The organism is Streptomyces sp. EDA2-14 (assembly GCF_054963755.1).
Genome location: NZ_JBUEGE010000001.1, coordinates 572403 through 628800, shown reverse-complemented (window position 1 = coordinate 628800; position 56398 = coordinate 572403). Strand labels below are relative to the sequence as shown.

The following is a 56398-nucleotide window of genomic DNA, read 5'->3' as shown; positions in this document are numbered from 1 at the left end:
TCACGGATCCGGCGGCGCGGGCGCACGTGGCGGAGGTCTGGGGTGTGGACCCGGACGCGCTGCCCGGTCCGGGACGGTCGGCGTACGAACTCCTTGACGCGCTCGGCGGTGACATCCGGGCGCTGCTGCTGATGGGCTCGAACCCGGTGGTGTCCGCTCCGCGGGCGGCGCACGTCGAGTCCCGGATCCGCTCGCTCGACTTCCTGGCCGTCGCGGACGTCGTCCTGTCCGAGACCGCCGAACTGGCGGACGTGGTGCTGCCGGTGACGCAGTGGGCCGAGGAGACGGGGACGGTGACGAACCTGGAGGGGCGGGTGCTCCTGCGGCGCCGGGCCCTGACGCCGCCCGCGGGGGTGCGTTCGGACCTGTACGTGCTGCGGGAGCTGGCGGCGCGGCTCGCGCCCGACCTGGAGAAGGGGTTTCCGGACGACGCGCGGGAGGTGTTCGACGAGTTGCGGCGAGCGTCCGAGGGGGGTCCGGCGGACTACTCCGGCATCAGCTACGACCGGCTGGCCGAGGGCGAGGGCGTCTTCTGGCCGTGCCCCTCGGACGGGTCCGGCACGCCCCGGCTGTTCCTCGAACGGTTCGCCACGGGGGACGGGCGGGCGCGGTTCGTGCCGGTGGCGCATCGGCCCGCGGCGGAGGAGCCGGATGCGGAGTATCCGCTGTACCTGACGACGGGCCGGGTCGTGGCCCAGTACCAGTCCGGAGCGCAGACGCGGCGGGTGCCGGAGCTGAACAAGGCGGCTCCCGAGGCGTTCGTGGAGCTGCATCCGCGGCTCGCGGGGCGGCTCGGGATCGCGCAGGGCGATCCGGTCGTGGTGACGTCGCGCCGCGGCCGCGTCGAGGCCCCGGCCCGCCTCACCCCCACGATCCGCCCGGACACCCTCTTCATGCCCTTCCACTGGCCGGGCCCCGGCCGCGCCAACACCCTCACCAACCCAGCCCTCGACCCGACCTCCCGCATGCCCGAATTCAAGGTCTGCGCAGTCCGCCTGGAGCGGGGCCAATCAAGCCCCGCCGGCGATTGAGGCGCGGGGTCCGGGGCAGAGCCCCGAGTCCGCAACGCCGGTTCGGCCAATCAAGCCCCTGCGGCGATTGAGCAGCGGGGGTCCGGGGCGGAGCCCCGAGTCCGTAACGCCGGTGCCGCCCGCTCAGGACGTCTCGGCGCGGACCCAGTCCAGGTACGCCGCGCTCCCCCGCACCACCGGCGTGGCGATGATCTCCGGCGTGTCGTAGTCGTGGTGCGACGTCAACCACGCCTCCAGCTCCGCGTACCGCGCCCCCGTCGTCTTCATCAGCACCTGCCACTCCCGCGCGGTCTCGATCCCACCCTCCCACCGGTACACCGACGTGACGGGCCCCGACACCTGCGCACACGCGGCGACCCGGTCGCGGATCGCCCCGCTCGCGAGTTCGGTCGCCTTGTCGGCGGTGTCGGTTGTCGTGAGGACGGTCAGGACGGTCGTTTCCAGGTCTGAATTCTCCACGCCGCCCATTGTGACCGGACCGCTCCTTCACAGGTCCGACACTGCGGCTCCCTGGACTCCGTTTGTCATGGCCGCCTAAAACTGAACCAGTGTCAGGAATCCGCCGCTCATCTCACCGCCCCCACGGAGCCGCCCGATGAGACGCCCCATACGGACCACATCGCGCCTCACCACCGCAGTAACGACCCTGGCAACCGCCCTCGCGGCGACCATCGCGCTCGCCCCCACGGCCTCGGCGGCCCCCGCTCCCGCCGAGGCCACTTCCGTACGGGACGTGATCACCGACCCCGACGGCGCCCGGCACATCCGCTACGACCGCACGTACGGAGAACTCCCCGTGCTGGGCGGCGACTTCGTCGTTCACAAGGCCGCTGACGGTACGTACAAGGGGACCGACCGCGCCGTCTCAGGCAGCGTCTCCGTGCCGAGCACCACGCCCCGTCTCTCCGCCCCCAAGGCCGCCGACCTCGCCGCGACGGTCCTGCGCTCCGCCAACCCGGGCACGGTGCTGCGCAGCCTGCGGGCCAAACCGCAGCTCGTCGTGGACGCGCTGCACGGCAGCCCCAAGCTGGCCTGGCGGACGACGGCCGCGGCGAAGGACTCGCTCGGCAACCCGATGGCCCGCACCGTCCTCACGGACGCCACCACCGGCGCCCGCATCGACTCCTGGGACAGCCTCGAAACGGCGACGCCGACCGCCACGGGCGACGGCCGGTCCCTCTACTCCGGCACCGTCCCCCTCACCACGAGCGCCGCCTCCTCCGGCGGCCACCAGCTGAAGGACGCCACCCGCGGCAACACCTACACCGGCGACGCCGCCAACAAGACCGACACCTGCGTCCTCGGCATCTGCCTGGACCGGGCCCCCGCCAAGGTCTACACGGACGCCGACAACCACTGGGGCACCGGGGACGCGGCGGACCGCAGCACGGCCGCCGTCGACGCCCAGTACGGCACGGACCAGACGTGGGACTACTACAAGGACGAGCACGGCAGGATCGGCATAGCCGACGACGGCAAGGGCTCGTACAACCGCGTCCACTACGGCAAGGACTACAACAACGCCTTCTGGGACGACAACTGCTTCTGCATGACGTACGGGGACGGCGACGGCAAGACGTTCGGCCCGCTGGTCGCCCTCGACGTCACCGGCCACGAGATGTCCCACGGCGTCACCTCCGCCACCGCGGGCCTCACCTACTCCGGCGAGTCCGGCGGCCTCAACGAGGCGACCTCCGACGTCTTCGGCGCGCTCGTGGAGTTCCACGCGAACAACGCCTCCGACCCCGGCGACTGGCTCATCGGCGAGAAGATCGTCAAGCCCGGGGCGAAGACGGCGGCGCTGCGCTTCATGGACAAGCCGAGCAAGGACGGGAAGTCGGCGGACTGCTGGAGTTCGAGCGTCTCCGGCCTCGACGTGCACTACTCGTCCGGCGTGGCGAACCACTTCGCGTATCTGCTCGCCGAGGGCAGCGGCGCCAAGACGGTGGGCGGCGTCCGCAACGACAGCCCCACGTGCGACAAGTCCACGGTCACCGGCATCGGCAAGGAGAAGCTCGGCAAGATCTGGTACCGCGCGCTGACCGTCTACATGACGTCGTCGACGAACTACAAGGACGCGCGTACGGCGACCCTCAAGGCGGCCAAGGACCTGTACGGGGCGGACGGCAAGGAGTACGCCGCGGTGGCGGCGGCCTGGTCGGCGGTCGCGGTGAACTGACCGCGCGTCACCCCGTCCGCGGCCCTCCGTCACCCGGTCGCACGCCCGGCGGGACCCTTCGGATACTTTCCGGCGGCCACCCCTGTGACCTGCTGGAACGCACCCGAGGGGCCGTCAGGAGGGCTGGTGCGACACGGGCCCTGACGTGACATCAGGAGGCGAGCGGGGCCGACTGCCACTTGTCTCGTCCTTGCAGGGCGCGCCCGACGCCCGCGAAGGAGCTTGGACGATGCGCATGCGCAGGGGCACGGCCCGACCGCTGACCGCGGCGGCGCTCCTCACCACCGCGGTCACGTTCGCCGTCGCCGCCCCCGCGGCCGCCGCACCGGGCGGCCTCGAGGTCTACCCGGCGACGGCGGCACCGGGCGACCGGGTCACGGTGGACACCACGGCGTGCGGCGGGAGCGACCCGGCGACGGGCGACGCCAGCGCGGTGGGCGCGGGCACGTTCACCCTGGCGCCGGGCACGGCCGCCGCGAACGCCGGGGGAGGCTTCCGGGTCCCGGTGCCCGCGCAGCCGGGCACGTACGAGATCGTCGCGCGGTGCGCGGGCGGCACCGAGGTGACGGGCGACCTCATCGTCTCCGTGACCGGCGCGGGCACCTCCGTGGCCCGGCTCCCCAAGGGCCATGTGGACACGGGTGTCGGCGGGGCGCTCGGCCCCGAACCCACACGGACGTCCGCGGGCGTGGCGGCGCTCGCGCTGGCCGCGGCGGGCGGCACGTGGCTGCTGCACCGCAGGGCGCGCGGCGACCGCCTCTGACGGCAGGCCCCCTCCCGCTTTCCCCTCCCCGGCCTGCGAAGAATTGCGAGAACCCGAACCCCCATGCGCAAGCCCAAGCGCCCGCGCCCGTGTCCGCGCGCCACGAACCGAGTCAACGCCGCCACGGGAGCGGCCACCGCCCTGGCCCTCGCCGCCGGTGCCTGGCTGTTGTCCAGCGGTGCGCAGGGGCATCCGCCGCCGCAGCCGTCCGCCGCGCAGGCGCGTGTCGAGGGGGACCGTCAGGCGCCCGCCGCCGCTCCCCTCGCCCCGTCCCCGCCGGACCGCGTCCGCATCCCGTCGATCCGGGTCGACGCCCCGCTGGCGGGCCTGGGCCTGACCCGCTCCGGCAGCCTCGCCGCGCCGCCGCCCGGCAGGAAGAACCTCGCGGGCTGGTACGAGGCCGGCACCAAGCCCGGCGAGACGGGCACGGCGGTCGTCGCGGGCCACGTCGACAACGCGCGCGGCCCGTCCGTCTTCTACGCCCTGGGCGCACTGAAGCGCGGCCGCACGATCGAGGTGGACCGGCGGGACGGCTCGGTCGCGGTGTTCACGGTGGACGCGGTCGAGGTGTACGACGCGCAGCACTTCCCCGACGCGAAGGTCTACGGCGCGGCCCGCCGCCCCGAACTCCGGGTGATCACCTGCGGCGGGCCCTACTCACGCGCGACGGGCTACCAGGGGAACGTGGTCGTCTTCGCGCACCTCACCGGCAGCCGGTGACGGGCGCGGCTCACGCCACCCACTGCTCGTACGCCATCTTCACCACCAGCGCGCACACCACCGTCAGCAGCACGACGCGGACGAATCCGGCGCCCCGCTTGAGCGCGGTGTGCGCGCCCACCATGCCGCCCGCCAGGTTGAACACCGCCATCAGGCCGGCGAGCTGCCAGTACACCTGGCCCTTCCAGGCGAACATCGCCAGGGCCCCGACATTGGTGCAGCAGTTGACGATCTTCGCGGTGGCGGAGGCGGTCACCAGGTCGAGGTGGAGGATCGCGGTGAGGGCGAGGACGAGGAACGTTCCGGTGCCCGGGCCGATCAGGCCGTCGTAGAAGCCGATGCCGAGACCCGCGAAGCCGATGGCGGCGAGGATCCGGCGGGGCGAGGCCGGGACCGCGGTGGGCGCGGTGCCGAACGACGGGCGGAAGATGACGAACGCGCCCACGGCCACGAGGACCACCATCACGACCGGCTTCAGTACCGCCGTGCTCATCCCCGTCGCGAGCAGCGCCCCGCCGGTGGATCCGACGAGGGCGGCCGTGCCGATGCGGACCGCGAGCCGTACGTCGACGGGCGCCTTGCGGGCGTAGGTCACGGCGGCGCCGGTGGTGCCGACGATGGCGACGGCCTTGTTGGTGCCGAGGGCGTGGCCCGCCGCGGCGGAGTTCGGGAGACCGAGCAGGAGGGCCGGGAGCAGGAGGAGTCCGCCGCCGCCCACCACCGCGTCGACCCAGCCCGCCGCGAGCGCGGCGACGCAGAGGACCACAACGGTGGTCAGGGATATGTCAGGCATGATCGTGACTCTACGGATGCGACGCCTGTACAGCCCACGGATCTCTGGAGGGCTGAGGATTCTCTGAGGGTTCCGTCCCGGTATGTGGGACGGAGCGGTCGGGGGCCGGGGGCGACGCCGGGTCGACGGTGAGCGCGAGGCACGCCGCGACCAGGGCGCTGGCCGACGCGAGCCCGGCGGTGAACCTGCGGCGGGCCTGGATCGTGGGGGCGTGCGCGGTGCGGGTGGGTCTGGTGTGGCGGCCCATGGCGGTGGCTTCTCTTCTTCTCTCGGGGGGTGGGGGCAGAGGCGGTTCTCAGTACGTGAAGGACTCCGCGTGGATGCGGCTCTCGGGGACGCCCGCCTTGGCCAGTGCCGCCGTCGCCGCCGCCGTCATGCCGGGCGGGCCGCACAAGTAGACGTCGTGGTCGGCGAGTTCGGGCACCAGGGCGCGCAGCGACTGCGGGGCCAGGGGGTCGTAGGACGCGCCGGAGGGGCCGAGGAGGTAGTGCAGGGCCGCGTCGCGGGAACCGGCGATCGACTCCAGCTCCTCGCGCAGCACCAGTTGTTCTGCCTTGGACGCGCGGTAGAGGAGCGTGATGTCGCCGGGACCGCCGGGCAGGGTCTCGAACAGTGCGCGCAGCGGGGTGATGCCCACTCCCCCGGCCAGCAGCAGCACCTTGCGCCGGGTGCGGCGGTGCGCGGTGAGCGCGCCGAACGGGCCGGTCGCGACCACCCGCACCCCCGGCCGCAGCCGCCGCACCCGCCGCGTGTGGTCGCCGACGGCCTTCACGGTGATCCGGACGTGGTCGCCGTCGACCGGCGCGGACAGGGAGAACGGCAGCGCCGTGTGCCACAGCCGCCGGGTCAGGAACCGCCAGCGGAAGAACTGGCCCGGCTGCGCGCGCAGCAGGCCCAGGTCGGTGCCGCGCATCAGGACCGAGGCGACGCCGGGGCCCTCCTGGCGCACCTCGACGATCCGCAGTCCGTGCCGCAGCGCCTGCCGGACCGGCACGACGATCCGGTACCAGACCAGCAGCACCGCGACGGTGGCGTGCAGCAGCGACCACAGGCCGAGGCTCAGCGGACCGGACGCGATGTCGGGACCGGCGAGCTGGTGCGCGAAGGCGAGCGCGGCGGCGACGTACGTCAGCAGGTGCAGCCCCCGCCAGGTGCCGTGTCCGACGCGGCGGCGGACGGCGCGGGCGCTGCTCACCCCGACGGCGGCGAAGAGCGCGGTGCCGGCCGTCGCGGCGGCGAGCCCCGGATAGCCGAGCAGCTCGGTGACGGTGGCGGCCAGGTCGGTTCCGCCGTGCGCCGCGTAGCCGCACAGGGCGAGCAGGACGTGGGCGGCGCAGAGGGTGAGGACGTGCCGGCCGCCGCGCGCGTGGTGGCGGGCGAGCCGGTCGGCGCCGATGCCGTGCTCGACGGCGGGCACCCGGGCCATGAGGAAGAGCATGACCAGGATCCCGTACCCGGCGAGCAGTCCCGTCAGATGGGCGCCGGTCGTGAACAGCGCGTCCATCCGGGCCGACGGGCGGACCTGCGCCAGCCACAGCGCGGTCACGAGCAGCGCGCCCGCCCGGATCCCGGTCCGCAGCCCCTGCGGGGTGAGCCGGGCGGGGGCGGCGGGCCGTACGCGGGGTGCTCTGCGGGGGCGCGGGGGGATCGGCGGAGCCTTGCGGGCCCGCTCGGTCTGCCGGCGGTAGGCCGACAGAGCGGGGTAGCGGGCGAGTTCGGATTCGACGGCCTTGGTGGTCACGACCGGCACACTAGGCTCGGCGGGGCCCCGATTTCGGCTGGTCAGCGCCGTATCGGCGATCCTTAAGGCGCCCTTGAGGACGGCCTCAACAGGGTTTAAGCCGAGGGCCTCGAACCCCTCACAGCCGCCCGCACTCCCCGCTGAGCGCAGCGTTCCCCTCAGGAAACGGACGGGACGCCACGCAGAAACACCCGCCGCGCACGCTGCCATGCATGACCGCACCGTACGAGTACGACGACTCCGTGGCCGACCCCGGCCGCGTCGTCGTCATCGGCACCGGCCTCGCCGGCACCCGCGTCGCCCACCGCCTGGGCGGTCGCGCCGTGCTGATCGGCGAGGAGACGCACGCCCCGTACAACCGGGTGCTGCTCGCCGAGGTGCTGGCCGGGACGTACGCGCCCGACGTCATCGAGCTGCCCCGCCCCACGGAACGGCTCGTGCGCACCCGCGCCGTCCGGATCGACCGCGAGCGGCGGCTCGTGCAGTGCGAGAACGGGGACGAGGTCGCCTACGACACGCTCGTCCTCGCCACCGGTTCGAACCCGGTGCTGCCCCCGCTGCGCGGCCTGTTCGCGCCGGACGCCACCGAACTGCCGGGCGGCGTCCACGCGTTCCGCACGATGGACGACTGTCTGGCGCTGACCGAGGCCGTCACCGATGGCACCCGCGCCGTCGTCATCGGCGGCGGCCTCCTCGGGGTCTCGGCGGCACGCGCGCTCGCCCGGCGCGGCGCGCAGGTGGTCCTCACCCAGCAGTCCGAGCGGCTGATGGAGCGCCAGCTCGACCCGCGCTCCTCGGAACTCGTCCGCCGCCATCTCACGGCGCTCGGCGTGGAGATCCACACCGAGTGCCGGGTGCGCGGCGTCGGCGTCGTCGAAGGACACGTACGCCGCGTCGAGCTGCACGACGGGTACGTGCTCGGCACCGACGTCACCGTCCTGGCCTGCGGCGTCCGGCCCCGCGTCGGTCTCGCGCAGGCCGCCGGGCTCGACGTCCGCAAGGGTGTCGTGGTCGACGACGCGCTGCGCACCAGCGATCCCCGGATCCACGCCGTCGGCGACTGCGCCCAGCACGCCGGCACGGTGTACGGCCTCGCGACCCCGGCCCTCGAACAGGCCGACGCGCTCGCCGACCGGCTGACCGGCACCGACGCCGCCTACACCGGCACCCGCACCCTGACCCGGCTCACCCTCCCGCACGCGGCCGGACCCCTTGACCTCGCCGCGTTCGGCGAGACCGAGGCGCTGCCCGGCGACGACGTCGTGCAGCTCGCCGACGCCACCCGCGGCACGTACCGGAAGGTCGTCGTGCGCGGCGACCGTCTGGTCGGCGGGGTGCTCGTCGGGGAACTGGCCACGGTCGGCACGCTCGCGCACGCCTGGGAGTCGAACGAACCGCTGCCCGCCGACGACGCTGTTGGCGCGCCTCTGCTGCACCTGCTCACCCACGACGGAGGCCTCTGACATGCCGACCGAACAGGCACTGCCCACGATCGTCCTCATCGGCCACGGCATGGTCGGCCAGCGCTTCCTCGAGGCCGCCGCCGAGCGCGGGCTCACGGATTCGCACCGCGTGGTCGTCCTGTGCGAGGAGCCGCGCCCCGCCTACGACCGGGTGCACCTCACCTCGTACTTCTCGGGTACCACGCCCGAGGAACTGTCCATGACGGACCCGGAGTTCATCGAGAAGCACGGCATCGAGCTGTACGTCGGCGATCCCGCGGTCGCGGTCGACCGCGAGGCACGGACCGTGACCGCGCGCTCCGGCCTGGAGGTCACGTACGACACGCTGGTGCTGGCCACCGGCTCGTACCCGTTCGTCCCGCCGGTGCCCGGCAAGGACGCCACCGGCTGTTTCGTGTACCGGACGATCGAGGATCTGTACGCGATCGAGGAGTACGCGAAGAACAACGCGACGGTCGGCGCCGTGGTGGGCGGCGGTCTGCTCGGCCTTGAGGCCGCGGGCGCGCTTCAGGGCCTCGGACTGTCCACGCACATCGTCGAGTTCGCGCCGCGCCTGATGCCGGTGCAGGTCGACGAGGGCGGCGGCGCGGCCCTGCTGCGGACCATCACGGACATGGGCCTCGACGTGCACACGGGCGTCGGCACCCAGGAGATCGTCACGGACGGCGACTCCGGGTCCGTGCGCGGCATGAAGCTGTCGGACGGCAGCGAACTCGCCACCGACCTCGTCGTCTTCTCCGCCGGAGTCCGCCCCCGCGACCAGCTCGGCCGCGACATGGGCCTCACGGTCGGCGACCGCGGCGGCATCGGCGTCGACGAGCACTGCCGCACCAGCGACCCGGCCGTCTTCGCGATCGGCGAGTGCGCGCTCGCCGCCGACGGGCGGGTGTACGGGCTCGTGGCCCCCGGCTACGAGATGGCGCAGACGGCCGCCGACACCATCGCCGACGACGCGACGGAAGCCTCCTTCACCGGCGCCGACCTCTCCACCAAGCTGAAGCTGCTCGGCGTCGACGTCGCCTCGTTCGGCGACGCGCACGGCGCCGCCGAGGGCTGCCTCGACGTCGTCTACTCGGACTCGCGCTCGGGCACGTACAAGAAGCTGGTCATCGGCAGCGAGGGCGAGCTGCTCGGCGGCATCCTCGTCGGGGACGCGGAGGCGTACGGGACGCTGCGCGCGCTCACCGGGAGCGTGCCGCCCGTCGCGCCGGAGGCCCTGGTGCTGCCGGCGGGCGCGGGCTCCCCCGCCCAGCTCGGCCCGGAGGCGCTGCCCGACGACGCCGTGATCTGCTCCTGCCACAACGTCACCAAGGGCGCGATCTGCGAGCACACCTCGCTGCCCGAGGTGAAGAAGTGCACCAAGGCCGGTACGGGCTGCGGAAGTTGCGTCAAGCTCATCGGCCAGCTGCTGCCGAAGTCCGGCGACGACGGACTGTGCGGCTGCTTCGGGCACAGCCGCCAGGAGCTGTACGAGATCGTGCGCGTCAAGCGGATCACGACGCACCGCCAACTCCTCGACGCGCACGGGCGCGAGGGCGCGCGCGGCGGCGAGGGCTGCGAGATCTGCAAGCCGACCGTCGGCTCGATCATCGCCTCGCTCGCCCCGTCGATCGGCGCGGACGGCTATGTCCTGGACGGCGAGCAGGCCGCGCTCCAGGACACCAACGACCACTTCCTCGCCAACCTCCAGAAGAACGGCTCGTACTCGATCGTGCCCCGGATCCCCGGCGGCGAGATCACGCCCGAGAAGCTGATCGTGATCGGCGAGGTGGCCCGCGACTACGGCCTCTACACGAAGATCACGGGCGGCCAGCGCATCGACCTGTTCGGCGCCCGCGTCGACCAGCTCCCGATGATCTGGGCCAGGCTGGTGGACGCCGGCTTCGAGTCCGGGCACGCGTACGGCAAGGCACTGCGGACCGTGAAGTCGTGTGTGGGACAGACCTGGTGCCGCTACGGGGTGCAGGACTCGGTGCGCATGGCGATCGACCTGGAGCTGCGCTACCGGGGCCTGCGGGCGCCGCACAAGCTGAAGTCGGCGGTCTCCGGCTGCGCCCGCGAGTGCGCCGAGGCCCAGTCGAAGGACTTCGGCGTCATCGCCACGGCCAACGGCTGGAACCTGTACGTGGGCGGCAACGGCGGCATGACGCCGCGCCACGCCGACCTGCTGGCCCAGGACCTGAGCGACGCCGAACTGATCCGGCTCATCGACCGGTTCCTGATGTTCTACATCCGCACCGCCGACCGCCTGGAGCGCACGGCGGCCTGGCTGGAGCGGATCGACGGCGGGCTCGACCACGTACGGGACGTCGTCGTGCACGACTCGCTCGGCATCTGCGACGAGCTTGAAGCCCTGATGCGGGCGCACGTCGCGCACTACCGCGACGAGTGGGCCGAGACGATCAACGACCCCGAGCGGCTCGCCCGCTTCGTGTCCTTCGTCAACGCCCCCGACACCCCGGACCCGACGGTCCGCTTCGTGCCCGAGCGCGACCAGATCAAGCCCGAGCTGCCCCTCATCCCCCTGGAAGGACTGGCTGTCCGATGACCATCGCCCCTGAACAGACGACGACCCTCGTACGACTCGACGTGGACGGCGAGCCGCTGGCCGTGTGCGATCCGTCCCGGCTGAGCGCGGGGCGCGGCGTCGCCGTGCTGCTGCCGGACGGCCGGCAGGCCGCGGTCTTCATGGACCGCGCGGGCCGCGTGTACGCCATCGACAACACCGACCCGTTCACCGGGGCGTCCGTGCTCTCGCGGGGACTGCTCGGCTCGGCGGAGGGCCGGCCGTTCGTGGCGTCGCCGCTGCTGAAGCAGCGGTTCGACCTGGAGACGGGGCGCTGCCTGGACGACGACGGGGTCACCGTCCGTACGTACGCGGTGAGTTGAGAGCGGCCGTGACATCAGTCACAGAGAAAACACAGAGATAGGGAGCAACTTTCACGATCCGTCCGGATTTCATCCCCAGTAAGCACAGAACACGGCCCACACCCGGACACAAAGACCCGCACGGACGCCCTCGAACCGCCTTAGGATCTCGGCACCTCAGCGCTTACCCGCGCCTTACTCCGAATCGAACAGAGGGCGTCCCGTGCAGATCCGTCAGATTCTCGCGACAGCCGCAGTCGCCGCCGTGACCGCACCGGTGGCGCTGCTGTCCGTCTCTCCCGCGTACGCCGACACGAAGCCTGCGTCGCAGACCCAGGAGCACTCCTCCATAGCCGAGTTGCGGAAAGCGGTGAAGGAGGCGAGAGCGGCGTACAGGGCGGCTGTCGCCGCCGAGCAGGCGCTGGAGCAGGAGCTCGACGCCACGACGGCCCCGGAGCACCCGCTCATGGTCGCCGTCGCCGACGCGAAGGCGGCCGCCGAAGATGCCGCCAAGGCCAAGACCGAGGCCGACGAGACCGTCACCGCGGCGGAGCAGAAGCTCAAGGACGCCACCGAGGATGAGAAGGCCGCCGCCGAGAAGGCGCTCGCCGACGCCAAGGTCGCGGCCGACAAGGCCGACGGGGCCAAGACGGCCGCCGACAAGAAGGTCGTCGATGCCCAGACGGCCGTCGACGACAACCGGGTCGCGATCGCCCAGAAGATCGACCAGGCGCAGAAGGACGTCAAGGCCGCCCTCGCCGCGAAGGAGGCCGCCGAGAAGGCGCTCGCCGACGCGAAGGACGAGGAGCCGGGCGAGCCCGGCAACCCCGGTGAGCCCTCGGACGAGTGCACGGACGGCGGCGCCTTCAAGGCCGCCCTCTCCGGCCTCCCGTCCAAGATCGCCGCCGGCTCCACCGTCGACTTCCGGCTGCGTCTGACGAACAACACCAAGCAGACGCTCGACGAGGTGTTCCCGTTCGTGGCCGTGGGCGCGGTCGACAAGAACTACGAGAAGGACCTCTCCAGCAAGCTGCACCTCAAGTCCAAGCAGGGCGGCACCTGGAAGACCGTCGACGAGGACGGCTACGCGGGCGAGTTCACCAACGTCAAGGCGGGCGCGCACGTCGACCTGCCGCTGCGCCTGACGATCGACCGCTCGACCCCGGCCGGCCACGGCGTCAGCTTCGCCGTGGGCGAGTACTTCAACCAGGACGAGACCTGCGGCGCGAGCGACCTCGCCGTGTACGAGTTCACGATCAACCCGGTCGGCGCCGGCAACTCCGACACCCCCGCCGAGCAGGGCAACAAGCCCAAGCCGCAGGGCAGCGCCTCCCCCGTGGCCAACGCGGGCTCGGGCAGCAATGGTTCGAGCGACACGGACGGCTCCCTCGCCTCCACCGGCTCCTCCTCCGCCCTGCCGACGCTCGGCCTCGCGGGCGGCGCCGCGGTCGTGCTCGGCGCCGGCGCGGTGTTCGTGGTGCGTCGCCGCAAGGCCGACGCCAACAGCTGAGTACGGCACAGCCACTGACCGACGCCGGGCCGGCGCCCCTGCTGGAGGGGGCGCCGGCCCGGCGTCTTCACCGTCCCAGCGCCTTGAAGTCCACGCCGGTCAGCTGCTCCGACGCGGCCCAGAGCCGCTCCCCCGCCACGTCGTCGACCGTCCACTTCGCCCGCCACGATCTGGCGGGGGCGCCGCGCCACATCAGCACACGCGGGCCGTAGAAGTCGTCGGGGCGCACGTCGGGGGCGGTGGCGGCGCGCAGCGTCGGCAGCGCTCCGGCCGCGGGGCTCTGCCCGACGAACCGGTTCCCGACGTGGAAGAACCGTTCCATGCCCTTGCGGCCCTCCATCCGCGCCGCGCGCGCCTGTAGTTCCGTGGCCGTGTAGCCGGGGTGCGCGGCGGCGGCCACGAGCCCGCTGCCCGCCGCCCGGGCCCGCCGCGCCAGCTCGTGCACGAACAGCAGGTTGGCCGTCTTGGACCGCGCGTAGGCGGTCCACCGCCCGTACCTGCGCTCGCTGTTGAGATCCGCGATGTCGATGTTGGACAGTGCGTGCACTCCGCTGGAGACGGACACGACGCGGGGCGCGGGCGCCGCGAGCAGGTTCGGCAGCAGCAGCCCGGTCAGCGCGAAGTGGCCGAGGTGGTTCACGCCGAACTGGGTCTCGAAGCCGTCGGCGGTGCGGCCGTACGGGAGGGCCATCACGCCCGCGTTGTTGACCAGCAGGTCGATCGGGCTGTCCTGGCGGGTCTCGGCGAAGGCGCGTACGGAGTCGAGATCGCCGAGGTCGAGCGGCACGAACTCGGCCCGAATCTCGCGCACTTCGGACATCAGCCGGTCCAGGGCGGCGGTGCCCCGCTGTTCGCTGCGGCAGGCGAGGACCACATGGGCGCCCGCGCGGGCGAGTTCGCGGGCGGTGACGTAGCCGATGCCGGTGTTGGCTCCGGTGACCACGGCCGTGCGGCCACGTTGGTGGGGGATGTCGGTCGCGCTCCAGCCGCTCATGGGTCGGCTCTCCTTCGGACGACGTGATCTGCGTGGGGGTTACCGCAGGGTACGCACGCACGGAAAAGGGCGGCACCCCCCGCACAGGGGTGCCGCCCTTTCGTGGATACCGGGGCCGTCGCGAATCGGTGAGGGTCGGGGACTCGCGACGGCCCCGGAGTTCAGCGCCCGGTCAGCGGTGGTCGCTGCCCTGCGACGTGCTGGCCGCGCGGCCCGCCTCCAGGCGGGCGACCGGGATACGGAACGGGGAGCAGGAGACGTAGTCGAGTCCGGCCTCGTGGAAGAAGTGGACCGACTCCGGGTCGCCGCCGTGCTCGCCGCAGACGCCGAGCTTGAGGTCGGGGCGCGTGGCACGCCCTGCCTCGACGGCGGACTTCACGAGGGAGCCGACACCGTCCTTGTCGATCGTCTCGAACGGGCTGACGCCGAAGATGCCCTTCTCCAGGTACGCCGTGAAGAAGCTGGCCTCCACGTCGTCGCGGCTGAAGCCCCAGACCGTCTGCGTGAGGTCGTTGGTGCCGAAGGAGAAGAACTGGGCCGCCTCGGCGATCTGCCCGGCCGTGAGGGCGGCGCGGGGCAGCTCGATCATGGTGCCGATGGCGAGCTTCAGCTTGACGCCGGTGGCCTCCTCGACCTCCGCGATGACCTGGTCGGCCTCCTCGCGGACGATCTCCAGCTCCTGGACGGTGCCGACGAGCGGGATCATGATCTCGGCGCGCGGGTCGCCCTTGGCGTTCTTGCGCTCGGCGGCGGCCTCGGCGATGGCGCGGACCTGCATGGTGAACAGGCCGGGGATGACCAGGCCGAGGCGGACGCCGCGCAGACCCAGCATCGGGTTCTGCTCGTGCAGCCGGTGGACCGCCTGGAGCAGGCGCAGGTCGTTCTCGTTGTTGTCCTTGCGGGACTCGGCGAGGGCGACGCGGACCGACAGCTCGGTGATGTCGGGGAGGAACTCGTGCAGCGGCGGGTCGAGCAGGCGGACGGTGACCGGGAGGCCGTCCATCGCCTCGAACAGCTCGACGAAGTCCTGCTTCTGGAGCGGCAGCAGGAGCTTCAGGGACTCCTCGCGCTCGCTCTCCGTGTCGGCGAGGATCAGCTTCTCGACCAGCTCGCGGCGGTCGCCGAGGAACATGTGCTCGGTGCGGCACAGGCCGATGCCCTGGGCGCCGAAGCGGCGGGCGCGCAGGGCGTCTTCCGCGTTGTCGGCGTTGGCGCGTACGCGCAGGCGGCGTACTCGGTCCGCGTAGGCCATGACCCGGTGGACGGCGCCCACGAGTTCGTCGGCGTCATCGGCGCCGGCGTGCATGCGGCCCTCGAAGTACTCGACGACCGGGGAGGGCACGACGGGCACCTCGCCGAGGTAGACCTTGCCGGTGGAGCCGTCGATGGAGACGACGTCGCCCTCCTCGACGACGGTCTCGCCGATGGTCATCCGGCGGCGCTTGGTGTCGACCTCCAGCTCCTCGGCGCCGCAGACACAGGTCTTGCCCATGCCGCGGGCGACGACGGCCGCGTGCGAGGTCTTGCCGCCGCGCGAGGTCAGGATGCCCTCGCAGGCGATCATGCCGTCGAGGTCGTCGGGGTTGGTCTCGCGGCGGATCAGGATGACCTTCTCGCCGGAGCGCGACCACTTGATGGCGGTGTACGAGTCGAAGACGGCCTTGCCGACGGCGGCGCCGGGCGAGGCGGCGATGCCGCGGCCGAGCAGTTCGACCTTCGCGTCCTCGTCGAAGCGCGGGAACATCAGCTGCGCGAGCTGGGCGCCCGTGACGCGCTGCAGCGCCTCGGCCTCGTCGATCAGGCCCTGGTCGACGAGCTGCGTCGCGATGCGGAAGGCGGCACCGGCGGTGCGCTTGCCGACGCGGGTCTGGAGCATCCACAGCTGGCCGCGCTCGATGGTGAACTCGATGTCGCAGAGATCCTTGTAGTGGTTCTCAAGGGTCTCCATGATCTGCATGAGCTGGTCGTACGACTTCTTGTCGATGTTCTCCAGCTCGGCAAGGGCGACGGTGTTGCGGATGCCCGCGACGACGTCCTCGCCCTGCGCGTTCTGGAGGTAGTCGCCGTAGACGCCCTGGTGGCCGCTGGCCGGGTCGCGGGTGAACGCGACGCCCGTGCCGGAGTCGGGGCCGAGGTTGCCGAAGACCATGGAACAGACGTTGACCGCGGTGCCGAGGTCGCCGGGGATGCGCTCCTGGCGGCGGTACAGCTTGGCGCGGTCGGTGTTCCACGACTCGAAGACCGCGTTTATGGCGAGGTCCATCTGCTCGCGCGGGTCCTGCGGGAAGTCGCGCCCGGCCTCGGTCTTGACGATCTTCTTGAAGCGCGTGACGAGCTTCTTGAGGTCGGCGGCGTCGAGGTCGGTGTCGACCGAGACCTTCTTCGCGGCCTTCGCCTTCTCCAGGGCGTCCTCGAAGAGCTCGCCGTCGACGTCCAGGACGGTCTTGCCGAACATCTGGATGAGGCGGCGGTACGAGTCCCAGGCGAAGCGGTCGTCGCCGGCCTGCTTGGCGAGGCCCTGCACCGACTTGTCGGAGAGACCGATGTTGAGGACGGTGTCCATCATGCCGGGCATGGAGAACTTGGCGCCCGAACGGACCGACACGAGAAGGGGGTTGTCGGCCTGGCCGAGCTTCTTGCCCATCTTCTTCTCGAGGGCGTCGAGGTGCTCGGAGACCTCGTCACGGAGTGCCACCGGCTCTTCGCCGCTGTCGAGGTAGACCTTGCAGGCCTCGGTGGTGATGGTGAAGCCCGGAGGGACGGGAAGGCCCAGGTTGGTCATCTCGGCGAGGTTCGCGCCCTTGCCGCCGAGGAGGTCCTTGAGGTTCTTGTTCCCCTCGGTGAAGTCGTAAACGAACTTCACTACCTGAGGATCTTTGTTTTCCGACACGGGTCTCGACTCCTCGAGGCTCGGGTGGCTGCCCTGACGGCGAGGAACATACCCAGATCCAAGGCCTGTGGGTACGTCCACTCAGCTGTCATACGGGCGTAACCACCCGTCCGCCAGGAGATCCAAAGTGATCAACAGGAGCCGGCCCGCTCGACCTTGCGTTCATTACTTGAACACACTACCCCCGTAGAGCCCGGATATCGCTCACATGAGCACGCTCCGCTCGTTTGTGAGTTCAGGCCATAAATGATCGAGCGTTGGCACTGAGTGCCACGACTTGGAGAAGTGCAGACGTTCATTTCGCGCTCATCTGAGCGCAACCCCGATCAGGGGTGGCGAGAATCACGCCGTTTGAACGGGCTCCCGGACGGCTCCGTTCCAGCATGCGGACGCTTCTCAGGGACGAAACGGGCGCGTCACACGCCCAGCGCGGCCAGTCGCCGTTCGGCCCTCGCGGGCGCGTACAGCTCCTCCACCACCAGCGCTCCCGCTCCGATGAGCGCGGAGCGCTCGCCGAGCCGCGACGTGACGACCTCCAGGTGCGCGGTCGAGCGCGGCAACGCCCGTTGATACAGAAGTTCGCGGACGCCCGTGAGGAATGCAGTTCCGGCCAGATCTCCGGCGATCATGAGAACGCCGGGGTTGAGGAGCGTCACGACGGTGGCGAGGACCTCGCCGACGGCCCGCCCCGCATCCCGCGCGAGCCGCAGCGCCTCCGGGTGCCCGGCGGCGAGCAGTTCGCGCACGTCCGACCCCGAGGTCGCCGGGACCCCCGCCTCGGTGAGCAGGCGCGCCACGGCCCGGCCGCTGGCGACGGCGGCCAGGCAGCCGTACGAGCCGCACTTGCACAGCGCGCCTGCGCCCTCCGGCACGCGGATGTGCCCGATGTCGCCCGCGCCCCCGTCGATGCCCCGGTAGACCGCACCGTCCACGACGACGCCCGCGCCGATGCCGGTGGAGACCTTGACGAGCGCGAAGGCGCGGCAGTCGGGGTGGGCGGCGCGCTGTTCGCCGTACGCCATGAGGTTGGCGTCGTTGTCGACGAGGACCGGGAGGTCGGCCGGGGTGCCCGCGGCCTCGGCGGTCGCGCGGGCGAGCCGGCCCGCGATGTCGTAGCCGTCCCAGCCGGGCATGATCGGCGGCTGGACGACCCGTCCGGAGGCGAAGTCGACGGGCCCCGGCACCGCGAGGCCGATTCCGCACACCAGCTCCGGCGGCCGGTCCGCCTTCCTCAGCAGCTCGCCGAACCAGCCGCCGAGCCGGGAAAGCACCCGTTCCGGGCCGTCCTCGACGGTGAGGGTGTCCACGTGCTCCGCGAGCACCTCGCCCGTCAGGCCGAGGACGGCGGCGCGGGCGTGCCGGGTGTCGAGGTCGGCGGCGAGCACCACGGCGTGCGCGTCGTCGAACTCCAGGTGGATCGAAGGGCGCCCGCCGAGCCGTGAGTTGACCGGGCCCGCGACGCCCTCGCGCAGCCAGCCCGCGCGGAACAGCCGGTCGAGGCGCTGGCCGACCGTGGCCCTGGACAGCCCGGTCACGTCCTGGAGGGCGCCGCGCGTGGTCGCCGTCCCGCTGCGCACCAGCTGCAGCAGCTCTCCTGCGCTCGACTGACTGCCCGCCATACCGGCCAACCCCCTTGCGTTCATCAACTCTGCGTTACATTCTAGGTTTTGCATGTCAAATAGACGTAACCCTGTGCGGCGAACCGCGTAACCGGGAGCCGTTGGAAAGGGTGTGGGAGAGACCGTGGAGCACACGACCGAGCGGCGCGGAGGCGATCTGCGGTCCGTGCGGCCCGGCGGCTCCTCGGGGGACTCCTTGTGGGACCGCGCCGCGCGCGTGCTCGACGCGAACTGGACGGGGGCCTCGACCGTCCCCTCGCGCACGCTCTACCCCCACCAGTGGTCGTGGGACTCGGCGTTCATCGCGATCGGCCTGCGGCACGTCTCCGCGCTGCGCGCCCAGGTCGAGCTGGAGACGCTGCTCGCCGCCCAGTGGGGCGACGGCCGGATCCCGCACATCGTCTTCAATCCCGCCGTGCCGCTCGACGCCTACTTCCCCAGCCCCGACTTCTGGCGCTCCTCGACCGCGGGCCGCGCCGCGGGCGCCCCGGCCGCCGTGCAGACCTCCGGCATCGTGCAGCCGCCCGTGCACGCGCTCGCCGTCTGGCTGGTGCACCGCGCGGACCCGGCCCTCTCCCGCTCCCGAGGCTTCCTCACGCGCGCCTACCCCGCCCTCGCCGCCTGGCACCGCTACCTCCTGCACCGCCGCGACCACGGCGGCGCGGGCCTGGCCTCCGTGGTCCACCCGTGGGAGCAGGGCATGGACAACAGCCCGTGCTGGGACGCGCCGTTGAGCCGCGTCTCTCCCACTCCCGCGCGGGCCTTCCGCCGCGCGGACCTGGAGCACGGCGCGGCGCGGGACCGCCCCACCGACCTCGACTACGGACGGTACGTACGGCTCGCGGCCGACTACCGGGACGGCGACTACGCGGACGGGACAGGGGAGTTCGCGGTGGAGGACCCGTCCTTCAACGCCCTGCTCGCCGCGTCCGAGCACGCCCTGGCCCGGATCGCCTGCGAGCTGGGGGCGGTCGGCACGGCGCGGCACGCGCGCGCGGAGCGGCTGACGGCGGCGCTCGTGGAGCGGCTGTGGGATCCGGCGGCCGGCATGTTCTTCTGCCGCGACCTGCACGCGGCCCACGACTCGGGCGACGCCTCGGGCAACGACTCGGGCGACGGCAGGCGCGACGGTGGCACGGGCCGACTGGTCAGGGAATATGGGATCTCCGGTCTGCTGCCGCTGATCCTGCCGACGCTGCCCCGGGAGGTGGCGGGGGCGCTCGTGGAGACGGCGTGCGGACCGCACTTCGGGGTAGGCGAACTGGTGCGGATGGCACCCAGTTACGACCTGCGGGGCCCTGCCTTCGACCCGCACCGGTACTGGCGCGGCCCCGCCTGGTTCAACACCAACTGGCTTCTGGAGCACGGACTCCGGCTGCACGGCGAGCACGCGCGGGCCGCGCGTCTGCGCGCCGCCGTGCTCGACGCCGCGGGAGCGTCGGACTTCGCCGAGTACGTGGATCCCCGTACGGGGGCGGGCTGCGGCGCCCGCGGCTTCGGCTGGACGGCCGCGCTGACGCTGGATCTGCTGGCCGAGAGGACGCCGCGATGACGGATGGGCACGGAAACGGGCAGGGAGACAAGCTCCTGGTGTACGGAGGGACGTTCGCGGCGACCGACCCGTCCGGCGCGCTGACCGCGGTGCGCGGCGGCTCCTCACCGGACGGCCTGTTCGTCCGGGACGCGCGCCACCTGTGCCGCTGGCAGCTCACCGTCGACGGGGCCGCCCCGGAAGTGCTCTCCCCCATGGCGTACGAGGAGGAGGGCGTCGCCCGCTGTGTGCTCGTGCCCCGCGGCGGCCGCCAGGAACCGCCCGCGTACACGCTGTTCCGCGAACAGGCGGTGGCGGAGGGCTCGTTCGTGGAGCGGCTGCGGGTGGTGTCGAACCGTCCGGTGCCGACGACGGTACGGATCGCGCTCACGGTGGACGCCGACTTCACCGACCAGTTCGAACTGCGCTCCGACCACCGTACGTATGTGAAGACCGGAGCGGTCCGGACGCGCGAAGTCCTGGACGACGGTGTGGAGTTCACCTACACGCGGGGCGACTGGCGCTCGTCGACGACCGTGACGAGCGAGCCCGCGCCGGACGCCGTGGAGGAGACCGGAACCGGGGCGCGCCGCCTCGTGTGGGCGCTGGACCTCGCGGGACAGGGCAGCACGGAACTGGCACTGAGGGTGGTGGCGCGCCCGCCGGGGACGGCGGCGGCACCGGCCCCGGCGAGCCCGGCGGCGGTGGCGGAGGAACTCGCCGCATCCGTAAGGGAGTTCACGCGCGGAGTGGATCTCCCGGAGGCCTGGCCCGAACTGGCGGACGCCTGTACGCGGGGCCTCGCCGATCTGGCGGTGCTGCGGGTGGCGGCGGCGGGGCCCGACGGGGAGCGGCATCTGGTGCCGGCGGCCGGGGTGCCGTGGTTCCTGACGCTGCTGGGCCGGGACGCGCTGCTGACCTCGCTGTTCGCCCTGCCGTACCGGCCCGAACTGGCCGCCGCGACGCTGCCCGTGCTCGCCGCGACACAGGCCACCGAACAGTCCGAGGGAGCGGTGGCGCAGCCCGGCAAGATCGTGCACGAGGTGCGGCACGGGGAGCTGGCGCACTTCGGCCAGGTCCCGTTCGGGCGCTACTACGGTTCGGTGGACGCGACGCCGCTGTTCCTCGTGCTGCTCGGCGCGTACGTGGAGCAGACCGGGGACGTGGCACCGGCGCGGCGCCTGGAGTCCCACGCGCGGGCGGCGGTGGGCTGGATGCTCGACCACGGCGGGCTCACCTCGCGCGGCTACCTCGTCTACCGCGCCGACCGGGGCGGACTCGCCAACCAGAACTGGAAGGACTCCCCCGGCGCGATCTGCGCGGCCGACGGCAGCCGGGCGTCGGGCCCGGTGATGGCGGCCGGGGCGCAGGGGTACGCGTACGACGCGCTGCGGCGCACGGCGGTGCTCGCGCGGACGGTGTGGGACGACGCGGTCTACGCGGATCTGCTGGAGCAGGCGGCGTCGGATCTGCGGGACCGGTTCGTACGGGACTTCTGGATGGAGCAGGACGGCTTCCCCGCGCTGGCTCTGGACGGGGAGGGCCGACAGCTGGACGCGCTGGCGTCGGACGCGGGGCACCTGCTGTGGTCGGGGCTGCTGGACAAGGAGTACGGGGAGGCGGTCGGCCGTCGTCTGCTCGAACCGGACTTCTTCTCCGGGTGGGGCGTGCGCACGGTGGCCTCCGGCCAGGCGGCGTACCACCCGCTGTCGTACCACCGGGGTTCGGTCTGGCCGCACGACAACGCACTGATCGCGCTCGGGCTGGCCCGGTACGGGCTGCACGACGAGGCGCGGGTGGTGGCGGCCGGCCTGGTCTCGGCGGCGAGCGCCTGCGGCGGCCGCCTGCCGGAGGTGATCGCCGGCTACGCCCACTCCGCCTACCCCACCCCGGTCCCCTACCCCCACGCCTGCACCCGCGAGTCCCGCTCAGCGGCAGCCCCACTGGCGCTGCTCACGGCGGTGGGCGGCTGACTCCCCGCTGCGAATCAAGCCCCGCCGGCGATTGAGGCGCGGGGTCCGGGGCGGAGCCCCGTGGGCGCAACACCGGTGCCGGTCAACAGCACCCGGTCACCCCCCGGACGTGTCCAGCTCCGCGTCCTCGCTGATCCCCGCACAGTCGTACGGATCCTTCAGCCACCCGTCCGGCAGCACGACCCGCCCGTTCCCCGACGTCCGCCCCCGCGGCCCGTCGGCCCCCGCGGGCCACCCCTGGTCGAGGTCCAACTCGTCGAGCCCGGAACGCAGTTCCTCCAGCGACGACGTGATGGCCAGCCGCTTGCGCATCTCGGACCCGACCGCGAACCCCTTCAGGTACCAGGCCACGTGCTTGCGGAAGTCGATGACGCCCCGCGACTCGTCCCCGATCCACTCCCCGAGCAGCGTCGCATGCCGCACCATCGCATCGGCGACGACCCGCAGCGTCGGCCGGACCCGCTCCTCACGCCCCTCGAACGCCGCCACCAGATCCGCGAACAGCCACGGCCGCCCCAGGCACCCGCGCCCGACCACGACCCCGTCGACCCCGGTCTCGCGGACCATGCGCAGCGCGTCGTCCGCCGACCAGATGTCGCCGTTGCCGAGGACGGGGATCTCCGGGACGTGCTCCTTCAACCGCGCGATCGCGTCCCAGTCCGCCGTGCCGCCGTAGTGCTCGGCCGCCGTGCGCCCGTGCAGCGCGATCGCCGTGACGCCCTCCTCGACCGCGATCCGCCCCGCGTCGAGGAACGTGATGTGGTCGTCGTCGATGCCCTTGCGCATCTTCATGGTGACCGGCAGGTCACCCGCCCCCGACACGGCTTCCTTGAGGATCGCCCGCAGCAGGTTCCGCTTGTACGGCAGCGCGGAGCCGCCGCCCTTGCGGGTCACCTTCGGGACCGGGCAGCCGAAGTTCAGGTCGATGTGGTCGGCGAGGTCCTCCTCCGCGATCATGCGGACGGCCTTGCCGACGGTGGCGGGGTCGACGCCGTACAGCTGGATGGACCGCGGCTTCTCGGTCTCATCGAAGTGGATCAGCTGCATGGTCTTCTCGTTGCGCTCGACCAGCGCCCGCGTCGTGATCATCTCGCTGACGAACAGGCCCTTGCCGCCGGAGAACTCCCGGCACAGCGTGCGGAACGGCGCGTTCGTGATCCCCGCCATGGGGGCGAGCACCACGGGGGGCTGCACCAGGTGGGGGCCGATGGTCAGAGCGGACATCTCAGGGCTCTCCGGGACGGACGACGGGTGGGGGCAAGCATCCATTGTCCCTCACTGACCGCTCAGCCCGTCACGGCCGTCGGGGCCGCCAGTTTCTCCAGGCGCCCGGCGGTCTCGTCGTCCGCGGGCACGTACGCGACCAGGCGGTACGCGCCGCGCTCCGGCGACAGCCACAGGTTGCGGTGCTCCAGGCGCAACAGCCCCACCTCGGGGTTCCGGTACCGCTTCACGTGCGGCACCATCGGCGCGACATCGTGCCGCTCCCAGATCGCGCGGAACTCCGCCGACACCTCCAGGAGGCGGGCCACCCGCGCCTTCCAGGCGGGTTCGGCGACATGCTCGGCCATCGACGTGCGGTACTTGGCGGCCAGGTCGCGCAGCATCTCGTCGCGGTCGAGGAACTGCTCGCGCCACCGGTCGCTCATGGCGAGCAGCCACATGCAGTTGCGCTCGTCGGGGGCGAGTTCGGCGGGGTCGCCGAAGACGGCGGCATAGGCGGGGTTGGAGGCGAGCACGTCGTAGCGCGCGTTCTGCAGGGCCGCCGGGTAGGGCGCCAGGGTCTCCATGAGGCGCAGCATCGTCGGTGTGACGGCGGGGCAGACGGTCTCCGCGTGCGGGTCGGTGGTGCCCGCGAGCGCGAAGGCGTGGGCGCGCTCGGTCGGATCCATCTGGAGGGCGCGGACGATCGCGTCGAGGACCGAGGGTGAGACGTTGATCGCGCGCCCCTGTTCCAGCCACGTGTACCAGGTGACGCCGACGGCCGAGAGGTGCGCGACCTCCTCACGGCGCAGCCCCGGCGTACGGCGGCGCGGTGTGCGCGGCAGTCCGGCCCGCTCCGGCGAGATCCGCTCCCGGCGGCTGCGCAGGAAGGCGGCCAGCTCAAGGCGGCGGGGATCGTCGGAGACGGGGCGGGTGCCGGTGGTCATGTCACCAGGGTGCCGCCACTTCCATCCGGTTGCCAGGTACTGCCTGTAACAGGATGGGGAGACTCTGGTACCAGGCTGAGCGTCCGGCGATGGTCGACCCATGACGACCCTCGACACCGCCGCCACCGCACCACCGGCACCACCGGCACCCGCCGCACCGCCCCGACTCGGCCCCGTCGGCCTGCTCACCGTTCTTCTCGGCGCCGCCCTGCCGATGATCGACTTCTTCATCGTGAACGTCGCCCTGCCCAGCATCGAGCGGGATCTGGGCGCCACCCCCGCGGGACTGGAGATGGTGGTGGCCGGCTACGCGGTCGCGTACGCCGTGCTGCTCGTGCTCGGCGGTCGGCTCGGTGACACGTTCGGCAGGCGACGGCTCTTCCTGGTCGGCGTCGCCGCTTTCGGAGTGACCTCACTGGCCTGCGGCCTGGCCCCCGGCGTATGGCCCCTGGTCGCCGCGCGGGTCGCGCAGGGCGCGGCGTCCGCGCTGCTGCTGCCGCAGGTCCTCGCCACCATCCATGCCACGACGAGCGGGAAGCGGCGGACACGGGCGGTGTCCCTGTACGGGTCCGTGGGCGGGGTCGGCATCGTGCTCGGGCAGGTGGCGGGCGGGCTTCTGGTGGCCGCCGACGTGTTCGGCACGGGATGGCGCGCGGTGTTCCTGGTGAACGTGCCGGTCGTGCTCCTCGCCCTGCCGCTCGCCGTGCGCGCCGTGCCGGACAGCCGGGCCGAGCGGCCCGCGCGCGGCGACCTCCCGGGAACGGCGCTGTTCGCGGCGGCGCTGATCGCGCTGCTGCTGCCGCTGACGGAGGGGCGGGCGACGGGCTGGCCGGTGTGGTCGGTGGTCTCGCTCGTCGCGGCGCCGTTCCTCGCGCTCGCGTTCGTGGCGGTGGAGCGGCGTGCCGAGCGGTCCGGCGGGAGTCCGCTGCTGCCGCCGTCGCTGGTGGCCGCGCCTGCCGTGCGGCGCGGGCTCGTGCTCGGTCTGCCGATCTTCATCGGGTTCGCGAGCTGGATGTTCGTCAGTGCCGTCACCCTTCAGCAGGGTCTGCGGTACGGGCCGTTGGAGGCGGGTCTGACGCTGGTGCCGATGGGTGTGGCGCAGTTCGCGGCGTCGAATCTCGCGCCCCGGCTCGAGAGCCGCTTCGGTTCGCGGACGCTGGTGGTGAGCGCCGCTTTCCACATCGCGGGGCTCGCCGTGTTCGCCCTCACCGCGCTGTGGGTGCCGTGGGACCGGCTCACTCCGCTGCTGCTCGCGCCGGGGCTCGCCCTGACCGGCCTCGGCACGGGCCTCCAACTTCCGCTCTACTACCGGATCGTGCTCGCCGCCGTGCCCGCGTCCCGCGCCGGGGCGGGCAGCGGACTCGCGGCCACGGTGCAGCAGTCGTGCCTCGCGGTGGGCGTGGCCACGCTCGGTTCGCTGTTCCTCGCACTGGTGCCGGGGGCCGGGATGCGCACGGCGCTCGTGGTGGTGCTCGCGGTGCAGGCGGTCGGGCTGGTGGGGCTCGCGGTGATGGCGCTGCGGCTGCCGCAGGACCTCGGCTGAGGACGTCCCCGGCCGAGGACGTCCCCGTCCCACCTCACGTACTCGTCCCACAGCACATCCCGCTACTGTCGAAAACATGCCCGATGCACGACAAAACCTGACCCACCGCAGGCGGATGCTCGTCCTGGCGATCTGCTGCATGAGCCTGCTGATCGTCAGCCTCGACAACACCGTCCTGAACGTCGCCCTCCCCTCCATGGCGAAGGACTTCGACGCCACGCTCTCGGGCATGCAGTGGACGATCGACGCCTACACCCTCGTCCTGGCGGCGCTGCTGATGCTGGCGGGGTCGACGGCGGACCGGGTCGGGCGGGCCAGGGTCTTCAAGATCGGCCTGACCGTCTTCACGGTGGCGTCCGTGGCCTGCTCGCTCGCACCGACCCTTGAATCGCTGGTCGCGTTCCGGATGCTGCAGGCGATCGGCGGCTCGATGCTGAACCCGGTCGCGATGTCGATCATCACGAACACCTTCACCGACCCGCGTGAGCGGGCCCGTGCCATCGGCGTGTGGGGCGGTGTCGTCGGCATCTCGATGGCGGCGGGGCCACTGGTCGGCGGGCTGCTCGTGGACTCGGTCGGCTGGCGCTCGATCTTCTGGATCAACCTTCCGGTGGGCCTGGCGGCGCTGCTGCTCACCATGCGTTTCGTCCCGGAGTCCCGCGCGCCGAAGGCCCGGCGCCCCGACCCGGTCGGCCAGGTCCTGGTCATCGCGCTGCTCGGCTCGCTGACGTACGCGATCATCGAGGCGCCGGACGCGGGCTGGACGTCGGTGCGCATCCTCGCCTTCACGGCGGTCGCCGCGGCCGCCCTGATCGGCATCCTGCTCTACGAGCCGCGCCGCGAGGAACCCCTGATCGACCTGCGGTTCTTCCGCTCGGCCCCGTTCAGCGGCGCCACCGTCATCGCGGTCTGCGGTTTCGCCGCGCTCGGCGGCTTCCTGTTCGTCTCGACGCTCTACCTCCAGGACGTACGCGGCCTGGACGCCCTGCACGCGGGCCTGTGGATGCTGCCCATGGCGACGATGACACTGCTGTGCGCGCCGCTGTCGGGACGGCTCGTCGGCAGTCGCGGGCCGCGCCTGCCGCTGCTGGTCGCGGGCGTCATGATGACGGCGAGCGGCATCCTGTTCGCGGCGTTCGACGCCGAGACGTCGAACGTGACGCTCTTCATCGGCTACGTCCTGTTCGGCATCGGCTTCGGTTTCGTGAACGCCCCGATCACCAACACCGCCGTCTCCGGCATGCCGCGCGCCCAGGCCGGTGTCGCCGCCGCGGTCGCCTCCACCAGCCGGCAGATCGGCCAGACCCTGGGCGTCGCCGTCATCGGCGCGGTCCTCGCGTCGGGCGTCGCCGGGTCCTCGTACGCGAAGGCCTTCGTCGGCGCCAGCGAGACCTGCTGGTGGATCATCGCGGGCTGCGGTCTCGCGGTCCTCGTCCTCGGCGCGCTGACCAGCGGAAAGTGGGCGCAGGCCACGGCGCGGCGGACGGCGGAGCGCCTGGAGGACCCGGAGGACGCCGAGATGGCCAGGGCCGCCACCCGGTCATGACGTCCGGTCGACCGCCCGCTTCAGGAGTTCTTCGAGGCGTGCGCGGGAGACGTCGTCCGCCGGAGTGTACGTGACCAGGCGGGCGCCGCAGTCCCGGCCGAGCCACAGATCGGTGTGGACCAGGGAGACCTGCCCGACGTGCTCGTTGCGGAAGTGCTTGACCTTGCTGGGCGCCGAGCTCTGCACATCGTGGCGTTCCCACACCGCGCGGAAGTCGGGCGACTCCTCACCGAGCCGCTTGAGGATCAGCTTCCAGGCGGGTTCGCCGAGGTGGTCGGCCATGACGGAGCGGAACTTGGCGGCCATCATCGGCAGGACGTCGTCCAGGTGGACGATCGACGCCCGCCACCGTTCGTGCGTGAACGCCAGGAGCATCAGATTGCGGTCCTCGGGCGGGATCTCGTCCAGGTCGCACAGCAGCGTCCCGTACGTGCGGTTGTAGGCGAGGATGTCGGAGCGGCTGTTCTGCACGTAGGCCGGGTACGGCTCCAACTGCCGCAGCATGTCGAGCAGTTCGGGCGTGAGTGTGGCGCAGCTCGCCGCCGGGGTCGGGTCGACGGCGCCCGCGAGGCCGAACAGATGGGCCCGCTCGCTCGCGTCGAGCCGCAGGGTGCGGGCGAGCGCGTCGAGGACCTGCGCGGAGACCTGGATGTCGCGGGCCTGCTCCAGCCACGTGTACCAGGTGACGCCGACCGCCGAGAGCTGCGCGACCTCCTCGCGGCGCAGCCCCGGTGTGCGGCGCCGCCGGCCGCGCGGCAGCCCCACTTCCTCGGGCGGGATCCGCTCGCGCCGGCTGCGCAGAAAGGCGCCCAGTTCATGCCGCCGAATGCCGGCCGGACCCTCGGCCCGCGCATCCGGCACATCCCGTGTCATCGTGGCCATTCCCCCAGGGTGGACCCGGCCGGAGCCTGTTTCCAGGTGGCAGTTCTACCAGGATAAGAAGACTCTGGTACCCCTCTGGGCGGCGGACGACGCTCGGTGGCATGACGACCCACACCCAGTCCCCGCCGCCGCGCACCGGCACTGCGGCCGCGCCCGAACTCGGCGCGCTCGGTCTGCTCACCGTGCTGCTCGGCGGGGCGCTGCCGCTGATCGACTTCTTCATCGTCAACGTCGCCCTGCCCACCATCGGCCGCGATCTGGGCGCGAGCGAACCCGTCCTCGAACTCGTCGTCGCGGGCTACGGCATCACGTACGCGGTCCTGCTCGTCCTCGGCGGCAGGCTCGGCGACCTCGTCGGACGGCGCCGCCTGTTCCTCGTCGGCACGGCCGCCTTCGGCCTGACCTCGCTGGCCTGCGGACTCTCCCCGACCGCCTGGACGCTGGTCGCCGCACGCATCGCGCAGGGCGCCGCGTCGGCCCTGATGCTGCCGCAGGTCCTCGCCACGATCCAGGCCACGACGAGCGGCCCGCGGCGGGCGCGGGCCATGAGCAGGTACGGCGCCACGGCCGGCCTGTCGATGGTGGCGGGCCAGGTGCTGGGCGGCCTGCTCGTCTCGGCGGACCTCCTCGGCACGGGCTGGCGCTCGGTGTTCCTGGTGAACGTCCCGGTGGTGGTGCTCGCCCTGGCGCTCGCCGTCCGTACGGTCCCGGAGACCCGCTCCGAGCGGCCTGAACCGGTCGACGTGCCCGGCACGCTGTTGCTCGCCCTCGGTCTGATCGCGCTGCTCGCCCCGCTGACCGAAGGACGGGCGGCGGGCTGGCCGCTGTGGACGTGGGTGTGCCTCGCGGCGTTCCCGTTCCTCGCGTACGCCTTCTACGCGGTGGAGCGCGCGGCCGACCGCGCGGGCCGCACCCCACTCGTACCGCCCTCGCTCTTCCGACTCGTCCCGCTGCGCCGCGGGTTGGTGATGATCGTGCCGTTCTCCGTCGGCTTCAGCGGCTTCATGTTCGTGCTCGCGGTGGCCCTGCAGCGGGGCGAGGGGCTCGGCGCGACGGAGGCCGGGCTGGCGATCGCGCCGATGGCGGCGGTCTTCTTCGCGACGTCGCTGGCGGGCCCGCGCCTGGTGGCCCGGTGGGGTGCGCGGGTCGTCACGGCGGGCGGTCTGCTCCAGGCGGCCGGGGTGGCGGCGATCGCCTTCGCCACGTGGCGGGCGTGGCCGGACCTCGGGATGGCGGCGATGCTGCCGGGCTCGGTGCTCGCCGGGGCGGGGCAGGCGCTCCAGCTGCCCATCCTCTTCCGGATCGTCCTCTCCGAGGTGCCGGCGTCGCGGGCGGGCGTGGGCGGCGGCGTGATGACGACGACACAGCAGGCGGCGCTCGCGCTGGGCGTGGCGACGCTGGGTTCGCTGTTCCTCTCCGTGGCGCCCGGCACGGGCATGCGCGACGCCCTGGTGACGACGCTGCTGGTGCAGCTGGTGGCGGTGGCGCTGACGACGCTGCTGAGCCTGCGGCTGCCGCGTGAGATCGCCTGACACCGCACGTCCGGCACCACGACACGCTATGACAGGTGACAGATATTGAAATCTGTCACCTGTCATGCGAGGGTGGAGATGTACCCACCCACATCCACCAGAGGAGTCCCGATGGCTCTCCCCGCTCGCACTCTCGGCACCACCGGCCCCCGCACCGCCGCCCTCGGCCTGGGCTGCATGGGCATGTCCGCGCTGTACGGCGAGGCCGACCGCGCCGAGTCGATCGCCACGGTCCACGCCGCGCTCGACGCCGGGGTCACGCTCCTCGACACCGGCGACTTCTACGCGATGGGCCACAACGAGATGCTGCTCGGCGAGGCCCTGCGCACGGCCCCGGCGGCAGCCAGGGAGAACGCGCTGACGAGCGTGAAGTTCGGCGCCCTGCGCGGCCCGGACGGCTCGTGGAACAGCTACGACGCCCGCCCCGAAGCGGTGAAGAACTTCGCCGCGTACTCGCTCCAGCGCCTCGGCGTCGACCACATCGACATCTACCGGCCCGCCCGCCTCGACCCCGAGGTGCCGATCGAGGAGACGGTCGGCGCCATCGCCGAGCTCGTCGAGCAGGGTTACGTTCGTCACATCGGCCTGTCCGAGGTGGGCGCGGAGACGATCCGCAGGGCCGCCGCGACGGCTCCGGTCTCGGACCTCCAGATCGAGTACTCGCTCATCTCGCGCGGCATCGAGGAGTCGATCCTGACCACCACCCGCGAGCTGGGCATCGGCATCACGGCGTACGGCGTGCTGTCCCGCGGACTGATCTCGGGCCACTTCACGCGCGACCGCGAGCTCGGCGCGGGCGACTTCCGCGCCTTCAGCCCGCGCTTCCAGGGTGAGAACCTCCAGCACAACCTGGACCTCGTCGACCAGCTGCGCAAGATCGCCGAGCAGAAGGGCGCGAGTGTCGCGCAGATCGCGATCGCCTGGGTGCTCAGCCGGGGCGAGGACATCGTGCCGTTGGTCGGCGCCCGCCGCCGGGACCGCCTCACCGAGGCCCTCGGCGCCCTCGATGTCGCTCTGGACGCCGCCGACCTCGCCGCCATCGAGGAGGCCGTGCCCGCCGGCGCCGCGGCCGGCGACCGTTACCCGGCAGCCCAGATGGCACACCTCGACAGCGAGCACTGATCGACGGCCGGGTAACTTCATAGCCATGGCCGCCGAGACCCTGACCCCCGAGCGCATCCTCGCCGCGACCGAGGACGTGCTGCGCAGGCACGGTCCCGCGAAGGCGACCGTCGTCGACGTGGCCCGCGCGCTCGGGGTCAGCCACGGCTCGGTGTACCGGCACTTCCGTACGAAGGCGGAGCTGCGCGGCGCGGTCACCAAGCGCTGGCTGGACCGCACGACGGCGCGGCTCGCCGAGGTGGTCGCGGCCGAGGAGCCGCCGGCCGCCAAGCTGCGCCACTGGCTGTCGACCCTCTTCGACGCCAAGCGCCACAAGGCGGGTGACGACCCGGAGCTGTTCGCCACGTACTCCGTCCTCACGGACGAGCAGGGCGGCGTGGTGGACGCCCACATCGCCGAACTCACGACGCAGCTGACCGCGATCCTGCAACAGGGCGTGGACGCGGGCGAGTTCGAGGCGGCCGACCTTCCGTCGACGGCCCGCGCCGTCTTCGAGGCCACGGCCCACTTCCACGACCCGGTGTACGCGCCGGAGTGGTCGCGCCCGGACGCGCAGGCCGCCTTCGACGCGCTGGTGTCCCTCGTCGTACGCGGGATCGCAACCCGTCGGACAGAGCCTTTCTGACCGAATCGGCATGCGCTCTCGGCCATGCTGTGCGAACGATTCCGGCAACAACCGGAGGACCCGGGTCAAAATGTGCCGCTGCGGAAACGGCGCGTACCAGCGAATACCAGAAGTAACATCCTTGGCCACTGGTTGACTTCGGCCGGGAGCCGCTCTAAAAGCACCTGACCGAATCCGCATTGCTGCCACTGTGATGTTTTCGCGGCCGCTCGTACTCTCCGAAACAGGACGGCAGCACACAGTGCCCGTCCCACGGCTTCCGACCCTACGGAAGTACAGCGCCCCGGTCCCCGGCGCGGTCCCGCATGCTCGAGCGCGACCACGCAGAGGATTCACTTGAACACTCACAGATACGCAAAAGTGCCACCACTGACGCCGGCCCGAAGGCCGGCACCGATGGCGGCACTCACCCCCTCATGGGGGACAGGCGGATTGCCGACTCTGTCAGTCGACCCCGCCCGCATCGACGTCACCGAGGGCCAGTTCGGCCCACACCACCTTTCCGGTGGGCGTCGGCAACACACCGACGGCGGACGCGTGGACCGAGACCAGGAACAGGCCCCGGCCTCCTGTCTCAAGAAAGTCCGGCGGCTCCGTGGGGATGACCACGGCCTCCGGGGACGTGTCCGCCACCTCGAGGCGGACACCGTCGGCGGTACGACTGATGGCGAACTCGAAGGTGCTGTCGTCGCAGTGCCGCACATTGCTGCACAGCTCCGTCGCCACGAACGAGGTGTCGTACACCAGCTTGTGCAGACCCCAGCACCGCAGGCGGGCACCGATGATCCGGCGAATCTGCTCCAGGCGGTGCGGGCTGTACTCCATACGGATCGAGCACGGCTGATCGAGCAAGTCGATCACATCGATCTCGTCCGTCGACTGGTCCTGCATTACCCCTCCGGGGGTCCCATGGCAGTGAACTCGCTTGTGGACAAAGGGCGTTGCTATGCCATCTTGGCTCCGAAACTATGCCTTAGGCAAGTATTACGCACGAGTCACCATACTGATGGGGTGGGCAGGCATATGACAGTTGTGTGGCCTGAAGGTGCGGGACATCATGTGCCCATGCCCCAGAGCGAGATGCCCACCATGCGCAGTCGTCGCCTCGGAGCCGAGCTGCGACGCCTGCGCTCCGAAGCCGGTCTGAAGGTCAACGACGCCGCACTGGCTCTCGAATGCGGCCAACCCAAGATCAGCCAGATCGAGACGGGCAAACGAGGCATCCGTCAGCTCGACCTGACGACCCTGCTCAACCTGTACCGAGTCGACGACGACCGGCAGCGCACCAACCTCAAGCGCCTGGCCCGCGACATCCACAAGGTGGACTGGTGGTCGGGTCAGGGGCCGCTGCTGAGCGACGACTTGCGCGACTACCTCACCCTTGAGGCTGATTCCTCGCTCGTGCGTTCCTTTGAGCCTTCGGTACTGCCAGGCCTTTTGCAGACAGAGGCATATATGCGCGAGATATTCACCGTGGGTGCTGAGGAGGCTCGCGTCGAACCCCTTGTGGAGACCCGAATGAGGCGCAAGAATCTGCTCGACGGACCCGCGGAATTCCGCCTGAGAGTGGTCATCGACACGCCCGCGCTGCACCGCATCCCGGGGCCGCGGGCATTGATCCGTCAGCAGTTCGAATACCTGATGGAAACAGGTGAGTTGCCCAATGTCACCATTCAGGTGCTGCCATTGGACATAACCTTGCCTCTGGCGCAGTACGCTCCCTACACGCTCTTCACGATGCGCGGCGAACCGCCCGTCCAAGTCGCGTGGCTGGAGCACATGACCGGCGGCACGCTCCTGGAGCAGCGCCCCGACGTAGACATCTACGCAAAGGCATGGGACGACCTGACGGCTGCCGCGCTGTCCCCTGCGCAGTCCCGCCGGTACATCAGTGACCGAATCAAGCAAGAAAGCGGGTCGTGATGCCCCCCACCTCCGCCCCCACCGCCTCGCTCGTCGAAGTCGGGTCAGCGGTATGGCGAAAGAGCACGTTCAGTGGCGCGTCCAATGGATGCGTCGAGCACGCCCGACTCACATCGGAACGGCGTGCAATCCGCGACACGAAGAACCGTGAGTTCGGCGTTGTCGTTTTCGATTCATCTTCGTGGCACGCATTTGTTTCAAGCATCAACTCCGGGGTCCTTCCGCTATGAGCATGAGCACCACGGACAGTATTTCTTTCGGCCTCGACCTGGAGAAAGAGAAAGAAAGGCTCTACGCGCTCGACATCTCCGAGGCCCGTTGGCTGAGCGCCCCGGGTGAGCCCGCCCGGGGCGGCCCTGTGGAAGTCGCCGCGATCGGCGGCGGCGCGGTCGCCCTGCGCAATCCGGCCGACCCCCGAGGGCTCGTCCTGCGCTTCACCGCCCACGAATGGGAGGCGTTCAAACTCGGGGCGCTGCACGGCGAGTTCGACTGAGCGCCCGCCCGTACATACGCCGGCAGGCCCCGGCCCACCACGGAAAAGGTGGGCCGGGGCCTGCCGGCGTATCTGCGCGAGGAGTCGGTCAGCAGCCGACCAGGCGGCTGGCCAGGTAGCCCTCGATCTGGTCGAGGGAGACGCGCTCCTGCTTCATGGTGTCGCGCTCGCGCACGGTCACCGCGTTGTCCTCAAGGGTGTCGAAGTCGACGGTGACGCAGAACGGCGTGCCGATCTCGTCCTGGCGACGGTAGCGACGGCCGATGGCGCCGGCGTCGTCGAAGTCGATGTTCCAGTTCTGCCGCAGCGCCTGCGCGAGACCCTTGGCCTTCGGGGACAGCTCCGGGTTGCGGGACAGCGGGAGGACCGCGACCTTCACCGGCGCGAGGCGGTGGTCGAAGCGCATGACGGTGCGCTTCTCCATCTTGCCCTTGGCGTTGGGCGCCTCGTCCTCGACGTACGCGTCCAGCATGAACGCGAGCATCGCGCGGCCGACACCGGCCGCGGGCTCGATGACGTACGGCGTGTAGCGCTCGCCCTTCTCCTGGTCGAAGTAGGAGAGGTCCTGGCCGGAGGCCTTGGAGTGGGCGGAGAGGTCGTAGTCGGTGCGGTTGGCGACGCCCTCGAGCTCGCCCCACTCGCTGCCGCCGAACTGGAAGCGGTACTCGATGTCGGCGGTGCGCTTCGAGTAGTGGGAGAGCTTCTCCTTCGGGTGCTCGAACCAGCGCATGTTCTCCTCGCGCATGCCGAGGCCCGTGTACCAGTTCCAGCGCTGCTGCATCCAGTACTCCTGCCACTCCTCGTCCTCACCCGGCTTGACGAAGAACTCCATCTCCATCTGCTCGAACTCGCGGGTGCGGAAGATGAAGTTGCCGGGCGTGATCTCGTTGCGGAACGACTTGCCCATCTGGCCGATGCCGAACGGCGGCTTGCGGCGCGAAGTCGTCTGCACCTGGCTGAAGTTGGTGAAGATGCCCTGCGCGGTCTCGGGGCGCAGGTAGGCGACGGAGCCGCTGTCCTGCGTCGGGCCGAGGTGCGTGGAGAGCAGACCCGAGAACTGCTTGGGCTCGGTGAACGTGCCCTTGTTTCCGCAGTTCGGGCAGCTGAGGTCGGCGAGACCGTTCTCGGGGAGACGGCCCTTCTTCGCCTCGTACGCCTCCTCCAGGTGGTCCGCGCGGAACCGCTTGTGGCAGGAGGTGCACTCGGTGAGCGGGTCGGTGAACGTGGCGACGTGGCCGGAGGCCTGCCAGACCTCGGTCGCCAGGATCACCGACGAGTCGAGACCGACGACGTCCTCGCGCGAGGTGACCATGTAGCGCCACCACTGGCGCTTGAGGTTCTCCTTCAGCTCCACGCCCAGCGGTCCGTAGTCCCAGGCGGCACGCTGACCGCCGTAGATCTCGCTGCAGGGGTAGACGAAGCCACGGCGCTTGCTGAGGCTGACGATGGTGTCGATCTTGTCGGCGGCCACGGTGCTCTCTTCATTACGACGACGGTGAGTGCGCTGGATACGCACTCCGGGAGCGAATGCTTCAGGTTACCGGCGGGCCCACCCCACGAACCAAATCGGTTCTCGGTACAGAGCAGGACGAAGGCCTTGTTGACAATCGTTTCCAGTTTTGTTGAAAATGACTGTCATGAACGTACGACGATCCCGCCGCCTCATACCCGTCGCCGCCGCAGCCCTCGGCCTCACCGCGCTGACCGCGTGCTCCACCTCCTCGGCCGAGGACAAGAGCGACGGCAAGCTGAGCGTGGTCGCGTCGTTCTATCCGATGCAGTACCTCGCCGAACAGATCGGCGGTGACCACGTCGACGTCACCAGCCTGACCGAGCCCGGCCAGGAGCCCCACGACCTGGAGGTCAGCGCCAAGCAGCGCGCCCAGCTCGAGGAGTCCGACGCCGCCGTCTACCTGAAGGGCCTGCAGCCCTCCGTGGACGAGGCCATCGACCAGTCCGAGATCAAGACCAAGGTCGACGCCGGCACCCTGACCTCCCTGGAGAAGCACGGCACCAAGGTCGACGGTCACGACCACGGGCACGGGGAGCACACCCACGACGAGGACGCGGCCGACCCGCACATCTGGCTCGACCCGGTGAAGTACTCCGAGGTCGCCGAGGGCGTCGGCAAGGCGCTCGAAAAGGCCGACCCGGACCACGCGGCCGACTACAAGAAGAACACCGAGGCCCTGGTCGGCAAGCTCGACGAGCTGAACACCACGTACGAGAAGGGCCTCAAGGACACCAAGACCTCGACCTTCATCACGACGCACGCCGCCTTCGGCTACCTCGCCGAGCGCTACGGCCTCACCGAGGAGGCCATCAACGGCCTGGACCCGGAGAGCGAGCCCAGCGCCGCCCGCGTCAAGGAGCTCCAGAAGACGGCGAAGGCCGACGGGGTGGGCACGGTCTTCTACGAGACGCTCGTCAGCGACAAGACGGCCAAGACCCTCGCGGGTGACGCGAAGCTCAAGACCGATGTGCTCGACCCGATCGAGGGCATCACGAAGAAGTCCAAGGGCGACGACTACATCTCGGTCATGGAGTCGAACCTGGCCGCCCTGCAGAAGGCACTGGGCACCAAGTGACCAAAAAGGAGGGCGACATGGACGAACGGGAAGCCGTCATATCCCTGAGCAAGGTCACGGCCGAGCTCGGCGGACGTCCCGTGCTGCGCGGCATCGACCTGACCGTGCACCGCGGTGAGGTCGTCGCCCTGCTCGGTGCGAACGGGTCGGGCAAGTCCACCGCCGTCCGCAGCGTGATCGGCCAGGTCCCGACGACCGGCGGCGAGATCGACATCTTCGGCACGCCCCGGCGCCGCTTCAAGGACTGGGCGCGCGTGGGCTACGTACCCCAGCGCACGACGGCCGCGGGCGGCGTGCCCGCGACGGTGTCCGAGGTCGTCTCCTCGGGCCGTCTCTCGCGCGCGAGGTTCGGCGTCCTGCGCAAGGCCGACCGGGACGCGGTGACCCGCGCCCTCGAACTCGTCGGGATGGCGGACCGCGCGAAGGACTCCGTGGACGCCCTCTCCGGAGGCCAGCACCAGCGCGTGCTCATCGCGCGCGCCCTGGCCGCCGAACCCGAGCTGCTGATCATGGACGAGCCGATGGCGGGCGTCGACCTGGCCAGTCAGGAGATCCTCGCGGCGACGCTGCGCACGCAGGTCGCGGCCGGCGCGTCCGTCCTGCTCGTGCTGCACGAACTCGGCCCCCTTGAGCCGCTGATCGACCGCGCGGTCGTCCTGCGCGACGGCTGCGTGCTGCACGACGGACCGCCCCCGAAGGCCGTCGGCCAGCACGCCCTGCCCGGCCACGACCACGTGCACCCGCACACCCCCGTGGATGCCGAACCGATCCGCACAGGACTGCTGAGCTGACTGACATGGAACTCCTCTCCTACGACTTCATGCGGCGGGCGCTGCTCGCCGCCGTCCTCGTCGGCATCACGGCCCCGGCCGTCGGCATCTACCTCGTGCAGCGCCGCCAGGCCCTGATGGGCGACGGCATCGGCCACGTCGCGATGACCGGCGTCGGCCTCGGCTTCCTGCTCTCCACCTCGCCGGTGTGGATGGCGACGCTGGTCTCGGTCCTGGGCGCCGTGATCATGGAGCTGATCCGCTGGTACGGGAAGACGCGCGGCGACATCGCGCTCGCGATGCTCTTCTACGGAGGCATGGCGGGCGGCGTCATGTTCATCAACCTCGCGCCCGGCGGCTCGAACGCCAACCTGAACTCGTATCTCTTCGGCTCGCTCTCGACGGTGTCCGAGAGCGACGTCCTCGCCATCTGCCTGCTCGCGGCCTTCGTGGTGCTGGTGACGGTGGGCCTGCGCCGGCAGCTGTTCGCGGTGAGCCAGGACGAGGAGTTCGCGCGGGTCACGGGGCTTCCGGTGCGCGCCCTGAACCTGCTGATCGCGGTCACGGCGGCGGTCACGGTGACCGTCGCGATGCGCGTGGTGGGCCTGCTGCTCGTCTCGGCCCTGATGGTGGTCCCGGTCGCGGCGGCCCAGCAGCTGACCCGCAGCTTCAAGGCGACGTTCGTGATCGCGGTGGCCCTCGGCGTCGCGGTGACGCTCGGCGGCACCGCCACGTCGTACTACCAGGACGTGCCGCCCGGCGCGACGATCGTGCTGCTCACCATCGCCGCCTTCATCGTCCTCGCGCTGCTCGCGAAGCCGCTCGCCCGGCGCAGGGCGCGATCCGTGCCGACGGCCTCCGAGTGCCCGATCCCGGAGCAGGCCACGACTCCCTCGCTTCAGGGATGACCCGTGCACAGCGCCGCCTGGCACAATGGCGGCGGTACGTACGTGGCAGGGATGTGAGGAGGAACCCGTGGCAGCCCCGGTTCGAGGCAGGTCGACCCGCCAGCGCGCGGCCGTGGCGGCGGCGCTCGACGAGGTGGACGAGTTCCGTAGCGCCCAGGAGCTGCACGATGTCCTCAAGCACAAGGGCGACTCGGTCGGGCTGACCACGGTCTACCGCACGCTGCAGTCCCTCGCCGACGCGGGCGAGGTCGACGTGCTGCGCACGTCCGAGGGCGAGGCGGTGTACCGGCGGTGCTCCACGGGCGACCATCACCACCACCTGGTCTGCCGCGTCTGCGGCAAGGCCGTGGAGGTGGAGGGCCCGGCGGTGGAGAAGTGGGCCGAGGCGATCGCCTCCGAGCACGGCTACGTCAACGTGGCCCACACGGTGGAAATCTTCGGCACGTGCGCGGAGTGCGCAAAGTAACCCCTGCGGACAACGGCGTTGCGGCCTCGGGGCTCCGCCCCGGACCCCGCTGCTCAATCGCCGCAGGGGCTTGATGTGTCTACTTCCGTACCTCGTTCGGGATCGCCCCGCCGAACCGCCGGTCGCGGGAGGCGTACTCCACACACGCCCGCCACAGGTCGCGGCGGTCGAAGTCCGGCCACAGGACGTCCTGGAAGACCATCTCGGCGTACGCGCTCTGCCACAGCAGGTAGTTGGACGTGCGCTGCTCGCCGCTGGGGCGCAGGAACAGGTCCACGTCGGGCATGTCCGCGTAGTACAGGTACTTGGCGAAGGTCTTCTCGCTGACCTTGGACGGGTCGAGGCGGCCCGCCTTCACGTCCTCGGCGAGCGCCTGCGCGGCGTCGGCGATCTCGGCGCGGCCGCCGTAGTTCATGCAGAAGTACAAGGTCAGCTTGTCGTTGTCCTTGGTCTGCTCCTGGGAGATCTCCAGCTCCTTGGCGACCGACTTCCACAGCTTGGGCATGCGGCCCACCCAGCGCACCCGGACGCCGAGTTCGTCGAGCTGGTCGCGGGTCCTGCGGATGAAGTCCCGGTTGAAGTTCATGAGGAAGCGGACCTCGTCGGGCGAGCGCTTCCAGTTCTCGGTGGAGAAGGCGTAGAGCGAGATCGCGCCGACGCCCATCTCGATGGCGCCCTGGAGGACGTCGAGCACACGCTCGGCGCCGACCTTGTGGCCCTCCGTGCGCGGCAGTCCGCGGTCCTTGGCCCAGCGGCCGTTGCCGTCCATGACGATCGCCACGTGCTGGGGCACCAGCTCGCCGGGAATCTTCGGCGGCCGTGCGCCCGACGGGTGCGGTTCGGGCGTCGTGTACTCACGGCGGTTCCGTCCGAGGATTCCGCGACGTGCCATCTTCCGGGCCTCTCCCCTAGCTCAGTGCCAGCTCTCGCTAGCTTTTCTCTACGTAACGCAGAGAGCGCAGTCCGCGCTCCAGGTGCCAGTGCAGGTACGCCGACACCAGTCCGCTGCCCTCCCGTACGAACCGTGCCTCGCACGTGTCCGCCGTCTCCCAGTCTCCCGTGAGCAGCGCACCGAGCAGGACGAGGGCCTGCGGTGAGGGTACGACGCTGCCCGGTACCCGGCAGTCGACGCAAACCGAGCCGCCCGCCCCGACGGAGAAGAACCGGTTGGGACCGGGCATTCCGCACTTCGCGCAGTCGCCGAAGCTGGGCGCATAGCCGTTGACCGCGAGCGAGCGGAGCAGGAACGCGTCGAGGACGAGCCCCGGCGCGTGCTCCCCGCGCGCGAGTGTGCGCAGCCCGCCGACGAGGAGCAGGTACTGCTGCACGGCGGGTTCGCCCTCGTGGTCGGTGAACCGTTCCGCCGTCTCCAGCATGGCCGTACCGGCGGTGTACCGGGAGTAGTCGGTGACGATGCCGCCGCCGTACGGGGCGATGGTCTCGCTCTGTGTGCAGAGCGGGAGCCCGCGCCCGATCAACTCGCTGCCGCGCGCGAAGAACTGCACGTCGACGTGGGAGAAGGGTTCGAGCCGGGCGCCGAACTTGGACTTGGTGCGCCGCACACCGCGCGCGACGGCGCGCACGCGCCCGTGGTTGCGGGTGAGGAACGTGATGATGCGGTCCGCTTCACCCAGCTTCTGGGTGCGCAGCACGATGCCGTCGTCGCGGATCAGACTCATGTCCTCATTCTCCCTTACGCGCGGAGGCCGTCTGCGGGAAAGGGGGCAGCGGCGTCCCCGGATCCGCCAGCCACGCGCGGCCCCGCGCCCGGACCGTGTCGCTCAGGCCCGCGCTCAGGTCCGCCACTGTGACGGCCCGCAGCGACTCCCGCCAGGCCCGGTCCGCGTCGTACATGACCTGCGCCACTGCGCACGGGCCCGTGCACCGCTCGGGCGGGATCGCGCAGGCGCCGCGCTGCCGGATCTCGCCGCAGACGAAGGCGGGCGCGGAGCCCTCGACCGCCTCGACGACGTCGAGCACGGTGATGTCCTTGGGGTCACGGGCGAGCCGGAAGCCGCCGCGCGGCCCGGATGTGGCGGTGAGCACACCGGCGGCGGCGAGGGACTTGAGGTGCTTGGCGAGGTACGCCTCGGGCAGTCCGTAGTACCCGGCGAGCGTGGAGCGGCGGACGGCGGCACCGGGCGGCGCCTGCACGAGGAGCACGCAGCAGTGCACGCCCCACTCGACGCCCTGCGACAACTTCATGGCACCCGAGGCTACCTTTCCGTGCACTTGATGGACATTCAATGTCGATGATATCGATGGGGTCCATGGCAGAGACCCGGCTCGACACCGACCCGCCGCGGACCGGTGCCGCGGAGCCCTCCCCCGCCGACCGGCGCATGCTCGCGGTCGCCCTGACCGCCACCTTCATGGGCAGCTTCGACCTCTTCGTCGTCAACGTCGCCACCGAGGCGCTCCGCGCGGACCTGCGGGCGAGCGACGCGGCGCTCGAACTCGTCGTGTCCGGTTACGCGTTCGCGTACGCGGCGGGGCTGATCACGGGCGGCCGGCTCGGGGACCGGTTCGGTTACCGGCGGACGTTCGTGGCGGGCATGGTGGCGTTCACGGTGACGTCGCTGCTGTGCGGAGTCGCGCAGGGTGCGGGGCAGTTGGTGGTGGCGCGGATGGCGCAGGGCCTGTCGGCGGCGGTGATGGTGCCGCAGGTGCTGTCGCTGGTCACGGCCCGGTTCCCGGCGGCGCACCGGGGCCGGGCCACCGGGTGGAACGGCGCGACGGCGGGCCTCGGGTCGATCGCCGGGCAGCTCGTCGGCGGGGTGCTGCTCCAGGCGGGCGTGCTCGGGCTCGGCTGGCGCGCGGTGTTCCTCGTGAACGTCCCGGTGGGGGTGGTGGCCTCGGTCGCCGCGTGGCGGATGCTGCCGTCGCGCCTCGCCGGGCCCCGGCACCGGTTCGACGTGCTCGGCGCGCTCGGGGTCACCGCGACACTGGCCCTGCTCCTGGTCCCGCTGGCGCTCGGGCGTGACGAGGGGTGGCCGGTGTGGACGTGGGTGTGCCTGGCGGCGGCCGCCCCCGTGGCGTGGGCGACGTGGCGGTGGCAGCGGGCGCTGCGGGCGCGCGGCGGGGAACCGGTCCTCAACCCCGCCCTCTTCCGCAACCGCCCATATCTGACCCTGGTCGTGGCGCTCGGCGCCTTCCAGCTCTACTTCGGCGCCTACATGTTCACGCTCGCGCTGCTGCTCCAGGCGGGCCTGGGCGCGAGCCCGCTCACGGCCGGCGCGGTGTTCGTGCCGCAGGCGGTCATGTTCACCGCGGGTTCGCTGCTGAGCGGGCGGCTCACGGCCCGGTACGGGGTGCGGTGGCCGGTGGCGGGCGGGGCGATGGTGGTGGCGGGCCTGACCCTGGCCGCGATCCAGCTCACCTCCGCCGGGACGCTCGCCCCCTGGGCCCTGACCCCGGCCCTCCTCCTGAACGGCCTCGGCAACGGGCTGCTGATGCCGCCGATCATCGGCGCCGCCCTGTCCCGCGTGACGCCCGGCACGGCGGGCGCGGCGTCCGGGATGCTCAACACGGTGCAGCAGGCCGCGAGCGCGCTCGGCGTCGCGCTGCTCGGCATGCTGTTCTTCGCGGTGTCCGGGCCCGGCCTGCGGGACGCGCAGGCCGGGATGACGGCCGTGTCGGCGGTGTTCGCGGCGCTCGTCGCCGTCGCCGCGGCCCTGATGTGGGCCACCCGCAAGCCCTAGGGCACCTCGCCCCGGCTCCTCCTGTTCTCGTACGCCGTCGCGGCCCGCACCCGCTCCGTCGTCGTCGCCACCCGCAGCACGTCCGGCGGACAGTCCCACTCCCGGCCGCCCCCGAAGGGCCTCAGTTGTACGTACGGCCCCTCGTGCCCCATCACCCGTCCCACCTGACCCGTGCTCGTGTCGACCGCGTACGAACCGATCGGCGGTTTCATGGCGTCGCGCTCCTGTCGTCCGAACCTGCGAGGAGTACCGCGGCGAGCCGGGCCGCCGCGTCAACCGAACAACGCCCCAATTCCACCAAGGGACACGGGGCACTCCGTGCGATTGACCCCGGATCGAGGCCGAGCGACGGCAGCGCAATTCCCGCTCCGGCGAGTGCGGCCCGCAATGTCTCCACCATTTCCTCAGCCTCCTCCACGCACAGCGCGGCGTGCTTCGATTGTCCCGTCACGTGGCTCCCCTGCCTGATTCGATTTCACGCTTTGCGTCCCCACGGTGACCTGGTGTCCCTACAGTGGGGAGGGGTCTGTGCACTACAACTAACGTGCTTGACTTGGGGGTTGGCCATGGCCAAGGGTTCGCGCCAGGCGGCGTGGGAGTTCTTCGGGGTGGAGCTGAGGCGGCGCCGCGAGGACGCGGGGCTGACCCAAGTGGAGTTGGGGATACGGGTATTCGTTTCGGGTGGGTACATCGGCCAATTCGAACAGGCAATTCGCAAGCCGCAGTTGGATGTAGCCCAGAGGATTGATGAGGCGCTGCAAACCGACGGTATTTTCGAGCGGATGTGGCGCAGCCTGATTCGCGACCAGCGGTACGCGGACTACTTCGCGCACGTTGCGGACCTGGAACGGTCGGCTACCAAGGTTTGTGATTACGCCCCGGCCGTCGTGCCGGGGCTCTTGCAGACGCCCGCCTACGCGCGGGCGATCTACTTCGCCAGCAACCCGCTCGCCGCGGAGGGGTACGTCGAGGAGATGGTCCAGGCGCGCATGGACCGTGCGGAGATACTGGCGGACGCTGCACGCCCGGTGTATTGGGCGATTCTGCACGAGGCCGTACTACGCGTTCCGGTGGGCGGTCCGGCCACGATGTCCCAGCAATTGGCCGCCCTCGCCGGCGCGGTTCGCTCCCGCAGGGCGATGATCCACGTGCTGCCGTTCTCCGCGGGGGCCCACCCCGCCATGGGGAAGATGATGACGCTCATGGAGTTCGAGGACGCCCCGCCTGCCGTCTATACAGAGGGCGTGTTGACGGGGACCCTGCTGGACGATCCAGCCGCCGTGAAGCGCACGCAAGCGCACTACGATCTGCTCAGGGCCGCCGTGCTACCACTGGAGGCGTCCCTCACCCTGATCGATTCGGCGGCAAGGGGCTTCGAAGAATGTGCGCGTACGAATTGAGCAATGCCCGCTGGCGCAAGAGCAGTTACAGCGGCGGTGACGGCGGCGAGTCATGCGTCGAGGTCGCCTACGACTTCGACGGCGCCGCCCGCTGGCGCAAGTCCACACACAGCAACGGCGAGGGCGGCAACTGCCTCGAAGTCGCCGACGGGGTACCCGGCGTCGTACCCGTCCGGGACTCCAAGGTCGTCGACGGGGACGTCCTCGTCATCGGTGCCCGTGCGTGGGGCGCGTTCGTGGCTGGGGCCAAATCGGGGGCGTGAGCGGCGCCTCCGTCTGTTCGCACAGGACCAGCGCAACGTCGTCCGTCAGTGGCGCGCCCACGTGCGCCACGACATCGGCGTAGAGCGCGTCGAGCGCCTCGTCCGGCAGGAGCGGAGCGAGAACGCTCTCGGCGCGGTCCGCCAGCGGGTAGTCCGCGCCGGAGGCGTCCCGCGCCTCGGTCAGGCCGTCGGTGTAGAAGAGGACGCGGTCGCCGGGCTGCACCCAGAAGAGGCGCTGGACGGGGTCAGGGGCGAGCCCGAGCGGCGTGGAGGTCTCGGTCGGTTCGAGGAACTTCACCACGCCGCCGATCCTGAGCGGCGCCGGATGGCCGCAGTTGACCATGCGTACCTCGCCGGGGCCGAACTCGGCGAACACCGCGGTCACGAAGTCCTCGGGCCCGAGGTGCGGGGCGACGGCCTCGTCCAGCCCGCGGACCAGGTCCGACAACAAGGGGACCGTGTACGCGAGGTCCCGGAACGCCCCGACGGCCGCGGCCGAAACCCGTACCGCCTCCAGGCCGTGCCCGCGTACGTCGCCGACGAAGACCCGCGGGCCGAACGGCGTGTGCACGATGTCGTACACGTCCCCGCCCAGCGAGGACTCCCGCACCGGACAGTGGTGTCTCGTGCACACGTCGATGCCGCCGATCCGGGTGGACACGGGGCGCAGGATCGCGGCCTGGGCGACGCGGGCCGCCTCCGTGGCCCGGGCGAGGGCCGCCGCGCTCGCGGCGCCGCGCGCGGCGGTCCGGACGGCCGCGGCGCCGACGACGAGGAGCGCCCCGCAGGCGAGGGCGCACGGCACGGAGTCCATGACCCCCTCCAGGACACCGAGGGCGGCCAGCGCGGAACCTGCCGCCAGCGACACCGGCAGGCGCCACCGTGCTCCCTGTTCCCGCATCGTCATGCGCGGGCCTCCCGCCTGTCGGTCCCCGCGATGGCGAAGGGCTCACTATGGGTCAGGGCCCTTGGCCGTACGGGATGTTGTGCGGATTTCGGCTGTTGGTGAGCGGGTGTGACACGCCCCGTCCGGTATATGCCCGCGTCATCGTTCATCGACCGGGAAAAGCGCTCAGCTTGTGGCATCCGCCGGGCTGTCGTGCCGGGCGGGTGCAGACTGCCGAACGGCCGGGCACAGGGGCACGAAGAGGGACGGTGGAGCCATGGCGACGAGGCAGACGCTGCCTGCCGAGACCACCAGTTTTGTGGGCCGCATCCATGAACTCGCGGCGATCCACACCCTGCTGGGGAAACATCGGCTGGTGACGCTGACCGGCGTGGGCGGCGTCGGCAAGTCGCGGCTCGCGCTGCGGACCGCCGAGCGGGTCGCGCCCTGGCTCGCGGACGGCGCCCGCTTCGTACCGCTCGCGCCGCTGCGGGAACCCGCGCTGCTGTGGCACGTCCTGCTGGAGGAGCTGGGCCTCGCCGACCCGTCGCCGCGCACCCCGGAGACGGTGATCACCGAGTGGCTGGCCGACAAGGAGCTGCTGCTGGTGCTCGACTCCTGCGAGCACCTCTCCCTGCCGTGCGCCCGCCTCGTGGCCAAGCTGCTCAAAGCCGGCTCCGGCCTGCGGATCCTCGCGACGAGCCGGCAGCCGCTCGACGTGGACACCGAGCGGTTGTTCGCGGTGTCGCCGCTGCCGGTGCCCGGGCCGCCGCGCTCCCCCGGCGGCCCGGTGGCGTGCGTGCCCGGCGACGCGGTCGAGCTGTTCGCCGAGCGCGCCGCCGCCAGGATTCCCGGATTCGCGCTCACCGACGGCGAGCACGCCGCCGCGGCCGCCGTCTGCCGCCGCCTCGACGGAATCCCGCTGGCCGTTGAGCTGGCCGCCGCCCACCTCGCCGAGCTGCCCCGGCATTCGGTGGAGCAACTGAACGAGCGGCTCCGGCACCGCTTCGAGGCGCTGGACGAGCCGCCCGGCGCGGGTCGCGGTGCTGCCCTCCCCCGGCACCGCACCCTGCGCACCACCATCGGCTGGAGCCACGAACTGTGCACTCCGCTGGAGCGGCTGCTGTGGGCCCGGCTCTCCGTCTTCACCGGCGGCTTCGACCTGGCGGGCGCGCGGGCGGTGGGCGGCGACGGGCCGCTGCCCACGGACGAGGTGGCCTCGGTGCTCGACGGTCTCGTGGCCAAGTCGCTCGTGCTGCGGCTGCCGGACGGCCGCTACGGCATGCTCGACACCGTCGCCGAGTACGGCGTGCGGTGGCTGTCCGAGCTGGACGAGGAGCACGGGGCCCGGCGCAGGCACCGCGACTTCTACCAGGAACTCGCGCGCCGTGCGGACGCCGAGTGGATCGGCCCCGACCAGGTCGACTGGTACCGCCGCCTGGTCGCCGAGCACGCCAACTTCCGTACCGCGCTCGACTTCTGCGTGACCGCGAAGGAGCTCGACGCGGTCCTGGAGATGAGCGGGTCGCTGTGGATGATGTGGTACGCCTTCGGCTTCGCCCGCGAGGGCGCCCTCTACCTGGACGCGGCGCTGGAGCGCTCGGCCGTCGCGGGGCCGGAGCGGACGAAGGCGCTGTGGGCGCGCGCGATGGCGTGCGTGGCGCTCGGCGACCTCGACCGCTGCGCGCGGCTCGCGGCCGAGCTGCGGAACTGCCCCGAGGCTGCCGACGACCCCACCGCGCAGGCCGCGTTCGCCTACGTATGGAGCGCGCCCCTGACGCTCGGCGGGGACCAGCGGCGGGCCGCCGCCGTCCTCGACGCCCCGCCCTGCGGGCCCTTGACGCCGGGCGCGTATCCGGTGGGCTGGTTCATGATGCGGATGTGCCGCGCCTATGTGCACGTCGCCGCGGGCGAGTTCACGGCCTGCGAGAGCGTGGCGGCCGAGATCACCGAGGAGTGCGAGCGGCGCGACGACCGATGGGCGCGCGGCTACGTCGCGTTCGTCCGCGCGCACGCCGCCGTCGGCGCCGGTCGGCTCGCGGAGGCCGCAGCGCACGCGCGGGAGGCCGTCGCGGACAAGGCGCTGCTCCGCGACAGCCTGGGCCTCGCGGCGGCCGTCGACGCCCTGGCCACCGCCGTCACCTGCGCGGGCGAGTCCGCGCACGGCGCCCGACTGCTCGGCATCGCCCAGCGGCTGTGGCAGACGCTCGGCGCCCCGCAGATGGGCGGCGCCGAACTGATGGCCGCCCGCGCCGAGACGGAGCGTCTGAGCCGCGCGGCCATCGGCGACGCCGCGTACGAGAAGGAGTTCACGGAGGGCCTCACCACGGATCCCGACGAGGCGATCGCCTACTGCCTGACGTCCACCGCGACGGACCCCGCCACCGAGGGCTGACGGCCCGGCCGCCGGGCTTCGAGCGCCGCGTGGACCACCGCGAGGACGGCCACCGCCCCGAGCACCGCGGCCGTCGGCGCCGCCCTCGACACGAGCGTGATGACGTACGGCGTGAACATCCCGACGTACGCCGCCGTCCAGAACCGGGCCGTCCAGCCCGCCAGTTGGTGCGGCGGCGCCAGCGCCACCGTGCGGGTCAGCCCGTACGTGAGGGTCAGCCCGTAGCCCGCGCCGAGTATCGCCGCGGCCGGCAGCACCAGGGGCGCGCTGCCCGTACCCGCCGCGACGGCGGCCACCGCCGCGCCCACCGCGACCGTGACAAGCCCCGGCGTCGCCGTCATGACGGCGCGCCGCGCCGTCAGCAGCCCGACGCCGGGGACCACGGCCGTCGCGACACCCGTGAAGATCAGGCCCGTGTGCAGGCTGCCGGGCAGCGTGACGAAACCGATCGTGGGCGCGGTGAAGATCCACGGGGCGACCGAGAGGACCTGGCGGCGGAAGGCGCGGGTGGGGTGCGGCGCGTCCTGGGCGGGCGCCGCGGCCCGGCGCCCGGCATGCGTCTCCGGCTCCCGCACGGCGAGCACCCCCGCCACGAGACCGAGCACGACGTGCGGGACGTACGCCGTCACCATCGGCCAGGGCGCCCACTCGGCGATGAGGGCCGCGCCGAGGCCGCCCGTGGCGAAGCCCGCCGAGACGAAGAGGCCCGAGCGGCGCGGCGAACCGGAGAGCTCCTTGATCCACGCGCTGCCCGCCGCGAGCAGCGCGCCCGCGCTGACGCCCGTGAGGAAGCGGCCGGGCAGCAGCAGCCAGGTCGCCCAGAGCCCGCCCGCCATGAGCAGGAGCGTGGAGAGGACGTTCAGGGCGAGCGCCGCGAGCGCCACCGACCGCCGGCCCCTGCGGTCCGCCATCGGGCCCGCCACGAGCAGCGCCGGGATGAGCCCCACCACGTACACGGCGAACAGGCCCGTGACCGTCGACTCGGTCAGGCCGAGATGGCTGCGGTAGGCGCCGAGCAGCGCCGAGAACTGGTTGGCGCTCCAGCCGGACGCCAGCATGATCCAGGCGGCCCGGCCGCCGTGGACCGGATCCTTGGCGGCGGCGGGCACGGTCGGCGGGGAGGTCACGGGACGGGTCATGCCACCAGTGGTACGGGCCCGGCCGCCGCACGCGCACCGCGCGTTCATGAATCGTGAACGGCGCGTGCCGCTCGCCCCCGGACCGGCCTACGCTGGACGTATGGCGCTTGACCTGCGGCTTCTGTCGTCGTTCCTGGCGGTCGTCGAAGAAGGGCACTTCGGGCGGGCCGCCGGGCGGCTCTTCCTGTCGCCGCCCGCCGTCACCCAGCACGTGCGGCGTCTGGAGAGCGAGGTCGGCGCGCGGCTCCTCGACCGGACGGCGACGCCCGTCGTGCCGACCGCCGCCGGGGTGCGCCTGGCCGGGCACGCGCGCGTCCTGCTCGCCGCCGCGAACGCCGCGCTCGACGACGTCGCCGAAGTCACGGCCCGGGAACCGGACGAGGGCCGGCCGCTGCGGGTGGGGATCATGGGGCACGGCTCGGCCGAGCTGACCCCGGCCGCCATCAACGCCTACCGCAGGGCCCGCCCCGACGTCCGGGTCGAGATCAGGCAGCTGAACTTCACCGAGCACGTGACCGCGCTCCTGGAGGACCGGGTCGACGTCGCGTTCGTACGGCCGAGCCCGGACGACGAGCGGGTCGTCGCCGATGTGCTCACCACGGAGCAGCGGATCGTCGTGGTGCCCGAGCGCTCACCGCTCGCCGACGCCCGCGCGGTCGGCGTCGGCGTCGCGGACATCGCCGAGCTGCCGTTCTTCCGGGTGCCCCGGCACACCCCGCACACCTTCACCGACTACCTGTACTTCGACGACCGGGCGCGGCGCCGCAGCACCGAGTGCGCGCTCACACCGCAGGAGGTGCTGACGGGCGTCGTGACCGGGCGCTCCGCCGGGTCGGGGCTGCGCTCCTTCGCGCGGTACTACGCGTGGCCGGGTGCGGTGTTCGTACCGGTGCTCGACGCGCCGTGGGAGAGCAGTTACCTCGCGGTGCGGGCGGGCGACGACAACCCGGAGGTCCGCATCTTCCGAGCCCTCGCAACGGCCCTGGCGAAGGACCTGGGCCCAACCATCAACACACGCCCCCTGCCAGGCACTTAGAGCCCCTGCGGCGGCACTTAAAGCCCTTGCGGCGAGCATTCAAAGCCCCTGCGGCAGGCATTCAAAGCCCCTGCGGCGAGCATTCAAAGCCCCGGGAGCGGGCATTCAAAGCCCCTGCGGCAGGCATTCAGAGCCCCAGGAGCGGACATTCAAAGCCCCTGCGGCAGGCATTCAAAGCCCCAGGAGCGGACATTCAAAGCCCCTGCGGCAGGCATTCAAAGCCCCGGGAGCGGGCATTCAAAGCCCCTGCGGCGGGCATTCAGAGCCCCGGGAGCGGACATTCAAAGCCCGGGAGCGGGCATTTACAGCCCCGCCGGCGATTGAGGCGCGGGGTCCGGGGCGGAGCCCCGTGACGTGGGACCGGGACGCGCCGCACCACCGGCCCCCGGCCACACCCCCCGCGGCTCAACCGCCGGAGGCACCTCGCACAGGACCAGCGCCACGTCGTCCCGCAGCGGCCCGCCGGTGTGCCCGGTCACCTCCTCGTACAGCTGGTCGAGGGCCTCCCACGGCTGCGCGCGGGACAGCACGCCGCGGGAGCGTTCCAGCAGCGGGAACTCCCTGCCCTGCGCGTCCCGCGCCTCCACCAGTCCGTCCGTGTAGAGGAGCAGCCGGTCCCCGGACTGCATCCAGCAGCGCGACCGCGTCGGCGCGCAGCCGAGGCCGAGCGGCAGCGAAGGGGTCACCGGAGTCAGGAACTTGGGCTGGGCGCCCATCCGCAGCGGCGGTGGATGCCCGCAGTTGACGAGCCTGACCTCGCCGGGCGCGAACTCGGCGAACAGGGCCGTCACGAAGTCCTCCGGGCCGAGCGCGGGCGCGATGCGGGCGTCGAGGAGCACGGCGAGCTCCGTCAGGTCCGCGGTGACGTAGGCGAGGTCGCGGAACCCGTCGGCCACCGCCGCGTTCACACACACCGCGTCGAGCCCGTGCCCCCGGACGTCCCCGATGAACACCCGCAGCCCGTACGGGGTGTTCGCCACCGCGTAGACATCGCCGCCGACCGTGGCGGAGGCCACCGCGCAGTGGTGACGGGTGTGCACCTCGATGTCGCCGAACCGGCCGTCGACCGGGCGCAGCAGCGCCGCCTGGACCACCTGCGCGACCTCGCCGAGCCGGCGCAGCCGGTCCGCGCGGTCCGCGCTCTCGTGGGCGATACGGACGGTGGTGAGGCCGCCGACGAGCAGGACGAGGTACTCGACCGCGAGCCGCGGCCCCGTGTCGACGTGCCGCACGACGCACGCCGTCACCGCGAGGGCCAGCGTCCAGGCAACCGTGGTGAGCGTGGCCCGCACGCCGAACCGGGCGCAGGCCAGGACGGGGCCGATGAGCAGGACCGCGACGGCGGGGTGCCGGCCGTCGAAGAGGACGGCGAGCGCGGCGCACATGCCGAGCAGGCCTGCGCACAGCGCTCCGACGCCCCACCGCTCCCGGGGTCTCCCTCGACCGCTCAGCCACCTTCGGACCGCTCCCGCCGCGCCCATGCAGGGGCCTCCCGTTCCTTCGCCCCGCCTCGGTGAACGGCCCACTATGGTCCACCGGACAAGTCGCCACGGGCGATTGGCCTCCAACCGACCGCTGCGGACCGGAACTGGTCACTCTGCGTCTCATTCAGTCCGGTATCCCGGGCGGCGCCCGGCGAAGCCGCTCAGCTCGGCGCATCCCGCCGAGTCGGCGCACCGGGCGGAGCAGACTGTGGGCGTGGAAAGTCTGCCCGTCGAAGCCACCCGGTTCATCGGCCGCGAGGCCGAACTCGACTACCTGGAACAGGAGCTGAGGGACCACCGGATGCTCACGCTCACCGGTGTCGGCGGAGTCGGCAAGACCCGGCTCGCCGGGCGCCTGGCCCTGCGCAGCGGCCCGCTCGTGGCCGACGCCGTGTGCTTCGTGCCGCTCTCCCCGCTGGCCGACCCCGACCTGCTGGGCAACGTACTCCTGGAGGAGCTGCGGCTCACCGACAACTCGAACGAGGACGCCACGGACGTCGTCGCGCAGTGGCTCGCCGACAAGCGGATACTGCTCGTCCTCGACACCTGCGAGCACCTGCTCGACGACTGCGCGCGCCTCGTCCGCAAGCTGCTCGACCTCGCGCCGGGGCTGCGCGTCCTCGCGACGAGCAGGCAGCCGCTGGGCCTCGTGGACGAGCACCGGTTCACGGTCGCGCCGCTGCCCGTCACCGCCGAGGGCGACGAGGGGCGGCCCGGCGACGCGGTCGCGCTCTTCGCCGACCGGGCCGCGCTCGCCTTCCCCGACTTCCGGCTCGGGCCCGGCGAGCGGGGCGTCGCCGAGGCCGTCTGCCGGCACCTCGACGGCATCCCCCTGGCGATCGAACTGGCCGCCGCCCGGCTCGCCGAGCTGCCCCTGGAGCGGATCGGCTCCCTGCTCAGCGACCGCCTCGACACGCTGACCGCCGCGGACCGGCACACCGAGCCGCCGCGCCACCGCACCCTGCGCGCGGCCATCGGCTGGAGCCACGAACTGTGCGCTCCCCTCGAACGGCTGCTGTGGGCCCGCCTGTCGGTGTTCACCGGCGGCTTCGATCCGGCGGGCGCGCGGGCGGTGGGCAGCGGCGGGCCGCTCGACGAGGACACGGTGACGGCGGCGCTCGACGGGCTCGTGGCGAAATCACTGGTGCGGCGCAGGCCCGGCGGGCGCTACGACATGCTCGACACGGTCCGCGAGTTCGGGGCGTCGTGGCTGGAGCGGCTCGGCCCCGAGGAGGTGGCGGGGGCGCGGCGCAGGCACCGGGACTTCCACCTGGACCTCGCGCGGCGGGCCGACGCGGGCTGGATGGGCCGCGGGCAGGAGCGCTGGTACGAGCGGCTCGTCACGGACCACCCCAACTTCCGTACGGCGCTCGACTTCTGCCTGGAGACCGGCGACGGACCGACCGCGCAGCGCCTCTGCGGACACCTGTGGATCCTCTGGTTCCCCTGCGGCTTCGCCCGCGAGGGCCGGCGGTACGCGGAGGCGGCCCTCGCCCTGTCCGAGCGGCCGGGGTCCGAGGAGCTGCTCGGCCTGTGGGCGCGGGCCGTGTCGGCCATCGCCCAGGGCGACACCGAGACCGGCCTGAAGGTGGCCGCCCAGTTCCGCGACCGCACCCGCCCGCGCCCCAGCCCGGCCCACGTGATGGCGGCCTCGTACCTGGAAGGTACGTCGCTGTGCCTGATGGGCCGGTTGACCGAGGCCGCCGAAGTCCTCGACGCGACGCCGGACACCCGGTCGCACACCGGGCCCTACGAGGCGGCCTGGTTCGTGGCGACGGCCTGCCGCTCGGTCGTCCACGTCATGTCGGGCGAGTTCCGGGAAGCGGCCGTGGTGGCGGCCCGGCTGGTCGACGAGTGCGACCGGCGCGGGGAACAGTGGGCGCGGGCCTGGGCGAGCTGGGCGGCGGCCCTCGCGGCGAACGGCCAGGGCCGCCCCGCCGAGGCGGCACGGCACGCGCTCACGACGATCGCGGGCAAGTCCCGGTTCCGCGACCGGGTGGGCGTCGCCGTCGCGATCGACGCGCTGGCCGCCTCCGTGAGCTCACTCGGCGACCCCCGCCGCGCGGCCCGTCTCCTCGGCATCGGCCAGCGCGTCTGGCAGGGCCTCGGCCGCCCCCAACTCGGCTCCCCCGACCTGATGGCCACCCGCCACCGCACGGAACGCCGCATCCGCGAAACCCTCGACGACACCACGTACGAGTCCCAGTTCGCCTCCGGCCTAGAAATGGAAACCGCAGACGGCATCACCTACAGCCTGTCCACCCGCATTTCAAGCCCCTGCGGCGATTGAGCAGCGAGAGTCCGCATTTCAAGCCCCTGCGGCGATTGAGCAGCGGGGTCCGGGGCAGAGCCCCGAGGCGTGGGGACGGCTCAGCTGGGCGTCCGCGAGGCCGCAGCCAACAACTCGCCCACCTCATCCGTACACAAGGTCAACGCCGCGCCCACCGTCCCGAGCACATCCCGCTCCCCCGCCGAATACATCCCGTCGGCCAGCGCGATCCTCGCCCCCTGCAAGAGGATCGCCTCCCGCCCCGCCGGAGCGAGATGCTGCGCCAGCGGATCGAGCGCCTCGTGCAGCTCGATGGCAAGACCGGCCCCGGCACCACACTGCTCCGCCACCCGCCCCGCATCGGTCATCAACGCGTCGACGAGCGCGGCCAGTTGTTCCTCGGAGGTGTCCTCGAACCCGGCATCCCGCAACGTACCCACCGCGGACTCCAGCGCCAGCGGAGACGTTCCGCCACCCGCGAGGACCGCGAGCACCACCGTGTGCACGGCGTCCCGCAGCATCGCGGAGAAGCGGCGCGTGGTCGGGTGGTCGAGCGCGTCCGTGCCGAACCGGCCCTCACAGGCCGCGCATTCGACGACGGGCCCCGCCTGCCCGCGCGGCACGACGGGCACGCCGAGCAGCACCAACCGGCGCCGTCCCGTCCGCCGTTGATAGTTGCGATCGCCGCCGCAGCCCGGGCAGAAGAACTCGCCGTCGCCCACGGTCGTCCAGACGGTGTGCACCCCGAACACCCGCGAGAGCCCGGTCAGTCCCATGCGTCCCTGATTCGGCAGCACGTCGCACACCTCCCGTCGTGGCGCCGCATCATCGCGGCGTTGGCGTGATGTTAGCCACATTGTTGATGCCGCGTCAGCACCTTGGTCACGCCGAGGTCACGGAACTTCTCGTTCCTGGCCGGGACACGACGCGGCCCCGCACACCCACAAAAGGTGCACGGGGCCGCGTCTTCCCAGCTCAAGTACCTCAGCGGCTCGCGCGGTTGACCGCGGAGACGACCGCCTTCAGCGAAGCACGTGTCGTGTTCGCATCGGTGCCGATACCCCACAGAACCTTGTCCTCGATGGCCACCTCGATGTACGAGGCGGCGACGGCGGAGGCGCCCTCGCTCATCGTGTGCTCCTGGTAGTCCAGCAGCCGGGCGTCGATGCCGATGGCCTGCAGAGCGTTGAAGAAGGCGGAGATCGGGCCGTTGCCGGTGCCGACCAGGACCTGCTCCTCGCCGTCCACCTCGGCCTCGACGGTCAGCGTGTCCACGCCGTCCGTGTCGGTCGTGGTCTGACCGGTCTTGACCTGGATGCGGCCCCACGGGTTCTCGGGGTTGGGCAGGTACTCGTCCTGGAAGACGGCCCAGATGTCCTTCGGCGTGACCTCGCCGCCCTCGGCGTCCGTCTTCTGCTGGATGACCTTGGAGAACTCGACCTGCATGCGGCGCGGCAGGTCCAGGTTGTGCCCGTCCTTCAGGACGTACGCGATACCGCCCTTGCCGGACTGCGAGTTGACGCGGATGACGGCCTCGTAGGAGCGGCCGACGTCCTTCGGGTCGATCGGCAGGTACGGGACGGCCCACTCGATGTCGTCGACGGTGACGCCCTTGGCCTTCGCGTCGGCCTCCATGGCGTCGAAGCCCTTCTTGATGGCGTCCTGGTGGGAGCCGGAGAAGGACGTGTAGACCAGGTCGCCCACGTACGGGTGGCGGGGGTGGACCTCCATCTGGTTGCAGTACTCCCACGTACGACGGATCTCGTCGATGTCGGAGAAGTCGATCTGCGGGTCGACGCCCTGCGAGAACAGGTTCATGCCCAGGGTGACCAGGTCGACGTTGCCGGTGCGCTCGCCCTGGCCGAACAGGCAGCCCTCGACACGGTCGCCGCCCGCCATGACGCCCAGCTCGGCGGCGGCGACGGCGGTGCCGCGGTCGTTGTGCGGGTGGATGGACAGGCAGACGTACTCGCGGCGCGACAGGTTGCGCGACATCCACTCGAAGCGGTCCGCGTGCGTGGACGGCGTCGAACGCTCCACCGTGGCCGGCAGGTTCAGGATGATCTCGCGGTCCGGGCCCGGCTGGTAGACGTCCATGACGGCTTCACAGACCTCCAGGGCGAACTCCAGCTCGGTGTCCGTGAAGATCTCGGGGCTGTACTGGTAGCCGAACTTCGTCTCCGGGCCCAGCAGCTTCTCGGCGTACTCCATGACCAGGCGCGTGCCGTCGACGGCGATCTGCTTGATCTCTTCCTTGGAGCCGCGGAAGACGACGCGGCGGAAGACCGGCGCCGTGGCGTTGTACAGGTGGACCGTGGCGTTCTTGGCGCCCTTCAGGGACTCCACGGTCCGCTCGATCAGGTCCTCGCGGGCCTGGGTCAGTACGGAGATCGTGACGTCGTCCGGAATCGCGGCCGGATCCTCGATGATCGAGCGTACGAAGTCGAAGTCCGTCTGCCCCGACGCGGGGAAGCCGACCTCGATCTCCTTGTAGCCCATCTTGACCAGCAGGTCGAACATCGCGCGCTTGCGGGCCGGGGACATCGGGTCGATCAGCGCCTGGTTGCCGTCGCGCAGATCCGTGGAGAGCCAGCGGGGGGCGGTGGTGATCCGCTTTCCGGGCCATGTGCGGTCCGGGATGTCGACCTGGTCGTACTGGCCGTACTTGTGGATCGGCATGCTGCTGGGCTGCTGGCGGTTTGCCATGATGCGGGGCTCCTCGGAGGTGGCCTTGAAGGCGGCCGACGGCGCAACACCAAACTCCGCGGGGAGGGAGCCGGCCTTTTCTACAGGCCCTCGCCGCGGCAGCTAAGGAGAAGCAGCCCGAAACGCATGATGCACCGCACCTTAGTCGAGTACCGCGTGACGCGAAGACCCGTATCAGTATGCGGGACCGTGGACAGGTAACGGGTAAGAGGTGATCAATACCTCTATTTCGCTAATCATGGTGGCAGGTAGTGACAGCGGCGTGACCCAGTGCCACATTGCCTCGCATGACCGCCACACCAACGGGGAACCCAGCGGGGTTCGAGCCCGTTTTCTGCACCATCGTGCCGCCGCACGTCCTCGACAAGGCAGCGCAGAGCGAGGACTCCGCGATCGCCGCCAAGGCCCGACGCTCCCTGGAGCGCGACGCCTTCGAGCGCACGCACCGCCGGATGACGACCGTCATCGGCGCGCCCTCCGTCGCCCCGCCCGCGGG

Annotated in this window: 49 protein-coding genes (2 of these 49 only partly in view); 29 read left to right on the top strand and 20 right to left on the bottom strand. The window is 71.7% G+C overall.

The features are described from left to right. On the top strand, positions 1-1031 hold the 3' end of the coding sequence (locus tag ACY34M_RS02720; RefSeq protein WP_462717403.1) for a molybdopterin oxidoreductase family protein. It extends 1057 nt beyond the left edge of the window; only the last 1031 of its 2088 coding nucleotides appear in the window; its start codon lies off the left edge, out of view; its stop codon occupies positions 1029-1031. Positions 1032-1154: 123 nt separating this feature from the next. On the opposite strand, the gene cutA is transcribed toward ACY34M_RS02720, so the two are convergent. Continuing rightward, positions 1155-1499, bottom strand: coding sequence for a divalent-cation tolerance protein CutA (gene cutA / locus ACY34M_RS02715; protein ID WP_462717402.1), 345 nt, complete (start codon positions 1497-1499; stop codon positions 1155-1157). Between the two features lie 127 nt (positions 1500-1626). On the opposite strand from cutA, the gene ACY34M_RS02710 reads away from it, so the two are divergent. The 3 genes from ACY34M_RS02710 to ACY34M_RS02700 all read left to right on the top strand — a co-directional run bounded on the left by ACY34M_RS02710 (position 1627) and on the right by ACY34M_RS02700 (position 4693). Then, on the top strand, positions 1627-3210 hold the full coding sequence (locus tag ACY34M_RS02710) for a M4 family metallopeptidase (protein WP_462717401.1): 1584 nt from the start codon (positions 1627-1629) through the stop codon (positions 3208-3210). A gap of 235 nt (positions 3211-3445) precedes the next feature. Next, positions 3446-3973 (top strand): hypothetical protein, encoded by a 528-nt coding sequence (locus tag ACY34M_RS02705; protein WP_462717715.1) that lies wholly within the window; start codon positions 3446-3448, stop codon positions 3971-3973. A 63-nt stretch (positions 3974-4036) separates the two neighbouring features. Next, the gene (locus ACY34M_RS02700; RefSeq protein WP_462717400.1) at positions 4037-4693 is read left to right on the top strand and encodes a class F sortase; all 657 of its coding nucleotides are present in this window, start codon (positions 4037-4039) and stop codon (positions 4691-4693) included. A gap of 10 nt (positions 4694-4703) precedes the next feature. Here ACY34M_RS02700 and ACY34M_RS02695 read toward each other — a convergent pair whose 3' ends face one another. Continuing rightward, on the bottom strand, positions 4704-5486 hold the full coding sequence (locus tag ACY34M_RS02695; RefSeq protein WP_462717399.1) for a sulfite exporter TauE/SafE family protein: 783 nt from the start codon (positions 5484-5486) through the stop codon (positions 4704-4706). Between the two features lie 295 nt (positions 5487-5781). Then, positions 5782-7236: a ferredoxin reductase family protein gene (locus ACY34M_RS02690; protein WP_462717398.1), complete on the bottom strand. Its 1455-nt coding sequence runs from the start codon at positions 7234-7236 to the stop codon at positions 5782-5784. Between the two features lie 203 nt (positions 7237-7439). On the opposite strand from ACY34M_RS02690, the gene ACY34M_RS02685 reads away from it, so the two are divergent. From ACY34M_RS02685 to ACY34M_RS02670, 4 genes are all read left to right on the top strand, one after another. After that, positions 7440-8690 (top strand): NAD(P)/FAD-dependent oxidoreductase, encoded by a 1251-nt coding sequence (locus ACY34M_RS02685; RefSeq protein ID WP_462717397.1) that lies wholly within the window; start codon positions 7440-7442, stop codon positions 8688-8690. A 1-nt stretch (position 8691) separates the two neighbouring features. Beyond that, on the top strand, positions 8692-11238 hold the full coding sequence (gene nirB / locus ACY34M_RS02680; RefSeq protein ID WP_462717396.1) for a nitrite reductase large subunit NirB: 2547 nt from the start codon (positions 8692-8694) through the stop codon (positions 11236-11238). Continuing rightward, positions 11235-11579, top strand: a complete 345-nt coding sequence (gene nirD, locus ACY34M_RS02675) for a nitrite reductase small subunit NirD (RefSeq protein WP_462717395.1) — start codon at positions 11235-11237, stop codon at positions 11577-11579. Before nirB ends, nirD begins: the two co-directional genes overlap by 4 nt. 244 nt (positions 11580-11823) lie before the next feature. Continuing rightward, positions 11824-13068 carry an LPXTG cell wall anchor domain-containing protein gene (locus tag ACY34M_RS02670; protein ID WP_462717394.1) on the top strand — a complete coding sequence of 415 codons (1245 nt, stop codon included), beginning with the start codon at positions 11824-11826 and terminating at the stop codon, positions 13066-13068. Between the two features lie 67 nt (positions 13069-13135). Here the strand turns inward: ACY34M_RS02670 and ACY34M_RS02665 are convergent, their stop codons facing one another. From ACY34M_RS02665 to ACY34M_RS02655, 3 genes are all read right to left on the bottom strand, one after another. Next, positions 13136-14062, bottom strand: coding sequence for an oxidoreductase (locus tag ACY34M_RS02665; protein ID WP_462717393.1), 927 nt, complete (start codon positions 14060-14062; stop codon positions 13136-13138). A 172-nt stretch (positions 14063-14234) separates the two neighbouring features. Next, the gene (ppdK, locus tag ACY34M_RS02660) at positions 14235-16952 is read right to left on the bottom strand and encodes a pyruvate, phosphate dikinase (RefSeq protein ID WP_462717392.1); all 2718 of its coding nucleotides are present in this window, start codon (positions 16950-16952) and stop codon (positions 14235-14237) included. Between the two features lie 416 nt (positions 16953-17368). Beyond that, complete coding sequence (locus tag ACY34M_RS02655; protein WP_462717391.1) at positions 17369-18571, bottom strand: ROK family protein; 1203 nt, start codon at positions 18569-18571, stop codon at positions 17369-17371. Between the two features lie 157 nt (positions 18572-18728). On the opposite strand from ACY34M_RS02655, the gene ACY34M_RS02650 reads away from it, so the two are divergent. After that, the gene (locus ACY34M_RS02650; protein ID WP_462717714.1) at positions 18729-20123 is read left to right on the top strand and encodes an MGH1-like glycoside hydrolase domain-containing protein; all 1395 of its coding nucleotides are present in this window, start codon (positions 18729-18731) and stop codon (positions 20121-20123) included. After that, a complete protein-coding gene (locus ACY34M_RS02645) occupies positions 20120-22075 on the top strand; it encodes an amylo-alpha-1,6-glucosidase (RefSeq protein ID WP_462717390.1) in 1956 nt (651 codons plus the stop codon). The genes ACY34M_RS02650 and ACY34M_RS02645 overlap by 4 nt, the downstream gene beginning before the upstream one ends. 96 nt (positions 22076-22171) lie before the next feature. On the opposite strand, the gene dusB is transcribed toward ACY34M_RS02645, so the two are convergent. Both dusB and ACY34M_RS02635 read right to left on the bottom strand, forming a co-directional pair. Continuing rightward, a complete protein-coding gene (gene dusB / locus ACY34M_RS02640; RefSeq protein ID WP_462717389.1) occupies positions 22172-23299 on the bottom strand; it encodes a tRNA dihydrouridine synthase DusB in 1128 nt (375 codons plus the stop codon). A gap of 62 nt (positions 23300-23361) precedes the next feature. Then, the gene (locus tag ACY34M_RS02635) at positions 23362-24225 is read right to left on the bottom strand and encodes a helix-turn-helix transcriptional regulator (protein ID WP_462717388.1); all 864 of its coding nucleotides are present in this window, start codon (positions 24223-24225) and stop codon (positions 23362-23364) included. Between the two features lie 100 nt (positions 24226-24325). Between ACY34M_RS02635 and ACY34M_RS02630 the strand changes: the two genes are divergently transcribed. Together ACY34M_RS02630 and ACY34M_RS02625 are read left to right on the top strand one after the other, a co-directional pair. Further along, positions 24326-25768: an MFS transporter gene (locus ACY34M_RS02630; protein WP_462717387.1), complete on the top strand. Its 1443-nt coding sequence runs from the start codon at positions 24326-24328 to the stop codon at positions 25766-25768. A gap of 76 nt (positions 25769-25844) precedes the next feature. Then, a complete protein-coding gene (locus tag ACY34M_RS02625; protein WP_462717386.1) occupies positions 25845-27314 on the top strand; it encodes an MFS transporter in 1470 nt (489 codons plus the stop codon). Here the strand turns inward: ACY34M_RS02625 and ACY34M_RS02620 are convergent. Next, a complete protein-coding gene (locus tag ACY34M_RS02620; protein WP_462717385.1) occupies positions 27309-28196 on the bottom strand; it encodes a helix-turn-helix transcriptional regulator in 888 nt (295 codons plus the stop codon). The two genes, ACY34M_RS02625 and ACY34M_RS02620, sit on opposite strands and share 6 nt — an antisense overlap. 101 nt (positions 28197-28297) lie before the next feature. Between ACY34M_RS02620 and ACY34M_RS02615 the strand changes: the two genes are divergently transcribed. From ACY34M_RS02615 to ACY34M_RS02605, 3 genes are all read left to right on the top strand, one after another. Next, a complete protein-coding gene (locus ACY34M_RS02615) occupies positions 28298-29728 on the top strand; it encodes an MFS transporter (protein WP_462717384.1) in 1431 nt (476 codons plus the stop codon). A 111-nt stretch (positions 29729-29839) separates the two neighbouring features. Beyond that, positions 29840-30850 carry an aldo/keto reductase gene (locus ACY34M_RS02610; protein WP_462717383.1) on the top strand — a complete coding sequence of 337 codons (1011 nt, stop codon included), beginning with the start codon at positions 29840-29842 and terminating at the stop codon, positions 30848-30850. Positions 30851-30875: 25 nt separating this feature from the next. After that, complete coding sequence (locus tag ACY34M_RS02605; RefSeq protein WP_462717382.1) at positions 30876-31475, top strand: TetR family transcriptional regulator; 600 nt, start codon at positions 30876-30878, stop codon at positions 31473-31475. A gap of 444 nt (positions 31476-31919) precedes the next feature. Here ACY34M_RS02605 and ACY34M_RS02600 read toward each other — a convergent pair whose 3' ends face one another. Continuing rightward, positions 31920-32366 (bottom strand): ATP-binding protein, encoded by a 447-nt coding sequence (locus ACY34M_RS02600; protein WP_462717381.1) that lies wholly within the window; start codon positions 32364-32366, stop codon positions 31920-31922. 174 nt (positions 32367-32540) lie between these two features. Here ACY34M_RS02600 and ACY34M_RS02595 point away from each other — a divergent pair, with 174 nt between their 5' ends. Genes ACY34M_RS02595 through ACY34M_RS02585 form a run of 3 tightly spaced genes read left to right on the top strand, consistent with a single transcriptional unit; the run spans position 32541 to position 33891 of the window. Then, complete coding sequence (locus ACY34M_RS02595; protein ID WP_462717380.1) at positions 32541-33398, top strand: helix-turn-helix domain-containing protein; 858 nt, start codon at positions 32541-32543, stop codon at positions 33396-33398. Then, on the top strand, positions 33398-33628 hold the full coding sequence (locus tag ACY34M_RS02590) for a DUF397 domain-containing protein (protein ID WP_462717713.1): 231 nt from the start codon (positions 33398-33400) through the stop codon (positions 33626-33628). Before ACY34M_RS02595 ends, ACY34M_RS02590 begins: the two co-directional genes overlap by 1 nt. 2 nt (positions 33629-33630) lie before the next feature. Next, positions 33631-33891: a DUF397 domain-containing protein gene (locus ACY34M_RS02585; protein ID WP_462717379.1), complete on the top strand. Its 261-nt coding sequence runs from the start codon at positions 33631-33633 to the stop codon at positions 33889-33891. Positions 33892-33979: 88 nt separating this feature from the next. On the opposite strand, the gene ACY34M_RS02580 is transcribed toward ACY34M_RS02585, so the two are convergent. Further along, a complete protein-coding gene (locus ACY34M_RS02580) occupies positions 33980-35362 on the bottom strand; it encodes a glycine--tRNA ligase (RefSeq protein ID WP_462717378.1) in 1383 nt (460 codons plus the stop codon). A gap of 166 nt (positions 35363-35528) precedes the next feature. On the opposite strand from ACY34M_RS02580, the gene ACY34M_RS02575 reads away from it, so the two are divergent. The 4 genes from ACY34M_RS02575 to ACY34M_RS02560 all read left to right on the top strand — a co-directional run bounded on the left by ACY34M_RS02575 (position 35529) and on the right by ACY34M_RS02560 (position 38623). Continuing rightward, positions 35529-36479: a metal ABC transporter substrate-binding protein gene (locus ACY34M_RS02575; protein ID WP_462717377.1), complete on the top strand. Its 951-nt coding sequence runs from the start codon at positions 35529-35531 to the stop codon at positions 36477-36479. A 17-nt stretch (positions 36480-36496) separates the two neighbouring features. Continuing rightward, on the top strand, positions 36497-37270 hold the full coding sequence (locus ACY34M_RS02570) for a metal ABC transporter ATP-binding protein (protein WP_462717376.1): 774 nt from the start codon (positions 36497-36499) through the stop codon (positions 37268-37270). Positions 37271-37275: 5 nt separating this feature from the next. Further along, positions 37276-38157, top strand: a complete 882-nt coding sequence (locus ACY34M_RS02565; protein WP_462717375.1) for a metal ABC transporter permease — start codon at positions 37276-37278, stop codon at positions 38155-38157. Positions 38158-38224: 67 nt separating this feature from the next. Further along, positions 38225-38623 (top strand): Fur family transcriptional regulator, encoded by a 399-nt coding sequence (locus ACY34M_RS02560; protein WP_462717374.1) that lies wholly within the window; start codon positions 38225-38227, stop codon positions 38621-38623. Positions 38624-38702: 79 nt separating this feature from the next. Here the strand turns inward: ACY34M_RS02560 and ACY34M_RS02555 are convergent, their stop codons facing one another. From ACY34M_RS02555 to ACY34M_RS02545, 3 genes are read right to left on the bottom strand one after another with little or no spacing between them, the layout of a single operon-like run. After that, the gene (locus ACY34M_RS02555; RefSeq protein WP_462717373.1) at positions 38703-39515 is read right to left on the bottom strand and encodes an isoprenyl transferase; all 813 of its coding nucleotides are present in this window, start codon (positions 39513-39515) and stop codon (positions 38703-38705) included. 37 nt (positions 39516-39552) lie between these two features. After that, a complete protein-coding gene (recO, locus tag ACY34M_RS02550; protein WP_462717372.1) occupies positions 39553-40302 on the bottom strand; it encodes a DNA repair protein RecO in 750 nt (249 codons plus the stop codon). A 4-nt stretch (positions 40303-40306) separates the two neighbouring features. Then, a complete protein-coding gene (locus tag ACY34M_RS02545; RefSeq protein WP_462717371.1) occupies positions 40307-40828 on the bottom strand; it encodes an RrF2 family transcriptional regulator in 522 nt (173 codons plus the stop codon). 65 nt (positions 40829-40893) lie between these two features. Here ACY34M_RS02545 and ACY34M_RS02540 point away from each other — a divergent pair, with 65 nt between their 5' ends. Further along, the gene (locus ACY34M_RS02540; RefSeq protein WP_462717370.1) at positions 40894-42324 is read left to right on the top strand and encodes an MFS transporter; all 1431 of its coding nucleotides are present in this window, start codon (positions 40894-40896) and stop codon (positions 42322-42324) included. Here ACY34M_RS02540 and ACY34M_RS02535 read toward each other — a convergent pair. After that, positions 42321-42536: a hypothetical protein gene (locus ACY34M_RS02535; protein WP_462717369.1), complete on the bottom strand. Its 216-nt coding sequence runs from the start codon at positions 42534-42536 to the stop codon at positions 42321-42323. The genes ACY34M_RS02540 and ACY34M_RS02535 overlap by 4 nt on opposite strands. A gap of 354 nt (positions 42537-42890) precedes the next feature. Here ACY34M_RS02535 and ACY34M_RS02530 point away from each other — a divergent pair, with 354 nt between their 5' ends. Both ACY34M_RS02530 and ACY34M_RS02525 read left to right on the top strand, forming a co-directional pair. Further along, positions 42891-43724: a helix-turn-helix domain-containing protein gene (locus tag ACY34M_RS02530; RefSeq protein ID WP_462717368.1), complete on the top strand. Its 834-nt coding sequence runs from the start codon at positions 42891-42893 to the stop codon at positions 43722-43724. Then, the gene (locus ACY34M_RS02525) at positions 43706-43987 is read left to right on the top strand and encodes a DUF397 domain-containing protein (RefSeq protein ID WP_462717367.1); all 282 of its coding nucleotides are present in this window, start codon (positions 43706-43708) and stop codon (positions 43985-43987) included. The genes ACY34M_RS02530 and ACY34M_RS02525 overlap by 19 nt, the downstream gene beginning before the upstream one ends. Here ACY34M_RS02525 and ACY34M_RS02520 read toward each other — a convergent pair. Next, positions 43932-44894 carry a PP2C family protein-serine/threonine phosphatase gene (locus ACY34M_RS02520; protein WP_462717366.1) on the bottom strand — a complete coding sequence of 321 codons (963 nt, stop codon included), beginning with the start codon at positions 44892-44894 and terminating at the stop codon, positions 43932-43934. The two genes, ACY34M_RS02525 and ACY34M_RS02520, sit on opposite strands and share 56 nt — an antisense overlap. A gap of 256 nt (positions 44895-45150) precedes the next feature. Here ACY34M_RS02520 and ACY34M_RS02515 point away from each other — a divergent pair, with 256 nt between their 5' ends. Beyond that, positions 45151-47268, top strand: a complete 2118-nt coding sequence (locus ACY34M_RS02515) for an ATP-binding protein (RefSeq protein ID WP_462717365.1) — start codon at positions 45151-45153, stop codon at positions 47266-47268. Here the strand turns inward: ACY34M_RS02515 and ACY34M_RS02510 are convergent. Beyond that, complete coding sequence (locus ACY34M_RS02510; RefSeq protein ID WP_462717364.1) at positions 47223-48407, bottom strand: MFS transporter; 1185 nt, start codon at positions 48405-48407, stop codon at positions 47223-47225. The genes ACY34M_RS02515 and ACY34M_RS02510 overlap by 46 nt on opposite strands. Positions 48408-48507: 100 nt before the next feature. Here ACY34M_RS02510 and ACY34M_RS02505 point away from each other — a divergent pair, with 100 nt between their 5' ends. Further along, positions 48508-49443: a LysR family transcriptional regulator gene (locus ACY34M_RS02505; RefSeq protein WP_462717363.1), complete on the top strand. Its 936-nt coding sequence runs from the start codon at positions 48508-48510 to the stop codon at positions 49441-49443. Between the two features lie 302 nt (positions 49444-49745). On the opposite strand, the gene ACY34M_RS02500 is transcribed toward ACY34M_RS02505, so the two are convergent. Then, the gene (locus ACY34M_RS02500; protein WP_462717362.1) at positions 49746-50924 is read right to left on the bottom strand and encodes a PP2C family protein-serine/threonine phosphatase; all 1179 of its coding nucleotides are present in this window, start codon (positions 50922-50924) and stop codon (positions 49746-49748) included. A gap of 217 nt (positions 50925-51141) precedes the next feature. Here ACY34M_RS02500 and ACY34M_RS02495 point away from each other — a divergent pair, with 217 nt between their 5' ends. Beyond that, positions 51142-53217, top strand: a complete 2076-nt coding sequence (locus tag ACY34M_RS02495) for an ATP-binding protein (RefSeq protein ID WP_462717361.1) — start codon at positions 51142-51144, stop codon at positions 53215-53217. 80 nt (positions 53218-53297) lie between these two features. On the opposite strand, the gene ACY34M_RS02490 is transcribed toward ACY34M_RS02495, so the two are convergent. Beyond that, positions 53298-53993, bottom strand: coding sequence for a tellurite resistance TerB family protein (locus tag ACY34M_RS02490; protein WP_462717360.1), 696 nt, complete (start codon positions 53991-53993; stop codon positions 53298-53300). Between the two features lie 187 nt (positions 53994-54180). After that, complete coding sequence (gene leuA / locus ACY34M_RS02485) at positions 54181-55902, bottom strand: 2-isopropylmalate synthase (protein ID WP_462717359.1); 1722 nt, start codon at positions 55900-55902, stop codon at positions 54181-54183. Between the two features lie 287 nt (positions 55903-56189). On the opposite strand from leuA, the gene ACY34M_RS02480 reads away from it, so the two are divergent. Beyond that, on the top strand, positions 56190-56398 hold the start of the coding sequence (locus tag ACY34M_RS02480) for a M4 family metallopeptidase (RefSeq protein ID WP_462717358.1). 877 nt of this gene lie beyond the right edge of the window; the window shows 209 of its 1086 coding nt (coding positions 1-209); it begins with the start codon at positions 56190-56192; the stop codon falls past the right edge of the window.

Excerpts from the sequence above, each read along its gene's own strand:
- dusB (WP_462717389.1), bottom strand. The coding sequence starts at position 23,299 with ATGTCCGCTCTGACCATCGGCCCCCACCTGGTGCAGCCCCCCGTGGTG.
- ACY34M_RS02585 (WP_462717379.1), top strand. The coding sequence starts at position 33,631 with ATGAGCACCACGGACAGTATTTCTTTCGGCCTCGACCTGGAGAAAGAG.
- ACY34M_RS02695 (WP_462717399.1), bottom strand. The coding sequence starts at position 5,486 with ATGCCTGACATATCCCTGACCACCGTTGTGGTCCTCTGCGTCGCCGCG.
- nirB (WP_462717396.1), top strand. The coding sequence starts at position 8,692 with ATGCCGACCGAACAGGCACTGCCCACGATCGTCCTCATCGGCCACGGC.
- ACY34M_RS02630 (WP_462717387.1), top strand. The coding sequence starts at position 24,326 with ATGACGACCCTCGACACCGCCGCCACCGCACCACCGGCACCACCGGCA.
- nirD (WP_462717395.1), top strand. The coding sequence starts at position 11,235 with ATGACCATCGCCCCTGAACAGACGACGACCCTCGTACGACTCGACGTG.
- ACY34M_RS02575 (WP_462717377.1), top strand. The coding sequence starts at position 35,529 with ATGAACGTACGACGATCCCGCCGCCTCATACCCGTCGCCGCCGCAGCC.
- ACY34M_RS02595 (WP_462717380.1), top strand. The coding sequence starts at position 32,541 with ATGCCCCAGAGCGAGATGCCCACCATGCGCAGTCGTCGCCTCGGAGCC.
- ACY34M_RS02510 (WP_462717364.1), bottom strand. The coding sequence starts at position 48,407 with ATGACCCGTCCCGTGACCTCCCCGCCGACCGTGCCCGCCGCCGCCAAG.
- ACY34M_RS02645 (WP_462717390.1), top strand. The coding sequence starts at position 20,120 with ATGACGGATGGGCACGGAAACGGGCAGGGAGACAAGCTCCTGGTGTAC.
- ACY34M_RS02505 (WP_462717363.1), top strand. The coding sequence starts at position 48,508 with ATGGCGCTTGACCTGCGGCTTCTGTCGTCGTTCCTGGCGGTCGTCGAA.
- ACY34M_RS02590 (WP_462717713.1), top strand. The coding sequence starts at position 33,398 with ATGCCCCCCACCTCCGCCCCCACCGCCTCGCTCGTCGAAGTCGGGTCA.
- ACY34M_RS02525 (WP_462717367.1), top strand. The coding sequence starts at position 43,706 with ATGTGCGCGTACGAATTGAGCAATGCCCGCTGGCGCAAGAGCAGTTAC.
- ACY34M_RS02705 (WP_462717715.1), top strand. The coding sequence starts at position 3,446 with ATGCGCAGGGGCACGGCCCGACCGCTGACCGCGGCGGCGCTCCTCACC.
- leuA (WP_462717359.1), bottom strand. The coding sequence starts at position 55,902 with ATGGCAAACCGCCAGCAGCCCAGCAGCATGCCGATCCACAAGTACGGC.
- ACY34M_RS02635 (WP_462717388.1), bottom strand. The coding sequence starts at position 24,225 with ATGACCACCGGCACCCGCCCCGTCTCCGACGATCCCCGCCGCCTTGAG.
- ACY34M_RS02665 (WP_462717393.1), bottom strand. The coding sequence starts at position 14,062 with ATGAGCGGCTGGAGCGCGACCGACATCCCCCACCAACGTGGCCGCACG.
- ACY34M_RS02545 (WP_462717371.1), bottom strand. The coding sequence starts at position 40,828 with ATGAAGTTGTCGCAGGGCGTCGAGTGGGGCGTGCACTGCTGCGTGCTC.
- ACY34M_RS02520 (WP_462717366.1), bottom strand. The coding sequence starts at position 44,894 with ATGACGATGCGGGAACAGGGAGCACGGTGGCGCCTGCCGGTGTCGCTG.
- ACY34M_RS02515 (WP_462717365.1), top strand. The coding sequence starts at position 45,151 with ATGGCGACGAGGCAGACGCTGCCTGCCGAGACCACCAGTTTTGTGGGC.
- ACY34M_RS02655 (WP_462717391.1), bottom strand. The coding sequence starts at position 18,571 with ATGGCGGGCAGTCAGTCGAGCGCAGGAGAGCTGCTGCAGCTGGTGCGC.
- ACY34M_RS02625 (WP_462717386.1), top strand. The coding sequence starts at position 25,845 with ATGCCCGATGCACGACAAAACCTGACCCACCGCAGGCGGATGCTCGTC.
- cutA (WP_462717402.1), bottom strand. The coding sequence starts at position 1,499 with ATGGGCGGCGTGGAGAATTCAGACCTGGAAACGACCGTCCTGACCGTC.
- ACY34M_RS02620 (WP_462717385.1), bottom strand. The coding sequence starts at position 28,196 with ATGGCCACGATGACACGGGATGTGCCGGATGCGCGGGCCGAGGGTCCG.
- ACY34M_RS02700 (WP_462717400.1), top strand. The coding sequence starts at position 4,037 with ATGCGCAAGCCCAAGCGCCCGCGCCCGTGTCCGCGCGCCACGAACCGA.
- ACY34M_RS02710 (WP_462717401.1), top strand. The coding sequence starts at position 1,627 with ATGAGACGCCCCATACGGACCACATCGCGCCTCACCACCGCAGTAACG.
- ACY34M_RS02565 (WP_462717375.1), top strand. The coding sequence starts at position 37,276 with ATGGAACTCCTCTCCTACGACTTCATGCGGCGGGCGCTGCTCGCCGCC.
- ACY34M_RS02685 (WP_462717397.1), top strand. The coding sequence starts at position 7,440 with ATGACCGCACCGTACGAGTACGACGACTCCGTGGCCGACCCCGGCCGC.
- recO (WP_462717372.1), bottom strand. The coding sequence starts at position 40,302 with ATGAGTCTGATCCGCGACGACGGCATCGTGCTGCGCACCCAGAAGCTG.
- ACY34M_RS02555 (WP_462717373.1), bottom strand. The coding sequence starts at position 39,515 with ATGGCACGTCGCGGAATCCTCGGACGGAACCGCCGTGAGTACACGACG.
- ACY34M_RS02500 (WP_462717362.1), bottom strand. The coding sequence starts at position 50,924 with ATGGGCGCGGCGGGAGCGGTCCGAAGGTGGCTGAGCGGTCGAGGGAGA.
- ACY34M_RS02610 (WP_462717383.1), top strand. The coding sequence starts at position 29,840 with ATGGCTCTCCCCGCTCGCACTCTCGGCACCACCGGCCCCCGCACCGCC.
- ACY34M_RS02600 (WP_462717381.1), bottom strand. The coding sequence starts at position 32,366 with ATGCAGGACCAGTCGACGGACGAGATCGATGTGATCGACTTGCTCGAT.
- ACY34M_RS02570 (WP_462717376.1), top strand. The coding sequence starts at position 36,497 with ATGGACGAACGGGAAGCCGTCATATCCCTGAGCAAGGTCACGGCCGAG.
- ACY34M_RS02530 (WP_462717368.1), top strand. The coding sequence starts at position 42,891 with ATGGCCAAGGGTTCGCGCCAGGCGGCGTGGGAGTTCTTCGGGGTGGAG.
- ACY34M_RS02535 (WP_462717369.1), bottom strand. The coding sequence starts at position 42,536 with ATGAAACCGCCGATCGGTTCGTACGCGGTCGACACGAGCACGGGTCAG.
- ACY34M_RS02540 (WP_462717370.1), top strand. The coding sequence starts at position 40,894 with ATGGCAGAGACCCGGCTCGACACCGACCCGCCGCGGACCGGTGCCGCG.
- ACY34M_RS02615 (WP_462717384.1), top strand. The coding sequence starts at position 28,298 with ATGACGACCCACACCCAGTCCCCGCCGCCGCGCACCGGCACTGCGGCC.
- ACY34M_RS02605 (WP_462717382.1), top strand. The coding sequence starts at position 30,876 with ATGGCCGCCGAGACCCTGACCCCCGAGCGCATCCTCGCCGCGACCGAG.